The following is a 57,671-nucleotide window of genomic DNA, read 5'->3' on the forward strand; positions in this document are numbered from 1 at the left end:
ATCGGCTTTGAACATGTGCGAATGCCATGGGTGCACGACGATCCGCTTTGCTGCTGTCAGTATCCGCTTGAGAAGCCCTGAGTCGCTCCGCAAGATCAGAGACCTTGCGATTTAGAGTTCTCATCTGCTCGTCGCTAATCCCATTTGAGATCGGAGATGATCGACTTCGGACCTTTGGCGCTCTGTTTCTGTGTTGGCCTGAATTAACGCGTCATTGGTTACGGACAATTCTTGGGCTAAACGTAAATTGGCAGCCTGCAAATCCTTGTTGACAACCTGTAAATTCTTGTTCACGCGAAAATATTCCACCACTCTGACGCCTAGGGTGGTTTCCTCGTACTTCAGAAGTGATTGATTCAAACTCTTCGAGATTCGCAACGCTGAAATATTGCAGTGATCGTATTTGCCGGACGCTCCTGTTGAGCATCGGTTCCCCCGGCGCGACAGGTCGTCGTCGGCGAACGGCATGCGTCAACGAAACGCCAATAATCACCTGCACGCTATCCCGAAACTCGCTGAACGGAGGTTCCGCCACCCTTCACCCGCACGATTTGTGGAAAGGAAACGCAATGAGTGACATCGACAGCAAAGAGTTCGTTCTTGCGGGCGTCGTCATGAAACGTCTGCTGTCCGGCGAACACACTGCAGGGCAGTTCTGCCTCTTCGAAAACAGAAGCGACGGAAGCACGAGGACGCCGATCCATGTCCACGCCAAGGACGACGAGACGGTTTACATCATCGAAGGCGAGTTGACCGCGGTGATCGACGGCCGGCCCCGACGCCTGACTGCAGGGGAGAGCGTCTTCCTGCCCCGCCACATTCCGCACCAGCTTATGAACATGAGCGGCAATCCTGTCAGATACATATTGATCGGAACCCCTGCCTTGTTCGACCGGTTTCTCGTGGAAGCCGGCCACGAACTTCAACCGGACGAAGTCGTGGCTCCCCCGACGCCCGAGGAGATCGAGCGTCTGCGCGAGGCGTCGCCGAGGTTCGGAATAACTTTGCTCCCGGATTGGCCGCCGCCGAGGTGACGCGGTCGTCCTGGGCATCAAGAACTCCGCTGATGCAAAGCAGGACATCCGCCCGGCGTCGATCGAGCCGGTACTACAAAGCGGGGCCCAGCCGGATCGGGCTGCCGTCGCTGAACCGCGACAGGCGAAACCTGTTGAGATCGTGTCCGATCTTGTTTCCCTGGATAAGGTCCGACACGACACGGCCCATACCCGGCCCGATGCCAAAGCCGTGGCCGCTCATCCCGGCCGCAATGACGAGGCCTGGAATCTCGGCGACGCGGTCGACGACGGGCACCACATCCGGCATCGCATCGATCATGCCCGCCCAGCTCGCCTTCAGCCGCACTTCCTTGAACTGAGGGAAGAGCTCCCTGAACCCGCGCTCGATCGAGCGGAGCCTGGAGCGCTCGGGTGCGGGATTCAGGATGCGCATCCGCTCGAACGGGCTTTCCTGGGTTGCGTCCCACTTGCGCGGCGTCGACCAGCCGTCCGGATATCCCTTAGGCGCCGCCGGGAGGTATCGCGTGCCCAAGGGATTTGCCCTCAAGGCGGGAAAGTACTTGACCGCGTGCCGGAATGCGTCCGGGCCGATATAGAGCTGGCTGGCGCCGCCCGACGCGAGCGTATAGCCGCCATCCTGCCGCCGCCGGAAGGCGATGTGTTCGTCGGCGGCGGCCCCCGCATAGATCTCGGGCATCGGCTCGGTCGCGGCGACGGTCGACCTGACGCTGAGCTGCGGGATCGAGATGCCGTGCGCGCGCAGGAAGAGCGATGTCCACGCGCCGCTGGCGACGAGAACGTTAGAGGTGGCAATGCGGCCCCTCTCGGTCCAGACGCCGCTGACCCGGCCGCCGGCGCGGTCGAGCATGCGCGCCGCGCAATTCTCGATGATCGCGACACCTTCCCTGCCGGCGAGGCGAGCGATCGCCGGCACGGCAACCCAAGGCTCTGCCCGCATGTCCGACGGAGTCGTCATCGCACCCTTGTAGCGCTGCGACATGGCGGGGATCAGGTCCGCGAGTTCCTTCGGCTCGAGGAGGCGTGTGTCGACATTATGTGCGCCGGCGATCTGCACGAAATCGGCAAAAGCGGCCATCTCCGTGTCGGTGCGCGCAAGGTATGTGATACCGGTCTGCCTCAGGCCGATATCCTCGCCGCACTCCTGGGCAAGCTGCCGCCAAAGGCGGCGCGCTTCGATCATGATCGGCAGTTCGTCGGCGTCGCGGCCCTGCTGCCGGATCCAGCCCCAGTTGCGCGATGACTGCTCGGCCGCGATGCGGCCCTTCTCAACAAGCGTGACCGAGACATTCCGTCGCGCCAGAAACAGCGCCGCCATCACGCCGATGATGCCTCCGCCGACGATTACGACGTCGGATGTCTTCGGCAGCACCGCCTGAAACTGCACCGGGGTGGCTTCGCTGAACGGGAAGGTTGTCAATGGCAGCCTGTCTTTCTCTTGGTCACACCGACACCTTGGTCACATCGACACCTTGGTCACATCGACACCTTATCCGCACAATTCTGCCGGCGACATCGGTCGGCAGAACATCGCAGATGATCCATTCAGCTGTTATCCAGACAGGCCGCCAGCGTCTCCGAGAAGATGCGGATACCCACCGGAATCAGTTCGTCGCGGAAGTCATATTCGGGAGTATGCACCCGTGGCCAGTCGGGGCCGGACCCGAGAAAGAGCATCGCGGCCTTTGCGCCGCTCAGCCCGAACTGCCCGAAATCCTCCGAACCGACCGACGGTAACTTCTGGTTGTGCCGCCCAATACCTGCTCGCTCCAATCCGTTGGCGAGGATAGCCGTCGCCTCGGGCTCGTTGATGGAAGCGGCGAAGACGTCGTCATATTCGTACGCGCAGAGGAGTCCGTGACGCTTCGCAGCAGTGCGGATCAGCCCCTCGACCCGCGCGACGAGGTTTTCCATGTCGTCGTCGTACACGGTCCGGAGCGTCGCCATGATCTTCGCTTCGCCCGGAGCAACGCCGAAGGATTCCGCGCCCATCGAAGCATGCGTAACGGTGACCATCGAGAATCCCGGACCTAGAGGCTTGCCGCTGCCGCAGGCCTGCAGTGCCGGCATCAGTTCCGAGATAGCCATCATCGGCGAGCGGCCATCGGCCGGGCGCGAGGCATGCGCAGTGCTGCCGGTCAGCCGGATGCGGATGCCCCGCGAGGCACAGTTCGCAGGCCCAGCGCCGAGCTGCGCGAAGCCGAATTCCACCTCCGGTGCGTTGTGCAGCGAGAATGCCCAGTCCGGCTTGATCTCGGCATAGCGCGGATCGGCGACCACGGCGACCGCACCCGCGCCGTTCTCCTCGGCGGGCTGGAACATCAGGATCACCCGCCCGCTGGTCGGGCGTGCCCGCGACAGGATGCGGCCGAGACCCAGCAGGATGGTGGAGTGACCGTCATGTCCGCACAGATGCGCCTTTCCCGGCACGGTCGACCGGTGTTCGATCTTGCCAAGCTCCTGAATGGGCAGGGCGTCCAGCTCGGAGCGGAAGAGGATCGTCGGCCCCGGCGCACCGCTGTCGTAAATCGCCGCGACGCCGTGGCCGCCCAGTTCGGTCAAGACCTTATCGGGGTTTGTCGGCGCCAGCATCTCCAAGACGCGACGCGCAGTCTCCCGCTCTTCACCCGAGAGCTCGGGAGTGCGGTGAAGTTCGTGGCGAAAGGCCGTTAGCTCGCGAAGGTCGTCTTCGGTCGGGAGAGGGAAGAACAGTCGGTTGGTCATGTCAGGCAGCCGCTCGCAAAAGCATCCCGTAGAGATCACGGGGTTCCTCTGGATCTGCCAGCAGATCCAGGGAGGTGTAAAGCGTGGTCGCCTTGACCCCCACGCTGTCAAACAGCGTCAACTGGCGCTCGTTCTTCGGGTGACCATTCACGTAATTGAACCGGTAGGTCATTCCGTCGCTCGTTGGCATCAACTGAAGGGATCCTGGCGGACTGAGAGGCATCTTTCGTTCTCCTGTTTCAAGGTCGGGACAGGCCTGGGCACTTGGTTTCATATGGTGGTTGGCGTCGCTGCATCCACTTCCTCAATCGAGCGTCGCGGTGGCCGCGGCGACAACGCCGCGATCGAGGAGGCTCGAAATCCGGTCGGGCGGCACACCGAGTTCCCTCAACACTTCGACCGTATGCTCGCCCAGCATCGGCGCGAAACGGGTGATCTCGACCGGAGTTGCCGACATTTGCACCGGGTTGGCCATGGCGATGGTCCTGCCCTCGGTCGGATGGTCTACCGTGTTGAAGAAGCCCACATCAGCCAGATGCGGATCGCGCAAGACAGTCTCAAACGTATGCATCTCCATGACCGGCACGTCAGCCTCGTCCAGCAGGTCGATCCATTCCCCGGAGGTGCGGGTCTTGAAGATGTCGGCAAGCCAGCCGTAAACGAATGAAACGTTCCTGATCCGAGCGTCGAAGCTGGCGAAGCGGCTGTCGGCGTCCATCAGGTCATCCTGGCCAATGGCCTTGAGGAAGCGCCGCCAGTGATCGTCGGTGTAGACCAGCGCGCAAACATGGCCGTCGGCAGTAGGCAGAGGCCGGCGGTCGCGGGCAAGCTGGCGGGCATAACCACCATGATCGAGTGGCGGATCGAAAGTCAGCCCACCAAGATGGTCGCTCAGGATGAAGCTGACCATCGTCTCGAACATCGGTACGTCGACCCGCTGGCCGACGCCGGAGCGATTGCGCTCGATGATGGCGGCGAGGATACCGCTCAGCGCCGCCAGCCCGACGACGCGATCGGCAATCGCCGTCGGGACGTAGCGCGGCTCCTCCGATCCTGAGAGCATGAACAGGTGCGAAAGCGTTGCGCCACCCTGGATCAGATCGTCATAGGCGGGGCGCGCCGCATAGCGGCCCTGCTGCCCGTAGCCGTAGAGCCCGGCGTAGATCAGGCGCGGATTGACGGTTCGAACGTCTTCCCACGACAGACCGAGGCGCTTCATCGCGGCAGGACGAACATTGTAGACCATGACGTCCGCGCCGCGGCACAGCTCCAGCAGCAGTTCCCGCCCTTCGGCGGCCTTCAGGTTCAGGACAACCGATCGTTTCGACCGGTTCGCATTGAGGAACAGCGGCCCCATCGTCGGCGAACGCGACGGCCCGACATTGCGCATCAGATCGCCGGCGGGGGGCTCGATCTTGATGACGTCGGCGCCGAAATCGCCCATGTACTGGGTCGCATATGGCCCCATCAGCACCGACGTCAGGTCGACGACTTTTATGCCTGCAAGCGGTCCTATCGCGACCTCCTATGTGTGATTTTCGATCTCATGCTGCGGGCCTGCGGCTGCCGCCATGTCCCGATGGGTTGCCGGCGCAGCACCAAACCGCTCTTTGCGTCGCCATGATCAGCATTCGAGCACCACATCTCCGTGGGGAACGGCCTGACACAGCAGGACCTGGTCATACGCCAGCAGCGGCACTTCGCCGGCTGGATAATCGGCTATCCCGCTGACGATGCGCTGCACACAGGATTGGCAGTCGCCCACCCGGCACGAATATGGGATATCGACGCCGTTTTGGAGGGCGAGGTCGAGCAATGATCCCTCGCGCGGCGTCCAGATTGCGGTCTTGCCCGATTTCGCGAATGTGACCTTGCTGTCGCTGAGGGTCTGCGTGCCGGACAGATCGAGCAGGCCGCCTTCCGCTGCGGCAAAGGCCTCGAACCGGATGCTGTCGGGCGCTGCGCCAAGTGCGACAAGCCCGTCGCTCAGCGATGTCATGAAGGCTTGGGGACCGCAGATATAGAAATCCACGTCCCGGACCGGCACAAGGCCGACGAGCGCCGCAGCATCGATGCGGCCAACGAGATCGCATTCGTCTCCCTCTTGCGGACGGGAGTAGCACGAGACCAGATGGATCCGGTCATTGTTCGCGCGCCTGACGATGCTTTGCGCCTCCTCCGCGAACAGGTGATGGGCGCCGTCTCGGGCGGCATGGATGAACCACACCTCACGACCATCATCCTCTCGCGCCAGATGCTCCAGCATGGGGAGAAGAGGCGTGATGCCCACGCCCGCGCTGACAAGGACGATCGGACGGCCCGGAGGGCTCGACAGAACGAACCTGCCGGCGGGAATGCCGACCAGCAAATCAGTCCCCGGCTCGACCTTCTCATGCAGCAGGTCCGAAATGCCTCCGGCACCGATGCGTCGCACCGTGATGCGCAGGCTTTGCCCGTCCGGCCGGCGGGAAACGGAATAGGATCTTTGCCTCATGGCACCCGTGCCGTCGGGCAACGATACAGCGACATACTGCCCAGGCTCGACAGGACCGATCGGCGCATTGTCTCGCGGCCTCAGAACGAAGGATGCGACGTCGTGGCTTTCGCGACGCCGTTCCACGCAGATGAAGCGACGCTTCCCCGACCAGTAGCTCCGCCGGTCCCGTTGCCAGACCCGGGAGCGCGAAAATGCAGCAGAACAGTGAAAGAAGACCTCGCGCGGTACGATCTTCACCGCGCGCGTCTCCTCTTCGAACCGTCCGTTGATGCGAAGCAGCTCGTTCCGCCCCGGCGTCACAGTCAGGAGCGCGCACTCGCCCTCGTCGCCGGTCGTGACTTCGGGCGGCAGCCGCAGGCGGTAGGCGTGACGGTTGTCGAAGGGGATGACCGACAGCGGCGCCTCCGCCGTCAGGCCGATGGCAATTTCGCCATTCTCACCCTCATGCGCCACGACGATGAAATTTGCTTTGTCAATAAAATCCAGCCCACCGGGGCCGGTAATATCACATACCTTCTTCTGCACGCCCTCGCTGGGTGTGCCATAGACGTTGCGCACGCCTGCATTTGCCAGCAGGCGTTCCTCTTCCGCGTTCTTCAAAACCGGCCCGAAGCCCGCCGCAGCCTGGGCCCGCTTGTCGGCGCTCACGACCGCGCCGAGGTCCAGCGGGGGCTTACGCCGATCCGGGTCCAGCCAGAAGTCGGCGCGCGCGAATGCGGCGGTGTCGACGAACTCGACGGTTTCAGGGGTCAGGATCAGCACGCTGATCGGCGGATTCTCGTCGGCGGGAAAGCACGCCAGATCCTCCGCCAGGAACGACACTTCGACGGAGGCCGTGACGCGCAGATATCGGTTGCTGCCGCGGTTGAGCACGATCAGCGCGACACGCGGATTGCTCAGCAGATTGCCGATCGTATCGAGTCTGCGGTTGCCGCTGTAGTCGGGCAGCAGCAGCGTGCCCTGTTCGGTCACCCGCAGGACGCATGGCTGCCCGCCCCGTGGCGAGACATCCATCGCTCCTTCCCGATTGCGGGAGGCGATGAACAGAAGCGTCGCATTCTCGATGAACAGTCGCTTCTCTATGTTCATGTCAGGATGTTCCATGCCAACCCTGCAGCTCTCGCCAGTTCGGCTCCAGCTCGGCGAAGCGCGCCAACCTGAACGATGAGATATCCGTGAAACTGCAGGCTCCGTCGACGACCAGGTCGCGGATCGCCCGGCCGCTCGCCGGCGACAGGCCGAAGCCGACGCTCGACATCGTGGCGACCACGACGTTTTCCTGCGAGGAGAGCCTATCGATCACGGGCCGCCCATCCGGCGTGTTCTCGATCACCCCCGCCCAGGACCGGATAATGCGGGCGTGGGCGGCCTTGGGCAGCATTTCGAGGAGACGGCGGCCGATATGCCCCATCAGCGGGGTCGACGGCTTGTCCGGAGCGCCTTCCCAGGGAATCTCCAGCCATTCATGCGGCCCGCCGCCATAGGCAAGATTGCCGCGCAATGTCTGGCGGCCGTAGAGACCGTTTCCGTCAACGCCGCCATAGGCCATCAACGGGAGCGGCTCGGTGACGATCATCTCGGCCCGCGCGCTCGCCATCGGTACCTCCTGGCCGAGCATGGCCGAAAAACGTCCAGTATGCGGTCCGGCCGCGATCACGAGTTGGTCGCAGCCGATCAGGCCGCGCTCGGTCTCGACGCCGGTCACCCGGCCGCCCTCGGTGTGGAACCCGGTCACGGCGCATTGCTGTATCAGCCGCCCGCCATGATCCTGCATCGCCCAGGCGTAGGCCTGGACCGTACGGTGCGGGTTGGCATGCCCGCCGAAGTGATAGAAGTAGCCGCCGGCCATGTTGTCGCCGGTAAGCGGAACGATCTCGCGGAGCTGTTTCAGTTCGAGAAGCTCGCATCTGAACCCCTGCCTTTCCGAGGTGGCGATGCCGCGGCCGTAGAGCGTCAGCTGCTCTTCGCTCGAGGCGATCCGGATGCGGTTCGGTGCGAATTCCGTGGGGTAGCCGAGAAGTTCGTCCATGATCGGCCAAAGACGCTGTTCTTCGAGAAACAACGGTGATTGGCTATGCGTGCAGCCGCCCCCGTTTCGGCCGGACGCCTCCCAGCCGATAATGCCCTTTTCGATGACGAGCACATCGACGCCGCTCTGCGCCAGCCACCAGCCGGTGCTCAGTCCCGTTACGCCGCCGCCGACGATGACGACCGAAGCTCCCTTGATATCGTTCATTGGCGCGTCGTTCATTCGCTGGCCGCCGTGCCGGTCGCGTCGTTGGTCGCGACCGTGTAGAGCGCAGGAATGTCCCAGAAAGGCCGCCACTGGGCGTGAATGCCGAACCAGACGTCCCAGTGCTCGGCTTGATCCTCCGGAATCTGGCTGGCGATCGCGAGTGGCAGCGGGCGAACTGGCGCGCGATATCCGGCAAGTGGGATCGTCGACAGCGGCATCGCGGCCTTAAGCGCCAGTAGTACGGCGACCTGCTCGCGGCAGCGCCGCCCTTGGCATGGACCCATGCCGGCACGGGTCAGCCGCTTGACCTGGTCGGGATTGGGAGGCCCTTCGCCAAGCAGCGCCGAGAGCGAGCGGTCGTTGCGTCGCTCCGCCTGCCACTCGAGATAGCGCGGCGGGCGGACTTCGAGGAGTTCGCGGGCGGTGACGTCCTCGCATTGGCAGACGTGGAACTCGGCGCGCGCTTCGATGACGCTGGCGCGCACCCAGCCCAGCCGATAGGCCGAGAGATCATAGGTCGGCCGATCCGGCAGCACGTTCTCGGGCGCAGCGCTGCCGTCGCCGAGGCCGAGTTCGGCCACGATCGCTGCGACGGCGCGCCTGCCTTCGATCTCGGCGATGCCCCTGTCACGCGATTTGGCCGGCCAGATGCCGGCACAATCGCCAACGGCGAAAACGTTGCGCACGCTGGTACGCTGGTCGGCATCGACGACCGGCGCATAGCCGCTACGTTCCGGCTGGAAGGCGATCCGGCATCCGAGCGCGTCGAGCAGATCGACCACAGGCGTGACGCCGACCGCGAGCATGATCCCGTCGCAGGCAAGGCGGCGCTCCTCGCCGACGGAACGGCCTGCAGCATCGACGGCAGAAACCAGCACGGCCTCGACCGTATCGCGACCCAGCGCCTCGCGCACTATGTGGCCGGTCAGGAACGCACAGCCGTCGGCGCGCAGCGCCGATACCATATCCGAGGGGCCAAGCGGCTCGGCCGCCTGCTCGACCATGGCGACGACCTTGATGCCGGCGCTTCGCAACGCCGAAGCGGCAGTCAGGGCTTCCGCCGAGGTTCCAAGCATCACGACGCTGCGGGGCGCCAATGCGCCGTGCTTCGCAAGCGCGACCGCTGCGGTAGCGCCCATCACGCCCGGCTTTTCCCAGCCCGGGAAGCCAAGCCCCATGTCGCGCCGCCCGGCGGCGACGATCACTTGCTCGGCGCCGATCATCCAGCCGCGGTCATCGTCAGTCAGGCCGGCGACGGTGCCCGGCAGCCAGTGCACGGCCGATCCGTTTCCATAGAGACCCCAGCAGGCGGTGCCGAGCCGCACATCGACGCCCGCCTCGAAGGCGGTCTCGATCAGCGGTTCGGAGGCGACGAGCGCCTCCATCATCGCATTGCGGTTGCGAGCGGCGCCGGACATGCCCTGCCCGTAATGCAGCGGCACCTCGTCGCCCATCGTCTTGAAAGAGACCGGGTTTTCGTCGACCAGAACGACGGAGAGGCCGCGCCGGGCGGCTTCGATGGCGGCGGCAAGGCCAGCAGGTCCCGCGCCGATGACAAGAAGCTGGGTATGCTCCTCGACATGCAGTTGCTTGCCTGCAACGGACTTTCTGTCGATCTTTGGCTGAACCATTGCGCGCCTCATGGTCTGCTTGGAACTACGACGTATTCCGCCGCCATCTTTTCGAGGTCGTGCCACAGGCTCTCGGCGAAACTGCGCAGCGGCATGAGCTCGAAGCGGTCGGCGGATGTACGGCTGATATGGGCCGAGATGTGGCCGATCAGCGTGGTCGTCGCGTGACCGATCTCGAACTGGGATAGGTCGACGCCCGTCCCCTTGGCGAGCACCGCCTTTACGGCGTCTCCCTCGACAGCAATGCGAACGCGGCCGTGGTTCTGCTCGACGACGGTGAAGCCATCAGGGAGGCCCGAGGTCAGTTCGGCAAGCACGTCGCGTGTCGTCGTTTCGTCGCCGACGAGGTACCATTGGCCGGGGCCATTGGCGCGCAGGGAAAGCCCGGCGCGCGCGGCAGCATGTGCGAGAGACCCGGCATGCGCGGCAGGGCCAAAGACCTGCAGGACCGTGCCTTCCGGCAGCGGCGTGAGTTGTATGCGTTCCGACCGAAGCGGCGTCGCGGAGCTCAGAACGACGCGGTGGATCAGTTCGAAATCAGACATGCAACCGCTCGTTGTTAGGATCGAAGAAGACGGGATCGCAGAGCCTCCCGCGTGTCGTCTCGTTGCGCAGCCCGTTCCAGACAATGACTTCCTCGCCGTGCCGCTCGGGTCCGCGGATTATCAGGGCGAGACCGATCGTCGACTTGAGGTGCGGCGAGTAGGCGACCGAGGTGACGTAGCCCTGGTCGTTCTCCAGCGTCGCGGCCGCCTCCTTCGACAGGACGTGCGATCCAGCCATGAACGACGCCGACGGATCAATCGGCATGACGCCGGTCAGGCGCGGACGGTCCGGATCGGACAGGCCCTCGCGCGCCAGCATCGCCTTGCCGATGAAGTCGGTCTTGGTCGCGGACACCATCTTGCCGAGGCCGAGGTCCGCCGGCACGACGGTGCCGTTGATCTCGGCATGCGTGACGAAGCCCTTTTCAAGGCGCAGCACGCCCAGCGCCTCGACGCCGTAGGCGCAGATGCCGTGGCTCTCGCCGGCCTTCATCAATGCGTCCGCGACGCTTTCGCCATAGCCGGCCGGTACGGCCAGTTCATAGGCCCGTTCGCCGGAAAACGAGATGCGGAACAGCATTGCCCTTAGCCGGCTATTGAACAGCGACACTTCACGCGCCGCCAGCAATCCCATGGCGTGGTCCGAGATATCGTCGTCGACGATCTCCTGCAGGATTGCGCGCGATTTCGGTCCGGCGAGCGACATCTGCGCCCACTGGTCCGTGACCGAGGCGAGCTTCACGTCGAGCTCAGGCCAGTGCGCCTGGGCGCAGAATTCCAGGTGGTCCATGACGCCGGCCGCGTAGGCCGTGGTCGTCGTCAGGAAATAGCGGTTCTCTGACAGGCGGCTGGTCGTGCCGTCGTCGTAGATCATGCCGTCTTCGCGCAGCATCAGGCCGTAGCGCGCCTTGCCGACTGGCAGTTTTGCGAAGCCGTTGGAATAGACGCGGTCGATGAAGGTGGCCGCGTCCTTGCCGGTGATTTCGATCTTGCCGAGCATCGAGACGTCGCAGAGGCCGGCATTGGCGCGGACGTTCAGCACTTCGCGATCAACGCTCTGGCGCCAGGTGGTCTCGCCTTGGCGCGGAAACCACGAGGAACGATACCACAGGCCGGTCTCGATGAAGACCGCGCCGTTCCTCTCCGCCCAGCCATGCAGGGGCGACTTGCGCACGGGCTGAAAGCGCTTGCCTGTCGAGGCACCGGTCAGGGCGCCGAAGGAGACCGGCGTGTAGAATGGCCGGAACGTCGTCATGCCGACCTCGGCCGGCGAGACGCCCCGCGCTTCGGCAAGCAGCCCGATCGCGTTGACGTTGGAGAGTTTTCCCTGATCCGTGGCCATGCCGGTCGTGGTGTAGCGCTTGGCGAGTTCCACCTCGCCAAAACCTTCCTGTGCAGCGAGCCTCAGGTCGGCGCTGTGGACGTCGTTCTGGTAGTCGACGAACGCCTTGCCCTTCACGCCGGGGATCGACCAGACCGGCCGTTCCGGACGCGCGGCGATGTCGCCCGAAACGGACGTTGGCGACGCTATGGCTTTCACGCCCAGTTCCCCCGCCAGCGCAACCGTTTGGGCCGAGCCTTGCGACAGGCAGTCCGCAATGCTGGTTGCACCCGTCACCGAGCCGGCCAACGCGATCCCCTTCAGATCCTGCGGGGCAAGGAAGCCGAAATGTTCGTCGGACCAGATGGGCCGCCCGCCGCGGTGGCAGGCAAGGTGGATGATCGGGCTGAAGCCGCCGGCCATGGCCAGCGCGTCGATGCCGATCGTCTCGGCGCCGCCGGATCCGGTGACCGTGACGGAGGAGAGCGACTTGCCGCCCGTTGCGTCCGTCACATGGGCGCCGCGAATGACCCGCGCTGGGCCTTCATAGGGGACGTCCGAACTCGGCCGGCTGTCGATGATCGCGGCAAGGCCCACACCGGCGCGGTCGAGATCGCGGGCCAGCGCGTAGCCGCTGTCGTTGGCCGTGAAGATCGCCACGCGGCGGCCCGGCGCAACACCGAAGCGATTAAGGTAGGTCCGCATGGCGCCGGCCAGCATCACGCCTGGAATATCGTTGCCTCCGAACAACAGTGGCCGCTCCTCGGCGCCCGTCGCGAGGATCGCGTGCCTGGCGGCGATGCGCCAGAAGCGCTCGACCGGACGGTTGGCGGCTGGAGCCGCGATATGTTTCTGGACACGCTCCACTGCGCCGAAGACATTGCTGTCGTACCAGCCGATGACGGTCGTGCGTGAAAGAAGCTTGACGTTTGGCAGGCTGCGCAATTCCTCGACGCAGCGCGCCGCGAATTCGAGCGCCGTCACGCCATCGACGGTCGCGGTTTCGGAGAGGAGCGCGCCACCGAACCCCGGGTGTTCCTCGGCAAGGATGACCCGTAGCCCGGCGCGCCCCGCGGTCAACGCGGCGGCAAGTCCCGCTGGTCCCGATCCGACGACAAGCAGGTCGCAATGGGCCCATGATTTCTCGTAGCTATCCGGGTCTGACTCGTAGGTTGCGCGGCCGAGGCCGGCCGCCCGGCGGATCAGCGGCTCGTAGAGCTTCTCCCAGAAGGCAGCCGGCCACATGAACGTCTTGTAGTAGAAACCGGCGCCGAGGAATGGCGAGAACAATCCGTTCAGCGAGCCAAGGTCGAAGTCGAGCGACGGCCAACGGTTCTGGCTGCGCGCTTCCAGGCCGGCATAGAGCTCCTGCATCGTGGCGCGGGTGTTGGGGTCCGTGCGGCCGGCGCGGCCGATCGTCATCAGTGCGTTCGGCTCCGCCGCGCCCGCCGTCAGGATGCCGCGCGGCCGGTGGTACTTGAAGCTGCGTCCCACGAGACGCCGGCCGCTCGCCAGGAGCGCCGAGGCAAGCGTATCGCCTGCATGCCCGGAATAGCTTCGGCCGTCGAAGGTGAAGGGCAGAGAGACCGAGCGATCGATGAGACCGCCTTTCGGCAGGCGATAGGAGGTCATGCTGTCACCGCCGGCTTTCCGGCCACATCCCGGCAGGCTGCGATCTCATGGCTCGCGGTGTCGCGCGTCACCACCAGCCAGCGTCGGCAGCCTGAGCTGTGATGCCAGTATTCGTCATAGCGGCCGCGCGGATTGTCGCGCAGGAACACATAGTCGAACCATGTCGCATACGGCGCATCGGCAGCTGGACGCGAAAGCGCGGCGCCCTTGATCGTGAATTCTTCTTTCGGACGCACGCCACAATGGGGGCAGGAGACTAGACTTGCCATTGAAAACTCTAATGCAGGTTGGGCTGGGCGCCTAAGCCCCGTTCGTCGATCGCGTATCCGCGTTCAAACCGGTCGAGGCGCATCTGCGCGGTGGTCGCGTGGGGCTCACCCCGCGCCAGGAGATGCGCGAAGCAATAGCCGGAGGCAGGCGTCGCCTTGAAGCCGCCGTAGCACCAGCCGGCGTTGAGGTAGAGATTGTCTATATGGGTGCGATCGATGATCGGCGACCCGTCCATCGACATGTCCATGATGCCGCCCCAGCTGCGCAGCACGCGGACCCGCGACAATGCAGGTATGAGCGCGACGCCCGCCTCGGCGACATGCTCGACAGTCGCCAGATTGCCGCGCTGCGCATAGGAGTTGTAGCCGTCGATGTCGCCGCCGAAGACGAGGCCACCCTTGTCCGATTGCGATACGTAAAAATGACCCGCGCCGAAGATCACCACGCAGTCGATGAAGGGTTTCAGTCCCTCCGACACGAAGGCCTGCAGGACATGGCTCTCGATCGGCAGTCTCAGGTCGGCCATTGCGGCCACGCGCGAGGAGTTGCCGGCCGCTGCCAGCGCCAGCTTGTTGCAGCCGATGAAGCCCCTGCTGGTCTCGACGCCGACGACGCGGCCGTTCTCGCGGCGGATGCCGGTCACCTCGCAATGCTGGATGATGTCGACGCCGCGCGCATCGGCGGCCCGCGCATAGCCCCAGGCGACCGCGTCGTGGCGCACGGTGCCGCCGCGCCGTTGCAGCAGTCCGCCCTGTACCGGAAAGCGGGCATTGTCGAAGTCGAGGAACGGCAGCATCGACTTCACCTGGTCGCGGTCGAGCAGTTCGGCGTCGACGCCGTGCAGCCGCATCGCGTTGCCGCGGCGCATATAGGCCGCGAACTGGCTGTCGTTGTGGCAGATATTGATGACACCACGCTGCGACACCATCGCATTGTAGTTGAGGTCTTGCTCCAGCCCTTCCCAGAGCTTCAGGGACAGTTCGTAGAACGGATTGTTGCCGGGCAGCAGGTAGTTCGAGCGGATGATGGTCGTATTGCGGCCGACATTGCCAGAACCGATATAGCCCTTCTCCAGCACAGCGACATTGGTGATGCCGTGCTCCTTGGCAAGGTAGTGCGCGGTCGCGAGGCCATGTCCACCGCCGCCGACGATGATGATGTCGTAATGCGGTTTGGGTTCCGGGAAACGCCAGGCGGAGGTCCAGCCCGTGTTCTTGCGCAGGCCGTTCAGGAAAATCGAGAAGGCGGAATAACGCATCACACTCATTTCGTATTCGTGTCGTGTCGGTCGGGGAGCATGTGTCGTGCCGTTCGCGCCAACCCAACGTGACGCAATCGGCGGCCTGCCCGCGAGGCGTCGGCACGTGCATTTGAGGTCATGGCTGGACGTCCTTCTCCACGACCATCAAACATGATCGCCCGGCCGGGTTTGGGCACGATCCGGCCATGCCTCGATCATCACCAAGTGATCCGGTGACACCTGGCGATAGCTGCGCACGGGAGGCACGTAGTCGGCCGCGCGGATCGGGCTGCGAATCTCGTCATTGGCGACGATGCGTTTGATCAGGCGGCGAGCCGGATCCGGCACGGGAACGGCTTCAAGCAGCCGCCTGGTGTAGGGATGTTGCGGGTTGCCGAAGATTGCGGCGCGCGGGCCGATTTCCACGATCTCGCCCAGATACATCACCGCCACGCGATGGCTGACGCGTTCGACCACGGCCATGTCATGGGAAATGAACAGATAGGCGAGACCCATCTGTGCCTGGAGTTCCAGCATCAGGTTGATCACTTGCGCCTTGACGGAGACATCGAGCGCCGAAACCGCCTCGTCGGCGACAATGAGACTGGGCGCGACCGCCAGTGCGCGCGCGATGCAGACCCGTTGCCGCTGGCCGCCGGAGAATTCGTGCGGGAAGCGTCCCGCCATTTCCGGTTCGAGGCCGACCTGCTTCAACAGGTGCCGGACCCGCTCTCCTGCCTCCGAGCGACTGGCCAGGCCATTGATGGCCAAGGGCTGTGCGATCGATGCCCCCACCGTCATGCGCGGGTTGAGGCTGGCGAACGGATCCTGGAAAACCATCTGCATGTGCCGGCGCTGTTCGCGCAACTCCGACGGCCGAAGCTCCAATATCTCCTTCCCTTGCAGCCTGATCGATCCGGACAGCGGCTGCGTGAGACGAAGAACGGAGCGACCGGTCGTCGACTTGCCGCAACCGGATTCTCCAACCAGCGCCAGCGTCTCCCCGGTCTGGAGGTGGAACGAGACGTTCTCGACGGCATGCACCCGCGCCCGGACCTTGCCGAGGACGCCCGAGCGAATCTCAAACCGCGTGGTGAGGCCGGATACTTCCAAAAGAGGCTGTTTATTCCGGCTGACGGTGTTGGGCGTCTCGGAAGGCTGGTCCGAGAGACCGGTCGCGCGGTCGACAACGGGAAAACGCAGCGGTTTTGAGAAAGCGGTCATCGATCCTAGCCGGGGCACCGCGGCAAGGAGCGAGCGCGTGTAGGGATGATCCGCGTTCCGGAAGATCGCCTCCGTGGTGCCCTTCTCGACCACCTGACCGTCATACATGACGACTGTGCGGTCCGCGATTTCCGCGACCACGCCCATGTCATGGGTGATGAACAGGACGGACATGCCTTCCTCGTCCTGGAGCTCCTTTATGAGCTCCAGGATCTGGGCCTGGATCGTGACATCGAGCGCCGTGGTCGGCTCATCCGCGATGAGCAGCTTCGGCCGGCACGCGAGCGCCATGGCGATCATGACGCGTTGGCGCATGCCGCCCGAGAACTGATGCGGATATTCGTGAAACCGCGATCGGGCGGCGGGAATGCGCACCCGTTCCAAAAGCCGCAGCGCTTCGGCATGCGCCTCGCTTCCCGAGAGCTTGCGATGGGATGTCAGGGCCTCCGACACCTGGGCGCCGATGGTGTGCACCGGGTTCAGGCTGGTCATCGGCTCCTGGAAGATCATGGCGACTTCATTGCCACGGATCCCGCGCAAAGCCCGCTCCGGCAGCGTCAGCAATTCGGTGCCATTGAGCTTGACACTGCCTTCGACGCGGCTCGATCCCGCCGGCGTCAGCCCCATCACCGAAAGCGCGGTGACGCTCTTGCCCGATCCCGACTCCCCGACCAGCGCGACCGTGTCTCTCGCGGCCACGTCGAACGAAACGTCTCGCACGACAGTCCGCCATCCGGCATCGGTGCGAAAGGAAACGGAGAGCTTCTCGACTGAGAGGATCGGTTGACCCATGACTTTCCTTTTTTCCGCAAGAGCGGATCCTTGAGCGACTGTCGGGCCCAAGGTCATGGCTGTCCCAGCATCCATCGACAGCACCTCTCACGATCTCGAAACATATGTGGCCCGGCGTAGCGACGTCGAAGGATCGACCCTTGAGCGAACGAAGTTGCCGGCGCCCTTGCGGGCGCCGGCAGCCGCACGGCCGATCAGGCCCACGACCACTCGTGAACGTTCCAGGCGGCATCGGTGACATACTGGTTGACCTTGACGCCCTGCAGCGCCTTCACGGTCATGTTGCCCTGGACCACCCCGAACTGCGGCGCGAAGGGCACTTCCTCGAGCAGGATCTCCTGGATCTTGCCGTACGTCGCCTTCCGCTCCTCGACGTTTTCCTGCTCGGCGCCGAGGTCGAGAAGCTCGTCGACCTTCGGATTCTTGTAGAGTGTGTAGTTGGCGCCGTTGCCGATCGCCTTGGAGTGGCAGCGGGCGGAGTAGTCCGGATCCATGCCGACCGTCGGCTCCCATGCCACCAGCAGCGTGTCGTACTGCGACTTCGTCGTGTAGTCGCCCCAGACCACCGAGCCCGGCATGTTCTTGATCTCCATGTCGACGCCGATCTGCTTCCAGTTCTGCTGGAACAGCTGCTGGCTCGCCTGGCGCGAGGGGACACCGGCAGTCGTGGAACAGGTGAACTTCATCTTCACACCGTCCTTCTCGCGGATGCCGTCGTTGCCGGCCCGCCAGCCGGCCTCGTCCAGCATCTTGGCCGCAAGTTCCGGGTTTGCCGTCTCTTCCTTCAGGGCGCTGTTATAGGCCCAGTGCGATGGATGCAGGTAGGACAGCGTACGGGGCGTGCTGCCGAAGTTGATGTCGTCGATCGACTTCTGCATTTCGAGTGCGATGTAGAGCGCCTTGCGGACTTTTGGATCGGTGAACTGCGGCTTCTCGGTGTTGAAGTAGATGAACTGCACATAGGGCTGCGGGTTGAGCAGGAAGGTGCGATCCTGCAGCGCCTTGGCCTCTTCCCACCGGTCGTAGGGAATCCCCATCAGCCCGAAATAGTCGATCTCGCCGGTCTTCATCTGCCCGTACGCGACCAACTGATCGGGAACGAACTTGTGGATGAACTGCTTAATCTTCGGCGCACCGCGGTGGTAGTTCGGGTTGGCCTCGTAGACCATGTGGCTGCCGGCCGTGCGGGACTTGAGAGTATAGGCGCCGGTGCCGATTGGCTGCGAGTTGAAGCCCGAGGTGTTGATGTCGGCTTCGCCGGACAGGAGATGATGCGGCACGATGTGCATCGCCTGCCATGCCCAATAGAATGGGACGTAGGCTTTCTTGAGCACGATCTCGACCGTGTGGTCGTCGATCACCTTCAGTGAGTCGATCAGGTCGAAACCGCTGCGCATGCGCGCCGCGACCTTCGGATTGACGATTGTCTGAAAGGTGAACTCGACGTCCTTCGCCGTAAAGGGCTGGCCATCGCTCCAGGCGACGCCCTGCTTCAGGCTGATCTTCCAGGTCTTGCCGTCGGCCGAGATGTCGCCGTTCTCGCGCGTCGGCAGCCGGGCGGCGAGGTTGGGGATGAACGCGCCCTTGTCGTCGACGTCCCACAGCGCGTCGAATACCAGCGCTTCGGGAATAGTATCCGTGCCGCCATTGGCGTAGAGTAGCGGATTGAACTGCACCGGCTCCTGCGTCGTGGCGAAGATGACCCGGTCGGGATTGGACTGTGCGATTGCGGGCCGATAGAGCCCGCTGACCGGCAGGATGAGGCCGGAGGCGGCGGCTCCCTTGATCAGCGTGCGGCGATTCAAAGTAAGTTTAGTCGACATTTCTTGTTCTCCCTCTTTTGTAAACGATGGTGGATTTACGCGTCTAACTTCAACCTGGCATCGAATGCGTCTCGCAGGCCGTCACCGAGAAAATTGAAGCCCATCACGGTGAGTGTGATCAGGATGCCAGGCAGAATTGCCAAGAACGGAACGGTGTCGAAGTAACCCTGGGCGTTGGTCAGCATGTTCCCCCAGCTCGCCATGGGCGGCTGCACGCCATAGCCAAGAAAGCTGATGTAGGATTCCATCAGCACCGCGGTCGCCACCTTGAGGGTGGCAGCAACCAGGACCGGCGCCAGGATGTTCGGCAGAAGCTCGACGACCATGATGCGCCAATTCGAGGCGCCAAATCCGCGCGACGCCTGGACGAAGTCCATCTCCTTGATCGACGAGACCTGCGCTCGAACAATCCGTGACACCTCCATCCATGAGGTCAGCCCGATGATCAGCGAGATCGACAGGATGGTGGGGGGCACGAAAGCCGCGATGACCAAGAGCAGAAAAACCTGCGGAAAGCATAAGAGCGTGTCGACGAACCGCATCAGCAGATTGTCGACGACGCCGCCGTAGAAGCCGGCCGCCAGACCGACGAGAGTGCCGGTGATCATCGTCGTGAGCATCGCTACGATGCCGACGATAAGCGACACCTGCCCGCCATAGAGAAGCCGGCTCAACGTGTCCCGGCCAAGATCGTCCGTCCCCAGCGGATATTCCCACGAAGCCAGGGGAGGAAGGAAACGTCGCGAGGTCTCGATTTCCAGAGGATCGTGAGGGGCGAGGAACTGCGCGAAAATCGCCGACAGACAAAGCAGGAAAACCACGACCGCGCCGAAAACGGCCATACGGTGGCTCAGGAACCGGTGCAGGATCATCCGCCGGTAAGAGCGGTTGATCTGGGGCGAAGCAATCGTCACGTCCGTCATCCTACCCTCCCCGTCACGACAGTTTCACGCGGGGGTCGATAAGGGCGATGGCGATGTCCGCGAGCAGGTTCGCCGCAATGACAAGCAAGGCCGTGAACATGACCATGCCCATCAGGATCGAGTGCTCTTTCATGTTGAGCGCATCGACAAAGAGCCGCCCCATTCCCGGCCAGCCGAAGATGGTCTCCGCAACGAGCGCGCCCGAGAACAGGGTCGGCAGCTGGACGCCGAGAAGGGCCACCAGTGGAATGACGGCGTTGGGGAAGGCATGCCGCGCGAGCACACGGCCAGAGCTGAGCCCTTTTGATCTCGCCGTGCGGATATAGTCCTGCTGGATGACGTCAAGAAAGCTCGATCGCGCGTAGCGGCTCCAGGTCGCGACCAGCACGAGAGTCAGCACCATCAACGGCAGGATCAGATGGCGAAGAAGGTCCAGCACATTGCCTTCCTCGCCCAGTGAGTACATGCCCCCAGACGGCAGCCAACGCAGTTCGATGGCGAAGACGTAGATCGCCATCAGCCCGAACCAGAACGTCGGGAAGGACAGCGCCAGCATCGCCCCGGTCGTTGCCAGATAGTCGAAGAAGGAATAGCGCCGGACCGCACCAAGCACGCCGAGAAGCGTGCCGATGATCATGGCCAGCGCCAGAGAGGTGCCCATGAGCAGAAACGTCGCTGGGAGGCGTTCCAGAATGACGTCGAGCACCGGGCGGCCGCCAAACAGGGTGTAGCCCCAGGATCCGGTCAGCATGGATTTCGCCCAGCCGAGATACTGAACGTAGAGGGGTTGGTCGAGGCCGAGCGCCACGCGAAGGCGCTCGATGTCCGCTGCCGTGATCGAGGGGTTCAGCGTATAGACCGCCAGCGGCCCGCCCGGCGCCATATGCATGATGCCGAAGCCGATGATCGAAACCCCGATGACCAAGGGGATCGAATGCAGGATTCGCCGCGCGACATAGCCGAGTAGATCTCCACGCATTGTCATGCTCCTTCAACTGGCTGGCATGCCGCTTCCGCTCTGGAGTCGCCGAATGCTGCCAGCAGCGGCTCATTTCGGAGGGTCGCGCACCGAACCGGGAAGTCCAGTTGGCAAACCAATTCGATTATCCGGCGTAGCGAATGCATGGCTTCCTGCGGTATAGGTTCATCTGGTGAACCTCTTGCTTGTCTCTGGCGTAATTATCGGTGCCGGCGCTATACCGGATCAGTCTTCCACTGGTTTGGCGCCCTGTCCATCTAGAATCTGTTGCAATAAGTGCGATTCAGTGCGAAAAAAGAACATAGGTTCATCTAGTGAACCACAAGCGAGCCAGTGCCTTCTGGGTTGCGGTCCAACTGCGCGTATCGCCTGTCGCCCGCACCGAAGCGGGCGGCACTGTCGGCGAGTCGAATTACGGGATGCGGCCGCCCGGTGGTACGTGAAGCGACAACAATGGAGGCGAGATGTCGGCGGACAGGAATCCACGCAAGCCGGTGTACAAGGCGGTGTCCGCGTCGCTGAAGGTCCTGCAGGTACTCGAGGCGCTGAACGACATCGGGCCGGCCGGCCTGACCGTCATCCACAAGCGTGCGAAGCTGCCGAAGGCGACGACGCTGCGGATGCTCGAGACGCTGTGCTCTGCGGGATTTGCCACATACGACCCGGCGGAGAAGGTCTTCGCCGTCGGCTTGCACGCATTGGCACTCAGTCAAGGTTACAACGCGCTCGACGAAATCGTCTCCATTGCCCGTCCAGTGATCGCAGATCTGCGGCTCGATCTGGGCTGGCCGTCGGACATCGTCGTCTGCGATAATGACCGTCTGGTCATCGCCGATACCAACACCAGGCAGGCGCAGTTTTCCGTCGTTCGGGCCGGGGGCGCGGGCTCGCAGCTTCCCTTCAGCATCTCGGCAACCGGACGCGCCTGGCTCGCCTTTTGCGCCGACGACATGCGCGAGCGAATCCTGCGTTTCGACAATCCGCATCCGCAGGAATCGCGCGACCTGCTTGCACACCCCGATCGGCTGGCGGCGATCATCTCCGAGACCCGGCGCCGTGGCTATGGATTGCAGTCCGGTGAATTCTTCGATAGCGAAGCCGGCGCGGGGGTGCCGGTCGTTGTCGATGGCAATCTGCGATGCTGCATCAACATCGTCACCGCACGTAACGCGGTCTCCCTCGAGCAGATCGAACGCCAATACGTGCCGAAGCTGCAAAGGGCAGCCGAGACGATCGCCGCTCGCGTTCACCGTTGACCTCGCCGCCGGCGGGGCGAGGCGCAGGTCCTCGGCGGTCTCGACGATCTTGCGATGACGACGATGCTGCTCGGCGTTGCCGCGCTCGTCATCTTCGCGAAGGAGGGTACGGCGGCCATCGCGGCAGCACTCATAGGTAAAAAACGGCGAGTAATCATGTCATTCCCCTTTGTGTTTGTGGATAAAGGCAATGGAAGCCCTGCTGTTCTTGCGACAGCTTGTTGTCTGCGTGTCTTCCAGCATGCCCGTATCTGCCTTCTCCCGAGGGACGAACGAGCATTCGCCGTCTTACGACGGCCGCCAGCCGGGCCTCACCGGCAGGTGAAGCCTCCGTCGATCGGCAGTTCGATACCGGTCACAAAGCTGGAATCGTCCGAAGCGAGCCAGAGCACTGCCTGGGCGACCTCGTGGGCGCGCACCAGTCGTCCGAGCGGCACTGCGGAAATATACTTCTCTTCCGCGGCCTTTGCCGCTTCGGCGGAAACACCGCGACCGGTGAAGCCGACCTTCATGGGCGTTTCGGCCAAGCCCGGACAGACGACGTTGACCCGTACGTTGTCAGGCGCGAAGGTCTGCGCCAGCGATTTGGCGAGGCCGACCACCGCGAATTTGCAGCTCGAATACACCGGCGACCACATTGAACCAACCATGCCGGAAACCGACGCGGTAAATATGATCGAGCCCGCGCCCCGCTTGCGCATATGAGCAATCACCTCGCCCGCACCGAGCGCAGCCGACTGCACGTTGAGCGCGAACGCCTGCTGGTACTCTCCAATGTCGAGCCTCTCTATCCCACCGGGTCCGGGAATGCCGGCATGCGCCCAGAGAAAGTCGACGCCGCCGAGCTTGGCTGCCGCTTCGTTGATGCTCTCACGTGCGCCCTCGGGTTGCGCGAGGTCCGCCTGTACGGTGTGGATGCGCCCACTGGCCGGATCAAGTTCCGCCTTCAGCGCGCAAAGAGCATCCTGATTGATGTCGACCGCGCAGACGGTGGCGCCTTCACGCAGGAAGAGCTCGACGCCTGCCCGGCCCATGCCCGACGCCGCGGCGGTGATGATTGCGAGCTTGTTGGCCAGACGCATGATTCTTGTTCTCCTCCTGCAGTCTTTTGGCGTCACTGTGCGTAGGCGTCGGGGAACTGGCCCGTCGTGCTGATCACGGTCGCCCGCGTATCCAGGTAGGGGTCGAGCGCCTCGATGCCGTTCTCGCGTTCCCATCCGCTCGCTTTGAACCCGCCATAGGGGATGCTCCAGCGCAGGTAGCGGTATGTGTTCACCCAGACGACACCGGCCCGGATGCGCGCGGCCGTGCGATGCGCGCGGCCGATATCGCGGGTCCACAGGCCGGCGGTCAGCCCGTAACTGGTGTCGTTGGCGAGAGCGACCGCCTCGTCCTCGCCGTCGAAGGGAATGAGCGCCGCGACTGGCCCGAAGATCTCCTCGCGGGCGATCCGCATGTCGTTGGCGACATCGGCGAAGACTGTCGGCTCGACGAAGTAGCCGCCCTTCAGACCGTCGCGATCGATGCGGCTGCCGCCGGCGATCAGCCTGGCGCCTTCATCGCGGCCGAGACCGATGTAAGAGAGCGTCTTGTCGAGCTGCTGCTGGCTCGCCTGAGGCCCCATATGCGTCGCCTCGTCGAGGGGGCTGCCGACGCGCACCTTTGCGGCCCGGCGGGCGAACTCCTCGGCCACTTTGGCGTAGACGGAACGCTCCACCAGGACCCGCGAACCCAGGGCACAGCTCTGCCCGCACAGCGCCCAGGCCGAGCCCGTGGCGGCATTGAGCGCCTGATCGAGGTCGGCGTCGGCGAACAGGATGTGCGGCGCCTTGCCGCCGAGCTCGAAGGTGAAGCGCTTGAGCGTGTCCGATCCGCGCTTGAGGATCTCGCGCGCAGTGGCGCCCTCGCCGGTGAAGGTGATCTTGTCGACACCGGGATGCGTGACCAGGTGGTCGCCCGCACCGTCGCGGCCGTAACCCGGCACGACATTGACGACGCCCGCCGGGAAGCCGGCTTCCTCGAACAGACGCGCCAGCTCGAGCGAGCTGACCGGGGTCAGCTCGGCCGGCTTGAGCACCACCGTGCAACCGGCGGCGAGCGCCGGCCCCAGTTTCCAACACGCCGCCATCAATGGCACGTTCCAGGGCGTGATCGCCCCGACGACCCCTAGCGGCACACGCGAAGTAAATGCGTGGACGCCGTCGTCCAGCGGAATGGTGCGGCCGCCCTGCTTGTCGCACAGCGACGCGAACCAGTGATAGGAATTGTGATGGCCGCCGACATCCACTCGCGACTCGCGCAGGGCGCGGCCATTGTCGCGGGACTCGACGACAGCAAGCTCGGCCGCATGCTTCTGGTATAGATCGGCGAAGCGCCGCATCAGCGCGGCGCGCTCATGGCCGGGCATCCGGCCCCACGATCCCTCAAAGGCTGCGCGGGCCGCCGCCACCGCGCGATCGATGTCCTTTTTCCCGCCATAGGCCGCGACCGCCCACGGCTGGCCGGTGGACGGGTCGATGCTTTCCAGCAACCCTCCGTCTTCAGGGACAACCCATTCACCGCCGATGAACAGCTTCTCGTAACGCATGAACCTGTCGACCGGCTCGGCGCTTTGGCGAACGAAGGAACCATTTGCAGTCATGTGTCCCACCTACAAGAATGCTTGATTGTGAATTCGTAGATCACTATTAGGAATAGTGTCAACAAATGCGTGCAGGATTTCTTCCCGTCTGAACCAGACCGAACAAAAATTCCCAACACTAACAATCTGTTATCTCATCTAGATCGAAACGGGCGAAGAAGCCCGGATAGGCAAAAATAGATTGCTGTATTCACGATGGTGAATTATGGCCATTCCTGAGAAAGTGAAACGTGCCAGGACCGAGAGTCGGCTCTGGCGAAAGGAACGGTGCCCCATGCAAGTCAGACAGGCCGCCAATGTGGTTGAGCTTTTAGAGTTTTTCGCCAGGCGCGGAGAGCCCGCTACGCTTGCCGAGATCGCCGACGAGTTGAGCTGGCCACGTTCCAGCACGTTCAACATCGTCGGAACACTGGTGGAAAAGGGCTATTTCTACGAGCCCCGGCTGCGCGGCGGCTACTTTCCAAGCCCGCGCTGGCAGTCGGTCGTGCAGGTCATTGGCGAAAAGGATCCGCTGCCGAGCGGACTACTGGATCTGGTGGACAAGATTTCCACGCGCACCGGAGAGACGACCGCGATTGGATGCGCGTCAGGCCTCTCAGTGGTCTTCCTCTATGTGCGGGAATCGCGCCAGCCGATCCGCTATTTCGCGGAAGTGGGAACGCGGGTTCCGATCCACGCCAGCTCGGCCGGAAGGGCGATCCTGTCGCAGATGAAGCCGAAGGAGCGGGAACAGCTCTACCGCAAGCTCGTGTTCGAGAAATATTCTGACACCACGCCGATGGGCATCGAGCAGATCGAGGACGAATTGCGCGCGGTTTCCGAACGCGGCTACCACCAGAGCAATTCGGAATATATTCCCGACCTTGCAGGTGTTTCCTTTCCGATCGCCCTCGCCTCGAAACGCCTTTCCATCGTGGCGGCCGGACCGGTTTCGCGCTGCCTCGAACGCAGGCCCGAAACCGCCCGGATCATGGCGGCAGCGATACGCGAATCCGGCTTTGCCGCACCCGGCACGCTCGCCGACAGGCTGGATGCGCAGAACGTCGAATGATCCAGCCAGGGTGCTGCCAGCGCAATCCAGGAACGGTTCATCGGCACGCCCTGCAGCCTGACGAGCTACAATGACGGCGCCGACCTCGTCGCTGGCGCGAACGTCCCAGCTTGATGTCGTCCGCGAATCTCCGGCGGCCGAGCAGACGAGGAGCTACCAACAGCAGACATGGAGGTGTTCCGCGCGTTGGGTTATCGGCCGATGCAGGGACTCTGTACAGGCCTGCACCGAAACCAGGCGTCTCACCGCAGCTCCGACAAGATGCGCACCCAACTGCGTATTCCTTTGCGAAGCCGTTCGACATCGTACCGCTCGTTGGGGGCATGAATGGCATCGTCGGCGAGGATGAAGCCGGTGACGATGCAATCGACGCCTAGGCGGTCTGTAAGGAGTCCGACCAATGGAACCGTGCCGCCCGATCCTTTGATCAGCGTCGGCTCTGGCCATTCTGCGTCAAGTGCCCGAGCCGTGGCTGCCATGTAGGGGCTGGCTTCGTTCACCGACACCGCCGAGCTCCCGCCACTCCCCTCAAACTCAACCCGGCAACCGGCAGGAAGGCGAGCCTCGACGAACGTTCGAAACAGCGCGCGGATATGTTCCGGTCGCTGCCCACCGACCAGGCGAAACGACAGTCGAGCCGATGCCGATGAGGGTAGAACCGATCGTTCGCCAGGGCCGGTATTGCCACCCACGATGCCGTTGAAGTCGATGCCGGGACGGCCCCACATCAACTCGACCGTACCGTATCCGCCTTCATCAGGCCCTCCCGTCACCGACACGCCGGCCAGGGCTTCCGAGAGGTCCAGGGCTTCCCACTGTTTGCGCAAGGCGAGCGGCAGCGGCCCGACATCATCGTAGAAACCCTCGATCGTCACCTTTCCTTGACCGTCGTGAATGGCGGCAAGGATGTTTGTGAGAACACGAAGGGGATTGACGGCGACATTGCCGAAGTGACCCGAATGCAGGTCACTGTTTGGAGCTAGAATGGTGATTTTCTCGTGCAGTAGCCCCTTGAGGCGCGTCGTGATGGCGGGCCTGGTCGGAGACCACATATCGCTGTCGCAGATGAAAGCGACATCGCAGACAAGTTCGTTGCGATTTGCCTCGACGAAGGCGGCAAGGCTCGGCGACCCCGTCTCTTCCTCGCCCTCAAGCAGAATGGTGACATCTACCGGCATGCCGCCCTGGACCTGCCCCCATGCACGAAGAGCCTGGAGGACAGACCACACCTGGCCTTTGCTGTCCGATGCACCGCGGGCATATATCCGCGTCAGGCCGTCCTCAAGCCTTATGTCCGGCCGAAAGGGCGGTGTCGACCAGGCATTGAGCGGCTCTGCCGGCTGTACGTCGTAGTGACCGTAGAACAAGACCTTGGGGCCGCCATTCCCAGCCTGTGACGTGCCAAGGACCAACGGATGGCCATCGGTCGTCATGATCCGGGCGTCAAAGCCCAGATCATCCAACTCGGACCTGAGCCAGTCGGCGCAGGCAACAATTCCCTTCTTCCCGTCCGGCTGGCTGGAAACGGACGGGAACGCCAGAAATTGCACAAACTTCTCGACCGAGATCGGCATGTTGGCATCCACCCGGTCCAGGATGGCTTCGGTATCGTTCATGGCGTCTCCGACGGGGTGGCTGGGGCAGGCGAAAATGGACGCGCAGATGCCGCTAAAGGACCTTTGAGAGGAACGCCTTGGTGCGGGGCTCCTTGGCGTTGGTAAGAACGTCCTGTGGCTTGCCACGCTCAACCACCACGCCATTGTCCATGAAGATGAGGTGATCGGCGACTTCACGGGCGAAACCGATCTCATGCGTCACCAGCATCATCGTCATGCCGGTGCGCGCGAGGTCCTTGATGACGTCGAGCACCTCGCCAACCAGTTCGGGGTCAAGCGCGGAGGTGGGTTCGTCGAACAGCATGACCTCCGGGTCCATGGCCAATGCCCGGGCAATGGCGACGCGCTGCTGCTGGCCACCGGAAAGCTGGTTTGGATAACGATCTCCCAAGCGATCCAGACCCACACGATCCAGCAACGCCAATCCTCGCTCTCTCGCCTGTTTTTTGGATTGGCGTTTCACATGCACCGGGCCTTCGATCACATTCTGGAGCGCTGTCATGTGTGGGAACAGATTGAAGCGCTGGAACACCATGCCGGTTCGCCGACGCTGCTCGGAAATCTCGCGCCGTGAGAGTTCGTGCAGTTTGCCGTCTATCTCTCGATATCCTTGAAGGACGCCGCTTAAGCGGACCCGGCCTGCCGAGATCACCTCTAGCTGGTTGATACAGCGTAACAGGGTGGATTTTCCAGATCCGGACGGACCGATAGCAACACAGACCTCACCCCTGGCTATGCTGAGGTCCACGCCACACAACGCGTGGACGCCTCCATAGAATTTGTGAATGCCCGAGAGTTCGACGGCGGGCGTAACTGGCATGCCATGCATCAGTTCGGCCCTCCTTTGACCATGATCATGTCATGCCCGCGCCCGAAATAACGTTCGAGGTAGTGCTGCCCGACCATCAGCACCGAGGTGATGACCAGATACCAAGAGGCGGCAACCAGGAGCAGCGGAACCGGCAGATAGGTGCGATTGGCGATCGCGTTGGTCGCGAACATCAAGTCGAGAGTGAACGGAACGGCCAACACCAGCGACGTCATCTTCAACATGCCGATCGTTTCGTTGCCGGTTGGAGGAATGATGGTCCGCATGGCCTGCGGAATGAGGATGCGGGTCCAGATCTTGGCCTGCGACATGCCGAGCGCTTGGGCCGCCTCGGTTTGCCCGCGGTCAATGGCGCGAAAGCCAGCCCTGAAAATCTCGGCGAGATAAGCGCTCTCATTGAAACCAAGTCCAATAATGGCGGCGACTGCCGGGGTGACGATCCAGCGGCTGTCGATGCTGACCAGCTCAGGGCCGAAGGGGACCGAGAGCGATATGCGCGGGAACAGCACCGCAAACAGGCCCCAAAACGCCAGCTGCGTGTACACGGGCGTTCCTCGGAAGAACCAAACCCAGAACCAGGCGGCGTTCGTGAGAATTGGATTTCCGCTCTCGCGCATCACGACGAGGGCCAGGGCCAGCGGTATCGCGACCGCCATGGCAACAATCGTAAGCAGCAACGTCCAGCCGACGCCGCGGATCACGAAGGGGGAGAAGATATACTCGTAGTAGGTGCCCCAGTGAAAATTGGGATTCGTTGCCACGCCGTGCGCGGCCTGCACTATAATGATCAGAATGAGGATGACGGCCACCCAGCGTCCCAAGTGGCGCCTCGGCACCACCTGGTTGCGAACGACATCCTTCTTCGGGCCACCGACCGGGCCCGCCTGAGGACTGTCCGCCGCCAGCGTGACGTCGTTGTCGCTCACATCAATGCTCCGAAGCCGGATTTATCTTGGCCTCCGGAACCCCGACCGCACCCATGCCCCATGAATCCAGGATGGCCTTGTAGGTGCCGTCCTTGATCAAGGTCGTCAAAGTGTCGGCGATGAGTTCGGTCAATTCGGTGTCCGACTTGGTAATGGCAATGCCGTTGAGGCCCCGCACATCGAGGGCTTCGCCGACCGGCCGGACAGTTTCCAGCGCTTTGTTGGACTTGAATGCCGCATAAAGCGCCGTGGCACTGCCTGTAACAGTCGCGTCAGCGCCGCCGACGGCCACACGAGTGACGGCCTCCGTCTGCGTCTTGAAAGGCAGGACGGTGATTTCCTTGTGGCCGCCGTCGACGCATTCCTTGTTCACGATCATGAGCCTCTCCTCGTGGCGGCTGCCGCTTTGTACCGCGATCTGGCGACCGCAGATATCCGTCGGATCGAAGCCAGTAGGGTTGCCCGCCTTGATCAACCACTCATTGCCGGTTTCGGCATAGGAGACGAAGTTGACGACCTTCTTGCGCTCCTCGGTGATCGAAAACGCAGACATGCCGATGTCGTAGTTCGTACCCAGCGCCGGCAGGATAGTCGTGAACTGCGCCGTCCGGGATTCGTACTTCACGCCGAGCTTGGCGGCGATGGCATTGCCGATGTCGATGTCAATGCCTTCAGGGGTCTGGCCATCCGCACCTGCGAGGTACTCCCACGGAGCATAGTCATTGTCCGATCCACCGACGAGAACGCCGGCCTGACGAATCTTCTCGGGCAACCGCGCAGCAAGTTCCTTGTTCACCTCGATGCGCGATACGTCGAAGGTCTGCGCTGATGCGATCCCTCCCAGCCCCAGCAGCCCTAGCAACGCTGCGCGTGCTATCGCTATGGTCCGCGAATTCTTTCCAAACATGTGTAGTCTCCCATTGTTCAACGTTGGTCGTTTTTTGTGACCTGCATGTTCCTCGAGGATCGGCCCACTCTCCGATCCGCGGTATCGATTTAAGAGTGCATTCTCCATTCCGTCCAATATTGCCTTCGATCCGTTCTATTCGTGAAAGTTATGGGGTTAGAGATAGCCGGCAGCCGTGCGCGGGGTGGTTTTGGAATTTTCGGTCATCGCCATGAAGAACCGTTCCAGATCATTCTGAAGATCGTCTGGGTGTTCGAGCCCGACATTCAAGCGAAAAAGGTAGTCGGGACCAGCCCAGGGGCGCACGGTTCGCAGCGCCTTCACTGAGGTCGGAGCGATCAGGCTCTTTGTTCCGCCCCACGAAGCACCGATCGAGATCAACTGCAGAACATCGAGCGCAGCAAACGACTGGTCGACGTACTGCTCCCTCAGCGTGAACGTGAAGACACCGCAGGCACCGCTGAAATCACGTTTCCAGATCTCATGGCCAGGATTTTCGGGTAGCGCTGGGTGGATGACCGTCTCTATGCACGGATGCTCCGCGAGCCATGCCGCAATCTGAAGACCCGACGCGCTGGATCGTTCCAGACGAACCGCCAGCGTCTCGATGCCGCGTGCTGCGAGTGCACAATCGTCGGGTGACGTGCCAATGCCCAGTCTTCCCAGTGAAGCCTTGAGCCTCAGACCTTGGGCATCGTCCCTAGTGGTAACCGAACCCAGGATAAGGTCGGAGTGGCCGGCAAGGTGTTTGCTCAAGGCCTCCACGACGAAATCCGCGCCATGGCGCAGCGGCTTGAAGTTGAGCGGCGAGGCCCATGTGTTGTCGCAGCCGACTAAGGCGCCCTTGGCGTGCGCCATCCGAACGATCGCCTGGATGTCCTGCATCTCCAGGGTGACCGAACCGGGAGACTCCGTCCAGACAAGGCGCGTCCGATCATCGATGAGCGCATCGAGTGCTTCCAAGTCAACCGGGTCATAAAAAACCGGCTCTATCCCAAGCGCTACAAGCTCATGCATGGCGAAGTCGCGTACGGGACCATATACCGTGTCAGGTATCAGGATCCTCTCGCCCGCTGCCACAAATGCCAGCATGGCACAGGTGATCGCGGCTTGGCCGGAGGGCGCCAGCACGGTGCGGGCGCCCTCTTCGAGTTCCGTGATCTTTTTCTCCAGGTATCGGTGTGTGGGCGTGCCATAAAGCCCATAAACATAGCCATCCGCATCTCGCTCGAACCGGGCGGCGAAGGAAGCGGCATCCGGGTATCGGATAGTCGATGCGCGGTGTATCGGCACGGTCAAGCTGTCGTAGCCGCTTAGGCTGACCGAGACTCTCGATACCGACCTTGTCTCATCACGCATTCCAACCTGTCTCCTCTGTGCTGCCATTGTTGACATGCGTTCGTGTATTCAGTCCAATATCAATCAGTCGAAATTCCATTCCTCCAGGTTATAGAGTTCGCCATGGATGTCAGATTGATCGAAACCTACCAAGCGGTCATGACCTACGGCACCGCCTCGCGGGCCGCCGAAATACTCGGGATGTCCCAACCTGCGGTCAGCAAGGCGATCATGACTTTAGAGCGCTCGATCGGGTTCAGGCTGTTCGACAGAGAGAAAGGACGGATGATTCCGTCCGCCGAGGGACAGCTTTTCTTCCGCGAGGTTCAGATATCGCTCGCGGGTTTGGCGAAGCTTCGAAGCGCCGCCGCCCGCATCCGGGACTACGGCTCGGGCGATATCCGTGTGGCCTGCCTCTCAGCCTTCAGCACCAATCTGCTGCCAAGCGCCATCGGCAGGTTTCGTCGGAAGAACCCCAATGTTGCGGTGTCGTTTTATGTGACTGGATCATCCGTGATCCGAGATATGGTCGCGGCAAACCAGCTCGACATCGCGATCACCGCAGACGAGATCGACACCAATGGCGTTGAGGCAACGCCTTTCGCTGAAATTCCCGCGACCTTGGCGATACCTCCCGGACATCCGCTAGCAAAGAAGGATGTGGTGCACCCCGCCGATCTCGATCGCCTGCCCTTTGTCGCCCTAGCGCCGGAAGACACAACTCGACACGAGGCAGAGGCCATATTCGCAAAGTATGGGGTGGCGCCGCAGGTTGTGGTGGAGACCGCCTATTCCTCTACCGTCTGCGCGTTGGTTTTGGCGGGCGTGGGCTGTGGGATCGTTGATCCGGTGACCGCCACTGGATACATCGAACGGGGCGTCACGTTACGCCCGCTGGTGCCATCCGTCAGCTTTCGAACGCTGATGCTCTTCCCAAACCAGAAGAAGTCGAGAATCGTCACCGAGATGGCTGACGCATTGACGAAGGAAAGATCAAAACTGGCTGAGGCCCGCTGACACCCGCCCAGTGCCATCGGGACCTGCCGCGGCCTGACCCCGACCATTTGTCACTGTTCGAAGCGCTCAGGCCGGACATATCCGGTTCAAGTCACCGACGCATTCCGTCCGGAATGCGTCGGAACATCGCTAGTTACGCGTGACGGATTTCCGTTCCCAGCACCTTCAGGCATTCGCGGATGAACGCCGCGAGCGCCGTCCAGCCTTTTGCCGAAACCATCGTCCCGTCCACATAGGCGTCGGTGGGAGACAGATCGATGTAAGTGCCGCCAGCCAGCGTGACCTCTGGTTCGCAAGCCGCGAGCGCTGCCACCTTCTTGCCACGGACGACGCCGTCGACCGCTATCAGAATCTGGACGCCATGGCAGATCGTAAAGATCGGTTTCTTGGTCTCGTGAAAATGACGCACGATCGCCTGCACGCGCTTGTCGGTGCGGATGTATTCCGGGCCACGACCGCCAGCGCAGTAAACGGCATGATACTGGTCGAGCTGTTTCTCAGCGTCGGAGAACGTCTTGTTGATCAGCGCATAGTGGCCGAGCTTTTCGGTGTAGGTCTGGTCGCCTTCAAAATCGTGCAGCGACGTCTTGATCAGGTCTCCAGCGTTCTTGTCAGGACAGACAACGTGGACGATATGGCCGACGGCCTCCATCGCCTGCTGATAGACGAAGATCTCGTATTCCTCGGTGAACTCACCGGTCAACATCAGGATTTTCTTGCCTGGCATAGTCGTTCCTTTTCATCTGGCAATGGAGCGGGGGCAGTCTCAGTCGAACGCCAGCAACAAACGGTCGCGGGAATGCTCGATATGGCGGCGCATCGCCTGTTCGGCGGCAACAGGATCGGAGGCAGCGAAGGCGGCCAGAATGGCCTCATGCTCATCAAGCGCTTCCTCGGTGACGCGCGAATGGAACATCAGGCGGAAGATGTGGAAGTGCGTATGCTGGAACGCGAGAGTCTGGCGCACGAGATCATTGTTTGCAAATTCCATGATCCTGTCGTGGAAAATGGCGTCCTGCCGCGCAAAGTTGGAGTAACGCAGGCGTTCATCCTTGCCTTCGCGGCGCGCCATCCCGCCTGCGGACTCCTTAAGCACCGCAAGTTTCGTCTCATCCATCAAGGCTGCTGCCTTGGCCGCCCCATGCGGTTCGAGCAGCAGGCGAAGCTCATAGAGTTCGTCAAACCGGCGCTTGGTTATCTGCGGCGCGGCGCGGTAGCCGATCAAATGTGTCTTCAGCACAAGGCCTTCGCCTTCGAGCCGCCCAAGCGCTTCACGGATTGGCGTGTGGGATACATCGAGCTCCTTGACCAGACTGTCGACGGTGATCCGTGAGCCAGGCGCGATCTTCAGCGACATGAGTTGCGCGAAGATCGCTTCGTACACGTCCTCCACCAGGCTGTTGGATCGCTGGATGCGTCCGCTGGCGGGTTCGGCTTCTCGGGCATTGCTTAAGTTCATGACCTGCGTCTTTGCCTCTTGACAGGATCACTGGCTAACACGATGCTCCGCCCAATACAATCCTATATCCTATACGATTTAATAGAGGATATCTCTTGGCCGAGCTCAACGAGCTTTCCCCTTCCACTGCCGACATCATTGAGGAACGCAGAACATGAGCCTTTTCGCCGCCATAAGGCTGCCGCGTGAAATCCTCTTCGGGAAGGGACAGCGCCACGTCATTGCGACCGTCGCGGCCAGGCTCGGGCGTCGTGCGCTCGTCTGTACCGACGAACGTTTTGCCGCAACCGGACCTTTCGCGGAGATCGTCGCGACGCTGCGAGCCGCTTCGATCGATGTGTTTGTCCATGACCGCGTGCTGCCCGACGTTCCCCGAGACACAGTTGCCGTTTGCGTCGAGGAGGCGCGGGATTTTGCGCCGGACATGGTGATCGGCATTGGAGGCGGCAGTTGTCTCGACATGGCCAAATGCGCCGCGTTGCTCTTCAGTCACGGTGGCCTGCTCCAGGATTACTACGGCGAGTTCAAGGTGCCTGGTCCGACGCTGCCGTTGATCGCGGTGCCGACAACAGCCGGCACCGGCTCGGAAGTGACCCCAGTTGCAGTGATCTCCGATCCGGATCGCACCTTGAAGGTCGGCATCTCCAGCCCGTATCTGATCGCGGCCGCCGCCATCTGCGACCCCGAACTGACGATGACATGTCCACCGGGATTGACGGCGATCGCAGGCGCAGACGCGTTGACCCATGCGATCGAGGCTTTCACCGCCGTCAGGCGTGGCACCGACCCCTTCCTTCCGCAGAACCACGTCTTTATCGGCAAAACCGCTTTGACCGACCATTTCGCGCTGCTGGCAATCAGGCTGCTTGGTCGAAGCCTTGAAAAGGCATACCGCCAGCCCTCTGACGAGGACGCCCGGGCCGATGTGATGATGGGCGCGCTTGCAGCTGGTTGTGCGTTCGGGACGGCCGGCACAGCGGCGGCGCACGCCGTACAATATCCGGTTGGCGCGATAACCCACACCGCCCACGGATTGGGTGTCGCCACCATGTTGCCGTACGTCATGAAGTACAACCGGGTCGCCGCGGCCGCCGAGATGACCGAGATCGGTCTTGCCCTTGGTCTCGACGGGAGGGACCGGAGTACCGATGAGATGGCCGACGCGACGATCGACGAGATCGGCCGGCTGTTTGGAGCGATCGGCATCACGCCTTCGCTGGCCAAGCTCGGGCTTCCCGGCGACAAGCTCGATTGGACGGCCGAACAGGCGCTCGGCATTGACCGTCTCATCAAGAACAATCCGCGTCCATTCGATCTGGCAGCCATGCGGGGCCTGATCCAGGCTGCCTATGATGGCAACCTCGCCACCTACGTCATGTGAGCAATCGAGGAGCAGGCCATGAACATATCTCATCCGGTCCTGGAGGACGATCAGGACACTGCCGACTTCCACAGATTCTCCCATGGCTTGTATATCGGCGGCCAGTGGAGGCAATCCGCGGACAGCCGGGAAATCCAGGTATTGGACCCTTCCACGGAGGCGGTGATCGCCGCCGTTCCCGACGCGACGATCGAAGATGCCGCGGCCGCCGTGGAGGCTGCGGCCAAGGCCGCCGATGGCTGGCGCACAACGCCGCCCCGCAAGCGTTCCGAAATCCTCAGACGCTGCTTCGAGCTGATGACGCAACGTTCCGAGACGCTGGCAACCCTGATCTCGCTGGAAAACGGCAAGGCACTCCGGGACGCGCGTGGCGAGATCGCCTATGCCGCGGAGTTCTTTCGCTGGAATGCCGAGGAAGCCGTTCGCATCACCGGTGAATACGGGATTGCGCCTTCCGGCACGAACCGGATCGTAGTCGACTACGAGCCCATCGGCATATGCGTCCTTGTCACACCCTGGAATTTCCCTGCCGCCATGGCGACGCGCAAGATCGCGCCCGCCCTGGCTGCCGGGTGCACGGTAATTTTGAAGCCAGCCAGCGAGACCCCGCTGACGGCCTACGCGCTTGCCGCGCTCTACCAGGAAGCAGGCGTTCCGCCAGGTGTGGTGAACGTTCTGACAACCTCCAATCCAGGTCCTGTGACGGCCGCGATGCTGGCCGATCCCAGGGTGCGGAAACTCTCCTTTACCGGCTCGACCGGTGTCGGGCGCGTTCTGCTGGCCGAGGCCGCAAAGCACGTGGTTTCGTGTTCGATGGAACTTGGCGGCAACGCGCCATTCCTCGTGTTCGATGATGCGGACCTCGACGCGGCGGTCGATGGGGCGATGGTGGCGAAGATGCGCAACGCCGGCGAGGCCTGCACGGCTGCAAACCGCATCTATGTCCAGTCCGGCGTTTACGATGCTTTTAGCGAAAGCCTCGCCAGACGGATGTCGTCACTCAAGGTCGGCGCTGGTACGGACGCGGCCACGGAGTGCGGGCCGATGATCACCAGGAAGGCCGTCGACAAGATCGACCGTCTGGTCAACGATGCTGTCGCCCGTGGCGCGAGGGTGCTGTGCGGAGGCAAGGCAGGCTCGGGAACGGGATATTACTATCCACCGACCGTGCTCTGCGACGTCCCGGCCGAGGCCGAGATGGCGCACGAGGAAATTTTTGGGCCGGTAGCGCCGATCTCGATATTCGAAACGGAAGCCGACGCCATCGCGCGCGCCAACGACACCGAATATGGTCTTGCCGCCTACATCTACACGCGCGATCTTGCACGTGGAATGCAGGTGGCGTCGAAGATCGAAGCCGGGATGATCGGGCTCAATCGGGGTCTAATGTCCGATCCCGCAGCGCCCTTCGGCGGGGTAAAGCAGAGCGGCCTCGGGCGCGAGGGCGGACAGCATCACGGCATCGCGGAGTTCATGGAAGCGAAATATATCGCCGTAAGCATTTGAGCGAAGGAAGAGTGCAAAGCGATCCGTTCCGCATCCGCGACCATGTCGCCGATTTCGATCAAATCGTCCAGGACATCGTTCGCCGCAGCGAGGCCGTCCGCGCAACCATTCCAATGGCTGCGGACGTGGCCTATGGACCGGATCAGGCCGAAACCGTGGACCTGTTCTTTCCCTCGGGGAAAAGAAGCGGCCTGCCGGTGCATATGTTCATCCATGGCGGCTATTGGAGAATGTTCTCCAAGCGCGACTATTCAAACGTCGCGACGACGATTACCCAGGCCGGTGCCATTGCCGTCATCGTCGATTATGCGCTGATGCCCAAGGTCAGGATGGCTACGATCGTCGAGCAGGTGCGCCGCGCCAAGCAGTGGGTTCTGGACAATATCCATGACTGGGGCGGAGATCCCGCAAACCTGACTGTTAGTGGTCATTCGGCCGGAGCACATCTTTCAACGTTTCTGTTCAACGGCGAGCATACCCGCTCGAATGTACGGGCAGCTCTTCTGCTCGGCGGGCTCTACGATCTGAAACCGCTCCAGACCTCCTTTCTCGCCAACGAGATTGGAATCACCGATGAGGAAGTCGCCCTGTTTACACCGCTTGCGCATCGGCATGATCCTCAAACCAAGGCGACGGTTCTGGTTGGGGCCAATGAGACGCCGCCTTTCCATCAGCAAGCAGATAGATTCAAAGAGAACCTGCTGCAGCAGGGTTCGCCGGTAACGTGGCTTGTTCTCACGAACCGCAACCACATGGACAGTGTCAGAGATCTCGGCGTGCCCGACAGCCAGACGGGTGATTGCCTGACGAAACTGATTGCAAACGACCGCCGCTAACCGTCCCTGCAGAGATGTCGCACCGCATTCGACGTCGGGTATGAGAGCGTCTCACAGTTCAGCTGCGCGTATGCAGGCCCTATCGCCAACTTACGCGCAGCATGTGCTTGGCAGTGCGTGAAACGACTTCGGCGATCCGGTTGCCGGGTATCGACGAATAGCCCATTCGAAAGAAGCGGCAGGGACCGTCAGCCCCGGGAAAGGACGGAGAGCCGGATTCTATCAGCACGCCCTCTTGGCGCAACTCGTTCATTAGCAGATCTGCGTCGAGCCCTTCGGGGCCTTCGATCCAGAATGACGTGCCGCCGAAGGTTGACGACCCTGCGATGGTGAAGCCATTCTGCTGCAACGCTTCGGCCATGATGCAGCGGTACGCTCGAGACAGCGCCGCGGCGACCTGCCGGGCGTCAGTCGCGCGATATGGACAGTCCCGTGAGAAGCGGAGCGTACGCGGCGAGCCTGCGGGATACGAACTCCGTGAAGAGCCGCACGCGCTTCGTCTTGCGTGTCTCCCCCTGTGTGAGAAGCCAGAGCGTTCCGTACATGTGCAGGTCGGTGCCCGGCACCCTCGCCAGCAGGGGGTCGGCATCTCCGACGAAGCACGGCAGTGTCGTGATCCCGAGCCCCTGCCGTACAGCAACGATCTGCGCGTCGGCGCCCGTAGTCCTGAACGGAACCTCCGTGGTGCGAACCTCACCCTCGCTGGCCCAATCCGGAATTCCATGCATGCTTATGACGATCCACCGGATGGGATCAGCCGCGCCCGCACGCCATGCGGCCAGTCGATCCCGGGACATGTAGACACCGCCGAACACATCCGGTCCCTTCAGGCCGTGAAGATTGAGCGGCAGGGTTTTGCGGTCATAGACGACGCGGACCGCCACGTCGGCCTCTCGGTTGGTCAGATTTGCCAGCTCGCCGGACGACAAGATTTCCATCTCGATGTCCGGATGCAGACGCGCGAAATCGGCGAAGTCCGGCATGAGCAGGTGTGTCGCGAGGGGCGGAGCCAACGTCACCCGCAGAAGCCCGCGCACGCTCTGGTCGCGCCCGAAGACGCGCGTCTCCAGCTGGTGCGACGACGCTTCCATCTGGTTCGCGAGCTCGAGGACCTCCTCGCCCGCAGCGGTCAGGCGGTAGCCCGAAGGCAGCTTTTCGAACATCTGCGCCCCGAGGCGTTCCTCGAGTTGTGCGATGCGTCGCAGCACGGTCGAGTGATTCACCGCGAGGCGCTCGGCGGCGGCCCGCACCGAGCCTCCGCGCGCGACGGCAAGAAAGTAGCGAACGTCGTCCCAGTCGATCATGGTGCAATCCCGCACCGCGCGGTGCGCCCTTCCAGAGCCCGTATCTAACACATCGAACTGCAGTACGGGCGGCCATCATAGCTTATGTCGACTAGCGCCGCTCAATCCCGAACGGCGGACACCGATCGTCGCGACTGGCGGCAGTCGTCCGACCGGATCGATTTTGCACCACCGATGTGCGCGCTTCCGCACTCAACGGCTGACCTTGGCGGACTTATCTCCAGGCTCTCGGGGTTCTTCCCGAACGACAAAGGCAGAGCCCGAAAGGAAAAGCCATGGGAAAGCTAGACGGTAAGGTTGCAGTCATCACGGGTGGCGCTACCGGCATCGGCCGCGCCGCGGCGAAGCGCTTCATCGAGGAGGGCGCCTTCATCTTCATCTTCGGCCGCCGGCAGGAAGCGCTTGACGCCGCAGTGGCCGAGCTCGGGCCCAATGCTCGCGCGGTGAAAGGCTCGGTTTCGGATGAGGCCGACCTCGACCGACTCTACGCGACGGTGAAGGCCGAGCGTGGAACCCTCGACATCGTCTTCGCCAATGCCGGGGCGGGAAGTCCCCTTCCGCTCGGCCAGATCACCGCCGAGCACATTGACGAAACCTTCGACACCAATGTGAAGGGTACGATTTTCACGGTCCAGAAGGCGTTGCCGCTGATGGGTCCGGGCGGTTCGATCATCCTGACCGGATCGAGCGCCGGCACCACGGGCGCCCCGGGGTTCACTGCCTACAGCGCGAGCAAGGCGGCAGTGCGCAATCTCGCGCGAACCTGGGCGGAGGACCTGAAGGGCACCGGCATCCGGGTAAACGTGCTGTCGCCCGGGGCGACGGCGACAGAACTCGCGAAGGAAGCATTAGGTGAGGAGGGCCAGAAGGTCTTCGCCTCGATGACGCCGCTCCAGCGCATGGCCGATCCGGCGGAGATCGGGGCCGTGGCCGCCTTTCTCGCGTCGTCGGACAGCAGCTTCATGACCGCCAGCGAGGTCGCCGTCGACGGCGGCCTGGCGCAACTCTGACGCGCCACGCCCGGCCGGTCACTCCATTCAATTAACCAGCGCCGTTGAAGGCCGGGGAGTCAATATCAACACGGATAGGAGAAGTATTATGAGCTATGCGATTGTAGGATTCGGTAAGATAGGCCAGGCCCTCGCCCACGCCTTCGCCCGTAAAAACATCGACGTGACCATCGCGAGCCGCCGTCCGCCCGAGGCGTTGGCGCCGCAGGCTCGGGCGATTGGACCCACTGTCGTCGCCAAGTCGCTGCGGGAAGCACTCGAGGCCGACACAATCATCTTGGCGGTCCCGTTCGGGGAGCACCGCGAGGTTGCGAAGGCCCTGCCGAGTTGGGAAGGCAAAACAGTCATCGACGCGACGAACATGTTTCCAGTCCCTGAAGAGCTGGACGGCCTCCCGTCCTCCGCCGTCATCGCGAAGGCCTTCACCGGCGCCAAGCTTGTGAAAGGGTTCAATCACCTGATTGCCGCCGCCCTGGCTACCGATCCGATCGTCGAGGGCGGCCACCGGGTCGTCTTTCTGTCGAGCGACGACGAGGACGCGATCGCTCCCGTGGCGGCCTTGGCCAAACAACTCGGGTTCGCACCCGTCAAGCTGGGAAAGCTCAACGAGGGTGGCGCGCTGGTGCATGCACGCGGCCGCATTTGGGGCCAGCTCATCTTCCAGGATTTGTTCAAGAAGGAGCAGTAATCGATCTACGACCGTGTGATCGACGTCGAGAACTGGTCGCGCGCGCTAACTTCTTCGAGCAGCGCGCGACCGAATATTTGTAGGCCACAAAGTCGCGAAGGTGGGGTTGGGCCTGACGGCGTATGGGCGTCGTCGAAGAGCGGGGAGACGCCCGACAGAGCGGCAGATCTGCGGGTCGCCTAGAATCTATCGACTGCTATCGATGGCATAGGATTCGCTCGAGTGTCCTCTGCTATCCGATACCACGCTACGGTACTCCCCTTCACTCCCACTCGATTGTTTTAAAAGAATATAATGCATTGAAACCACTGCGAAACATTCTTCAGCGCCGTGTAAATTCCGACATCAAGGCCGTCAAAAAGTTACGCTTTTGGTTTTAAATTGCAGGCGATGTGCTGTGAGCGCTAGCATCCACTCGATTCCTGCCGAATTTCCGGCTAGCCTGGCGACAGATGGCTCAGTTCTGGTGGGTGAATCATAATCAAACGGCCCCTCAAGAGATTGATGGGCAGCACCTTTGGTCCCCCAAGACCGAGAGCAATGGCGCGCGAAGTGAGTTCCACAACAATATGCGCCGTGCGACGCCCGGCCACCTTCAGCCGCGAGGCACTGTCACGCGGCGGCTTGAATAGCCTGAACTTTGAAGTGATTAATGCGCTTGGACGACATTGTCGAACGTCGTATAGCGGACGACGACCAGCTTGAAGACACGATCAAAAAGAGCGTCATCCTTGGACGTCCTGGGTAGTACAAATTGAAAATTGCCTCATACTTCAAAACAGGTCAGTGGACCCGCGAGGATGGTTTCGAAGCGGGGTCGCCCACGGTCCTCAAGGCGAGAATTCTAAAAGACGTTCAACAATGACCCAGCACGTACAAGATGCTCGAATTCTCATGTACAGCCACGACACGTTCGGGCTCGGCCACTTGCAGCGCTGCCGGACGATCGCGCATTCGCTAGTCGAGGATTTCCGCGGACTTCAGGTGCTTATCATTTCGGGTGCGACCATCGCTGGCGCCTTCGATTACCGGGCCCGTGTCGACTTCGTGAAGATCCCCAGCGTCATCAAGTTGCGCAACGGCGAATACACCTCTCTGGAAAAGGATATCGATCTGCATGAGACGCTAAGGATGCGCCAGTCGATCATCCGTCACACAGCCGAGACCTTCCGGCCGGATATCTTCATCGTCGACAAGGAACCGCTCGGCCTGCGCGGTGAGATTGAGGACACGCTGTCCTACCTCAAGACGCGGGGCACCACGCTCGTGCTTGGCCTGCGCGAGGTGATGGACGCGCCGCATCTGCTCGAAGCGGAGTGGGCACGCAGGGATGTGATGCGCAAGATAGGCCTGTTCTACGACAAGGTCTGGGCCTATGGTCCGCCGGATTTCTACGATCCGTTGACTGGCATGGATGTGCCGCCGGCTATCAGGGCAAAGATGAGGTTCGTCGGTTTCCTGCAACGGAGCCTGCAGCGGAACGAGTTGCCCGGCCACCGGCCCGAGGGAGACTATATCCTCGTTACCACCGGTGGCGGCGGTGACGGCGCCGATCTGATCCACGACGTCATCGATGCCTATCAGCAGGATCCGCAATTGCAGCATAGGGCGCTGGTCGTGCTTGGGCCTTACATGCCGGCGCGCAAGCGCAACAAGCTGCTCAAGAAGGGGTCCAAGATCCCCTACATCAAGATGATCGAGTTCGACAACCGCATGGAAGAGCTGATTGCCGGCGCCATGGCGGTAGTGGCGATGGGCGGTTACAACACCTATTGCGAGATACTATCTTTCGACAAGCCGGCGCTGATCGTGCCGCGCGTCGAGCCCCGCGAGGAACAACTGATCCGCGCACGGCGCGCAGCCGAACTCGGCCTCATCGAGATGCTTTTGCCGGAAGAAGCCGAGGATTCCCAGCGGTTTGCCAATGCACTGAAGGTGTTGCCGGACCGGCCCCGCCCATCGCAGAGCAATCCGCATCTAACGCTGGAAGGGCTGCCTCATATTTCCGAAATCGTCGCGGAACTGCTCGACCGGCGGGCCGGCCACCACCTTTCGGTCATTGAAGGCATAAACTGAGTTGCAACATCGCAAGATCGTCGTGGTTCTGAAGGGCTATCCGCGGCTGTCGGAAACTTTCATCGCGCAGGAACTGCTCGGTCTGGAGCGTGCGGGGTTCGATCTGATACTCGTCGCGCTCAGGCGGCCGACCGACTCAAAACGCCACCCCGTGCATGACGAGATCAAAGCGCCCGTCCATTATCTGCCGGAATATCTGCATGACGAGCCGCTGCGCGTGTTTCGCTCGCTGTTTGCTTATCTGCTGCGGCCGGGCTTCTGGCGCGCGCTCGGATCACTGGCTGCCGATATCCCCCGCGACTTTACGCGCAGTCGCGCGCGCCGCTTCGGGCAAGCGCTCGTGCTGGCGGCCGAATGGCCGGAAGGCGCGGGCTGGCTGCATGCACATTTCGCGCATACCCCGGCATCGGTGACGCGCTATGCCAGCCAGCTTCGTGGACTGCCCTGGAGTTGCTCGGCCCATGCCAAGGACATCTGGACTTCGGCAGACTGGGATCTGGCCGGCAAGCTTTCCTCGGCGCGCTGGACAGTCACTTGCACGAAAACCGGCTTCGACCGTCTGAAAAAACTCGCCAACGGCAGCTCGTCTGTGCATCTGAGCTATCATGGGCTCGACCTTGATCGCTTCGGCAGTTTCGGCGAGGCGCGAAAACACCATGATGGCTCGGCGCCGGACGAACCGGTGATCGTTCTGAGTGTCGGGCGTGCCGTTGAAAAGAAAGGTTACGATACGTTGCTGGAGGCCCTCGCCCTCTTGCCCGGCGATCTGGCGTGGCGTTTCGAGCATATCGGCGGCGGCGAGGAACTGGAACGGCTCAAGGCGCTGGCGCAAAAGCTCGGACTGGATGGTCGCGTCTCTTGGAAAGGCGCGCTTGCGCAGGAAGAGGTGCTTGAGCACTACCGAGGCGCCGACATTTTCGCCCTGGCCTGCAGGATCACTGCAAATGGCGACCGGGACGGTCTGCCTAATGTTCTGGTGGAGGCGGCTAGCCAGAGGCTTGCCTGCGTGTCGACCGATATTTCCGGCGTGCCGGAGCTCTTATCGTCGGATGAAACCGGGCTGCTGGTTCCGACGGAAAACCCAATTGCCCTGGCACAGGCGCTGGAGCGCCTGATCCGTGATCCTGTACTGCGCGCCCGCCTCGGCGAGGGCGCAGAGCGGCGCGTGCGAAGCAATTTCGATCATATGGCAAGCATTGGACAGCTCAAGGAACTGTTCGAACGGGAGTGGCGGGCTGCCTAATGAAGCGACTGCGCGTTTTCTTCTATGTCCAGCACCTGCTCGGCATCGGCCATCTCGCGCGCGCCAGCCGCATTGCGGCGGCTCTGGTCGATGACGGGTTTGACGTAACCGTCGTGACCGGTGGAGCGCCGATCGCGGGGTTTCCGGGACCGGGTGTAAAGTCTGTGACCCTGCCACCTGTCACCTCCGGTGATGAAGGATTTTCCGGACTTGTCGACCTGCAGGGCAAGCCGATCGACGATGATTTCAAAAAATGGCGTTCAGAGATGCTGCTGCAGGCATTCCGGGATTGCAGGCCTGATATCGTCATTGTCGAGGCGTTTCCATTTGGACGCCGGCAGATGCGTTTCGAACTCTTGCCGCTGATCGAGGCCATCGACGCGACGTCGCCCCGACCGCTGCTGGCGACGTCCGTCCGTGATATCCTTCAGGAACGCGTCAAGCCGGGCCGAAACGAGGAAACAGTCGATCTCATCAACAGGCATTTCGACCTCGTAATGGTCCACGGCGATCCGGCTTTCGCAACCATCGACAAGACATTTCCACTGGCTGGGGCGATCACGGCCGACGTCACCTACACAGGACTCGTTGCCGCGCCGCCACCGCCCGCGACGTCCGAGCGCTTCGACGTTCTGGTGTCGGTTGGCGGCGGGGCTGCCGGAAAGAGCCTTGTCAGATCCACCGTCGCAGCGGCGCGGAATGCCAACAACGCGTGGAAATGGTGTTTGATCACCGGCCCAAACCTGCCGAAAGACGAGTTTGACGCGATCGCGCGCGATGCCACGCCGGGCCTGTCCATCTTCCGGTTCCGCCAGGATTTCGCCAGCCTGCTGACCGGCGCCCGCCTGTCAGTCTCGCAGGCGGGTTACAACACGGTCTGCGATGTCCTGCGCGCGGGTTGTCGCTCGCTACTCGTCCCATTTGCAGCCGGCGGGGAAACCGAACAGACGGTTCGCGCCCTGATGCTCGAAGAACTCGGTCTTGCAACGGTGCTGATGGAAAATGACCTGACGCCTGAAGGTTTGGCGCAAGCGATCGAACAGGCGCTAGTGGGACCGACGCCATCCGCGCATCGTCTCGATCTGGAAGGCGCGCGTCGCTCGGCGCAAATCCTGCGCGAGCAGTACCAAACATGGTCCCTAAAAGCAGGGCCTGGTTGCGGAAAGGTTCAAGATCGATAGATACTACGCACATCGCGTCTGAGATTGGCGCGACCCGCTTCAACTCCTTGTTCTTTATTCAAAAAACCGGGCGAAATGCCTTAGACAGTTCCAATCAGCATGAAGCGCGTATAATTTTTTGTCGGCAGTTCGCCTGAGAAACGCACCTCCCGTAGCGCCGCCATTGCTTCGAAGGCTGCAAGTGAAGCCACGCAGTTGATGTGCGTTGGCTCGCTGAAATAATCGTTCGATTGCAGCAGTACATTCATGCCTCGCGGAAGCAGAGCAAGCCAGGCGCGCAGATCGGCTATGTGTTCGCAGCTCGTATTGACCGTCAGGTCGGGCCGCCTGCCCGCATAGTCGAGTGCGTACATATCTGCCGTCAGCGCCCGGAACCGGTCGCCTGCTTCCCGGTTGAGGGTCCGGGCGACCGGCGCGACTTCGGGATCGATGTCGATGCTATCGACCTCCGCGATGTCGAAGCGGGCGTCGTTGAAAAGCATTGCCGGCAATATGCCGTACCATCCACCCAGAACCCATATGCGCTCGAACCGGCCGCCGCAGCTTTCGAACAGCCTATCGAGCGCCCACATCTTGCAGGCGACCTGCTTGTGGTTGAAGGCGTTGGCGATATCGGCCTTCGGATGCTTGGTGACGACGCGCGCCAGCCCTGCCACGAGAGGGCAGTTGACATAGGCAGCAATTCCCCGCGTGAGGTCTAAGGCTTGCTCGTGCCAATCCAAGCCGGCATTGCATGGTTGCGTGACATCCATCATATTCGCCTTGTATGTTGGGATTTCGGGCGACACAACGCAATCTTGCCTCGCGCAAGACTGTGGATTCGCGGACTTGATAATGCTGCAAGCTGCTTCGCCATTGCCCGGTGCCGGAGAGAGCCTGTTGCATCTGTCCGGAACATCGGCATTCATCTGCCAGCACCAGCCGCGCAGTTGCGGCCTCGTGCCGCTCGGCTGTTCGCCAAAACCCTACGGAAGCCGCGAACCGTTCGGTCAGTTGCTTTCTTGGCTGATCAACAACGCCGACGTCGTTGTCATCGAGGTTCCGTCCATCGTTGAGCGCAGGACGATCTCCGTGCACTGCTTCGAGCTTGCCGCTGGCGACGAAGAAATCGCCGATACGCTATTCGCCAGCAGGTGCTTTAACATCCTGCATCTTTCCAATTGAAGGGTCCACAGCCGCATATGGAACCCAGCCTAGCCCGCTATATCTGGACGCACACCAAGAAGCAGCAACTCTGGATATTGATGATCGTCGTGCTTTCGATGATCCCGTATTTCATGTCCTTCGACCTGCCGAAGCTCATCGTCAACGGCCCGATCCAAGGTGACGGCTTCGAGCAACCGGGCGCGACCCAGCCATTCATGAGGCTACACTATAACCTGCCGTTCATTGGAGAGGTCCAGTTCTTCTCCGGTTTTCAGCTCGACCGCAACGCGACGCTGTTTGCCCTGAGCCTTGTGTTCCTCCTGCTAGTCATCATCAACGGCCTGTTCAAATTTTACATCAACACCTACAAGGGGCGCCTCGGCGAACGCATGCTGCGGCGCATCCGTTTCGATCTGGTAGATCGTGTGCTGCGGTTTCCGCCGGTTTACTTCAAGCGGGTGAAATCGGCCGAAGTGGCGACCATGGTGAAGGACGAGGTGGAGCCGCTGGGCGGCTTCATCGGTGATGCCTTCGTGCAGCCGGTGCTGCTCGGCGGCCAGGCGCTGACGGCCATGCTGTTCATCATGGTCCAGAACGTCTGGCTGGGAATGATAGCGGCCGTGATCGTGGGGATCCAGATCGTGCTCATCCCTCGAATGCGGCGGCGGCTGATCGTGCTCGGGCGCGAGCGGCAGTTGACGGCGCGCGCCCTTTCGGGCCGGGTTGGCGAAATCGTCGACGGCATCGGCGCGGTTCACGTCCACGACACATCAAACTACGAGCGGGCCGACATAGCTGCCCGGCTCGGGCTTATCTTTAAAATCCGCTTCGATCTTTACCAATGGAAATTCATGGTGAAGTTCCTCAACAATTTTCTCGCGCAGGTCACGCCCTTTTTGTTCTACATGATCGGTGGGTATCTGGTCATCCAGGGCCGGTTGGACGTCGGCCAGCTCGTGGCCGTGATCGGCGCCTACAAGGACCTGCCCGGACCGATGAAGGAACTGATCGATTGGGATCAGGCACGGCAGGATGTCCAGGTCAAATATCAGCAGGTCGTTGAACAGTTTACCGTCGAGGGTCTCATTGCGCCGAGAATCGGGGCGTTGACGATCGACGATCCCGCTCCAATGACCAACCCCCTGTCGGCCATCAATCTGTCCATGGCAGACGATGGCGGTGCAATGCTCCTCGATCGTGTCTCCCTCCAGGTCAAGCCGGGTGAGACGGTGGCGCTGGTCAGCACCACAACAGGTGGAGCGGAGGCGCTTGCAGAAGCCTTCGCGCGGCTGAACCGGCCGGACAGCGGAAGGGTCGCTTCGGGCGCCGACGACCTTCTTGAACTCCCCGAAGCAGTGACCGGCCGGCGCATGTCCTATGCCTCGTCGGATGTTTTCCTGTTCCAGGCTAGCCTCCGCGATAACCTGCTATACGGGTTGAAGCATGCGCCGCTGACATCGATGGCTTATGAGGGTGCTGCGGCAGACCAGCGCCGCTGGAACATCGACGAGGCGCGTCGGTCGGGCAATCCGGACCTTGATATCCACAGCGACTGGATCAACTATGCTTCCGCCGGCGCTACCGGCCCGCACGACCTCTTTGAAGCCGTGCGCCGGGTGCTCGACGCGGTTGTTCTGTCGCGCGACATTCTGGATCTTGGCTTGCGTTCTTCGGCCGACCTCACGCGTCACACGGAGCTTGCCAGGCGGATCGTCGAATTGCGTGCGGCGCTGCGAACCCGGCTGGAACACGAAGGGCTGAGCGCACTGGTGGCTCCTTTCGAACCGGGCGCGTACAACAAGGAAGCAACGATCGGCCAAAACCTGCTCTTCGGCGCTGCCGCCGGCCCCGAACTGGCCGACAGGGCTCTGGCGGCCAATCCCTATTTTGCTTCTGTGCTGAAGCAAGCCGGCCTCGACCGCACGTTCTACGAAATGGGCATGGAGATCGCCGAACAGTCGATCGAGCTGTTCGCCGACCTGCCGCCCGATCACCAGTTCTTCCAGCAGCTCGCCTTCATGAGCGCCGAGGAGATACCCGCCTACGAAAGCTTGCTGCAACGGCTCAAGAACCGTCCCTACGAGGCGGTTTCGGAGAACGACCGCGTCATGATCATCACCTTGAGCTTTACCTATATCGAGCCCCGGCACCGCTTCGGCCTGCTGAGCGACGAGCTCATGAGCAAGATCGTCGCTGCACGCAACCGGTTCTATGAAAACCTGCCGCCCGAGCTGCAAAATGCCGTCGAACGGTATGATCCTGCCAAATACATTGCCGCGGCCACCGTCATGGATAATGTCCTGTTCGGGCGTGTGGGCACCAGCCATCCCGACGCGCCGGATCGCATACGCTCCATCCTCTATGACATTCTTGACGAACTGGGGCTCTACGGCGAACTTCTGGATGTCGGCCTGGACTTCAACGTCGGCTCCGGCGGCAGGCGGCTGACCGGTGGACAGCGACAGAAGCTCGATGTTGCCCGGGCCCTGCTCAAGCGTCCCGATTTTCTCATTCTCAACCGGCCGCTGTCGGCGCTCGACCAGCGCATGCAGACTAAGGTGCTGCGAAACGTGCTCGAGGAAGCCAGACGCGACGGCCATTCACCGGCAATTATATGGGTCGTGACGAATCCGGCTATGGCGGCGATGTTCGATCGCGTTATCGTTTTCGACTCGGGTCAATTGGTGGAAGACGGAACACACGAGTCACTTTTGGCGGGGAACGGTATCTTCAAGGAACTGTTGTCGTAGAGTAAGGGACATTCCATCTGAGCGTCCGTTGCTCTAGTCTGGCAACGCGAATTTTGAGGTTTGCGACAATGCTGCTCAAGGATGAAGTTGGAATGCTGCAACGCGTTCCCTTGTTCTCCGCCATCGAGCCAACGAAGCTCAAGCTGCTTGCGTTCACATCCGATCGTGTGAGCTACAGCGCCGGCCAGATCCTTTTCCGGCAGGGCGACGAGGGAGACGCCGCCTATGTCATCCTTTCAGGCAGGGCGGATATTCTGGTCGATTCCGACAGTGGACCGATAAAAGTTGCCGAACTGGAGTCAAATTCGATTGTTGGCGAGATCGCCATATTGTGCAACAGCTCCCGCACTGCCACCGTCAGGGCGGCAAGTCCGCTGGAAGTCTTGAGAATCCGCAAGGATCATTTCCTGAGGCTTATGAGGGAGTTCCCGGAAATGACCATTGAGATATTGCGTGTTCTTGCCGATCGCCTAAGCCATACGACCGCGGATCTGATCGACGCACGAAGCGCCAAATAACGAAGACGTGCGTTCGATCCTCGCCGTCGTGATGGCACTGTCCTCTTGCTGAGAAGGTCACCCGGAGAAAACCTGTCTCGCCTCTTTGTTTTGACGCAATTCCCAAGGGAAAGCGCTACGCGCTTTTCCCGGGAAAACCATTTCACACTTTTCCGGGAATTGCTCTAGCACCAGTTGTTTGGCTACGATGGGTGACGGGGACTGCGAAGGGCTACCATGGACGACGATGTTTTCCTGGTCAGGTTTTGGGGCGTGCGCGGCAGCATTTCGGTATCGGGGCCAGAATTCGCTCGCTATGGCGGCAACACAATCTGCGTTGAGATGCGATGCGGTAAGCATACGCTTCTGTTCGACGCGGGCTCTGGCCTACGGCCTGCCGGCGGGGCGCTTCGGGCGTCGGGCGTGACCGATTTCGACCTGCTTTTCACCCATTGCCATTACGATCACATCATCGGGCTGCCGTTTTTTGCGCCGATCTATGACCGGAGCGTCAAGCTTACGCTTTGGTCCGGGCATCTTGCAGGACGCATGACGACCCGGCAGATGCTCGATGAGTTCATGCGGCCGCCGTGGTTTCCGGTGAAACTGGATATCTGCAAGGCAGGGCTCGACTGCCGCGATTTCGTATCCGGAGACGTGCTTCGGCCGCGCGAAGGGGTGGTGGTCCGAACCGGCAGTCTTATCCATCCGGGCGGCTGCATAGGCTACCGGGTCGAATGGGGCGGCCGCGTCGTGGCGGTGATCACAGACACTGAGCACGAGCCGGACAAACTCGATCAGGCCGTACTCGGCCTGATCGACGATGCCGACCTCGTCATTTATGATTGTGCCTACACTGAGGAGGAAATGGAACGCCGCCGCGGTAACGGGCACTCGACATGGCAACAGGGCGTCAAGCTCTGTGAGGCGGCCGGTGCGCGGGGGCTTGCGTTGTTCCACCACGATCCGACACGCACCGACGATGAACTCGACCAGATCGAGAAACTGGCCAAAGACAGGTTTGCCGGCGCTTTTGCCGCGCGGGATGGCCAGACGCTCAAATTTCCAAGGTCATTGCACAAAAAGCGCTGAGCTATTTTCCTCTACCCGCGATCAACGTCCTGATCGGAACCCATGCGCAGGCCTCAGTCTGTGCAGTGACTGTGAACAGCCGTTCGAGGAAAAGCCAGGCCGATTCATCATGTACGAGATGGTGGGTGAGCAGGCCGACCGGTTCGCCGCCATCGAATGCATGCCGCAATTGCGCGATGATAGCCTGGATCAATAGGCGATGATCGCGGCAGCCCCGCGTGCCATGCCAATCCATAATGTCGACATTGCTGTTGATGACCGCCAGCGAAGCCGGCTTCGGCGGCCCATAGACCGACAATGCCGCAAATCCTATTGATCCAAGGTCGGATACCAACCCGGCGTCGATCCTGTTCCAGGGTGGAACCAGCATCGGAACGGCACGTGCGCCGTGCAGGCAGGTTACGTGCGATAATCCGCGAGCCAGATCATCGAGCACCGCCTCACGTGGCCGATGCGCGCCGAGCTCCTGTTTTTTCTGGTCCTCGGGCGCATGATTTCGGTGCGCCCAGCCATGGATAGCGACCGTGGCATGCGGCGCCTCGTCGAGCCGGACGACAAGCTTCTCATCAGTCATAGCCGGAATGACGGCCAGAGTAACCGGAACCGCGAATTCACCGCTGAGCTCGAGCAGCCGATCAAGCGCAGGCGTCGGATCCACGGCGTCATCATCGCGCAGCCAGAACTCTGCCTTGCGGCCCGCCCGTCGCCAGCAAGCCAGCTCTTCCACCAAGGGCTGCCAGATCTGATCGGTTGTCATGAAACCGGGATCTTCGCAAGAAGTTCGGCCAGACGCGCCGCTGCACGAGCGAGGGAACGTTCCTCGATGATGAAACGTCTGGCTTGACCGGCCATGGTAGTTCTTTCGTCGTTGCTGGCCAGAAGCCTTTCAATGGCAGAAGCGAACGCCGCCACATCCCCCGGCGGGGTGAGAAACCCGGTTTGACCATCCCGCACGACTTCCGGCACGCCGGCGATGTCCTGGGCCACCACCGGAAGGCCGGCGGCCTGTGCTTCAAGATAGGCAATGCCATAGGCCTCGCCGTAACCCGGCCAGACATAGATTCCCCCGCTGTAGAGGACATCCGGCACGGCGGCTGGCTCTATCGCGCCAAGCCATTCGATACGGTCGGCGGGCAAGCCGGCGAATTGAGCTTTGACCTCGTCACGAGCAGGCCCGTCCCCAACGACCGACATGGTCCAGCGCAGGTGGCCGATCGAACCGAGTGCTTGCGCCAGCATCCGATAGCTTTCGACTTTGTCGCCCGCGCGCATCATGGCGACGGTAATGAGGCGCGTAGGACAACCCCGTGCCGGCGTTTCCCGGAATACTGATGTGTCGATGAAGGGCGAAAGCATACCGAGAGCGGCGTCGGGAATCGCATCTGTCAATCCCTGGCGATCCCTTTGCGTGAAGCAGATGTTCAGTGCTGCCTGTTCGACGGCTCGCGCCACCAATGCTTGGGTATCGGCCCACAAGCCGGCGTTGCGCCGCCTCGAATGGGAGGCTTCCGCTGTCACATAGGGGATAACAAAGGCCGATGCCAGCTCGGGCCCGATCAGGTCGGGCGCCTTGTAATAGAGATGATAGGAGAACCAGAGATCGGGCTTGCCCTCACGATCCCAAAGCTTGGTCAGCCGCTCGGCCTCCTCTTGGGCCTCGATCTTGAGCGCATCGAAACTCTTCGAGTCCGGTTCGCGTAGATACAAGCGCAATTCGGATGCCAGTTCGACGCTATGCCCACCATGCTCCAGCGCCTTGACCAGCATCCGTGCCATCTGGCGGTCGCCGGAGGCAACGGGATGATTGGGTGACTTCAGCGGCGCGTAGAAAGCAATTCGCATCGTCGGACCCTATCATCGGAAAGACTGCGCAAGTCAATTTCGATGCATGATCGACTTCACCTTCAAGCACTGGAATGTGCTATCTGATGCTCATGGAAACAGCTGCCGCGTCCGAACCGTTTGTCGCTTCTTTGCCGGTCTTCGCAAGGTTCGAAAGCGTTGCTGATATCGATAACTATCGGCCCCTCCCCGATGGCTGGGCGCTGGCTACCGCAGACATCGTCGGCTCGACCAAGGCGATCGAGGCGGGGCGTTATAAAACCGTCAATATGGCCGGCGCCAGCGTCATTTCGGCGCTGCTCAATGCCCTGGGCAGGCAAGATCTTCCCTTTGTCTTCGGCGGCGACGGCGCGCTCGTGGCGTTTCCTGGCTCCGCGCTGGAGATCACCCGCAATGCGCTGGCGGCTGTCCAGAGATGGGTGGCGGACGAACTGGATCTGACCTTGCGTGCCGCTATCGTGCCGATAAAGGATATAAGAGCGCAAGGCTTGGACGTTCGCGTGGCGAGGTTTCAGGCCTCCGATGCGGTCTTCTATGCCATGTTCGCCGGCGGTGGCGGCAGTTGGGCGGAAGCCGAGATGAAAGCGGGGCGCTACCGCATCGATCCTGCGCCGGCCGGCGCGCGGCCGGATCTGACCGGCCTCTCCTGCCGCTGGAACCCGATCGAAGCCCGGCATGGCGAAATCGTTTCGATCATAGCCGTACCGGGGGCGTCGCGCGACCTGCGCGGTTTTCAGTTTCTGGCTTCCGACATCATCGCCCTTGCCGGCAGGCAGGAACGCGATGGCCACCCGGTGCCGGTGAACGGGCCGGACTACAGTTTTCTGCCCGCCGGTCTCGATATCGAGGCGCGGGCCATGGCACCGGCAGGATGGCGGTGGCTGTCGAAGCTGTGGGTAGTGTTCCTGATGACGCTTACGGCTGTTACGGATAGATATGGCTGGACGATCGGCAGTTTCGATCCGAAGATCTACAAGCGCGAAGTGGCCAGCAATTCGGATTTCCGGAAGTTCGACGACGGCTTGAAGATGACCATCGACGTTGACGCGGATGTGTTGCAGCGGATCGAGAACCGGCTGAAACAGGCGGAAGCGGCGGGCATCTGCAACTATGGCCTGCACCGCCAGAAATCGGCCCTGATGACATGCCTCGTGGCGTCGCCGCTGCAGCGCGATCACGTTCATTTCATCGATGGCGCCGCCGGCGGCTATGCGATGGCTGCCGCAAGCCTGAAGGCGAAGGTGCCGGTCTGATGACGGCTTGCGGAAACCGATTTTCCGCAATATGCCTCGGCCATGTTCTCGGGATCATGGTGAGCCTCGCCATAGGTGCGGACAGCCTGTCCGAATTGACGGGAAGCAGAATTTTTGGACGCCTCACGATCGACATATGACCGTCTTCTGAACCGGATTTCGACACGTGCCGCGCAAGTCGGCGTGATCGGACTGGGCTATGTCGGGTTGCCGCTGGCGGTTGCGATCGCACGCGCCGGCTTCCCGGTTTCCGGCTTCGACGTCGAAGCCCAGAAGGTCGAGAGCCTGAACAACGGCCAATCCTATATTGAGGCTGTGACGTCGACAGCCCTTGCCGACCATGTGGCGAGCGGAAGGTTCCGCGCCACCGCGGATTTTGCCGAACTGGCCGTCTGCGATGTCATCATCATCTGCGTTCCGACACCGCTGACGAAATACCGAGAGCCGGACCTCTCCTTTGTCAGGAACACGGCAGGCACCATCGCGAAGCGCTTACGTCTCGGCCAGCTGATCGTGCTGGAATCGACCACCTATCCTGGCACCACCGACGACGTGATCAAGCCCATACTGGAAAAAACCGGCTTGCAGTCGAAGATAGACTTCTTCCTCGGCTTCTCGCCCGAACGCGAGGATCCCGGCAACCGCAGCTTTGAAGTCGCGACGATCCCCAAGGTCGTGGCGGGTGACGGCATTGAAGCGGCGACGCTCGTTGAGACTTTCTACCAGGGCGTGGTCAAGACCGTCGTTCCAGTTTCCAGTACGGCGACCGCCGAGGCGGTCAAGCTGACGGAAAACATTTTCCGCTCGGTCAACATAGCCCTCGTCAACGAGTTGAAGGTCGTGCTCGGTGCGATGGGCATCGACATCTGGGAGGTGATCGAGGCGGCAAAGACCAAGCCCTTCGGCTACATGCCTTTTTATCCTGGCCCTGGACTTGGCGGGCACTGCGTTCCGATCGATCCCTTCTACCTGACTTGGAAGGCGCGCGAATACGAACTGCCGACCCGCTTCATCGAGCTGGCTGCAGAGATCAACACGGCCATGCCGCGTCATGTGGTCGATGAACTGGCGAAGGCGCTGGACCAGCGCTGCGGCAAGGCGCTCAGCCGCTCGCGCATTCTCATCATCGGGCTCGCCTATAAGAAGAATGTCCCCGACATCCGCGAAAGCCCTTCATTACGGCTCATTGAACTCATCGAGGAATGGGGGGGCAACGCGGAATTCCACGATCCGCATGTTACCGAAATCCCGACCACACGGGAGCATATGGCGATCAAGGGGCGTCGCTCGGTCGAACTGACCGAGGCGGCCCTGAAGGATTTCGATGCTGTCGTCGTTGCAACCGACCACGACGCGATCGACTATCAGTCGATCGCGGATCACGCTCTTCTGATCGTCGACACACGCAATGTTTTTGGCCGCCTCGGGCTAGCCCGAGGGACGGTGGTGAAGGCCTAACGGTGGCCGAGCCGGCGAATTTTTTGCCCGATGTCAGGATCGGGATTGCACTCCGCCGGCAGTCTCGCCACATAACGTCGCGGGAGATAGATGCGGTTTCCGCCAGCTTCCCTCCTGCAAGCACAGTCATCCGGGAAATTCTTCGCCGGCTTTTGTCGGCGAAGCCGGCTTCATTGACTTCGATTGTATGGCGGATCAAAGGAGATGGCTCGTCTTCGACGGGTTTCGAGATAACATGAGCACAGCGCAAGCAGAAATTTCCACCATTCTCATGGATAAGGTTGCCGATTGGCTGACCCAATCGGCGCTGGCGGGCAACGACCTGGAAACATTGGTAAAAGGCTTTTGTGAACGGCTGGCTGCTGCCGGCCTGCCGCTGAAGCGGGTGCATTTGAGCTTTTCGATGCTTCATCCGCTTTATGACGCGCTTGGCTTCACCTGGTTTCGCGGCCAGGGCCTGGAAGTGGAAGGCTTCCGCAAGGAGGACGGCGTTCATTCTGACAGGTTTCTGACCAGCCCATACTACCATCTGCTCAGCAACAAGCTCGACCATCTGCGGCGCCGGCTCGACCCGTCGGTGCGGTCAGAGTTTCCTGTTTTCGATGACCTAAGGCTTATGGGCGTCACCGATTACATGGCTTTCGTCCATCCCTTCAACGGCAATACCAGTCAGGGCATGCTAGGGTCTTGGTCCACCGACAGTGCTGCAGGCTTCAGCGACAGCATGATCTCGGCGCTGCTGCGCATCCAGAACCATCTCGCTATTGCAACCAAGATGGCGGTGCTCACCAAGCTCGCCGACAACATGATGACCACTTATCTCGGCGGCGACGCCGGCAGGCGCGTACTGGACGGCCAGATCAAGCGCGGCGAGGGCGACACCATCCGGGCCGCACTGGTCATGGCCGATATGCGCGGGTCGACAAGGCTTGCGGAAACCTCCGGCCGCGAAATCTATATCGATACGCTGAACCAGTTTTTCGATGCCATTGCTGCGCCTTTCAATCGCAAAGGCGGGCAGATCATGAGTTTCCTGGGGGATGGCTTCATTGCCGTCTACCCTTGCGAAAGGCACCGCTCGCAGTCCGAGATCGCCTGCCAGGCTGCTCTTGCGGCAGCGCACAAGGCCAGCGCTCGCATGATGGAGCTCAACCTGCGCAGAAAGCAGCAGGGGTTGAGCGACATAAACTTTGGTATCGGCCTGCATGTCGGCAACGTGATGTTCGGCAACGTCGGACTTACCGACCGGCTCACATTCTCTGTCTTCGGCTCGGCTGTAAACGAGGTCCAGCGCCTCCAGACCCTGACCAAGAAATATCCACACAGCGTTCTCGCCAGCAAAGACTTCGCCAGCTATTGCGGCGCCAACAGCTGGCTGGCGCTCGGCAAGGAGGAACTGGCTGGTATCAAGCAGAAGCTGACGGTGCTTTCACCCGATCTGTCGGGTGCTCTCGCGCTCGATGAAGACGGTGCGCTGGAGCCGATTTACGACCGAATATCGGACGCCGAGCAGGTCATGCTGCTTCATCGCAATGCCGCGCGGCTGTCGGCCGCCGACCCAAGGAAGCTCCAGTAATCGCCACGATCGGACCGGAACGCCTTTGGTGTGCAGCCTGGCCGCCGGTTCCGCCAGGGAACTTGCGACCGTTTCGAATCTAAGTTGCTCTAAGCTGGCAATGCGCTAGTCTCGCCTTCTGGACCTGCCAGAGTGGGGCTGGTGTGAGAATGAATTCGGGCGTTGATCTGCTGCGGATCGAGGATGTTGGCATCTCTTTTGCCATTGTAGGGGGACCGTTGCATGCCGTCAGGCGTGCAAATCTTCGCGTCCTGCCCGGCAAGGTTACTGCGCTTGTGGGCGAGTCCGGTTCCGGAAAATCGGTTCTCAGCCAGGCAGTGATGGGCATTTTGCCGAACACCGCCCATGTTCGCGGCCGTATCCTGTTTTCCGATCCTGAAAAGCCCGGCACGACGCAGGATATCCTGCAGATGCCGCGTGACGGACCCGAAATCCGGGCGTTGAGAGGCAGCCGCATCGGCAAGATCTTTCAGGAGCCGATGACATCGCTGTCGCCGCTGCACACGATCGGCAATCAGGTCAGCGAAGCCCTGCAGATTCATACGCCCATGGCTCGGGCGGAGCGCAAGGCGCGGACTGAGGAAATGCTCGGCCTTGTCGGCTTTCCCAACCCCAAGCGCGCCTATGACATGTATCCCTTTGAACTTTCGGGAGGATTGCGTCAACGCGCCATGATCGCGATGGCGCTTATCTGCCGGCCCGCGCTGTTGATCGCCGACGAGCCGACGACGGCATTGGACGTCACCATCCAAGCGCAAATCCTGCAATTGCTGCGCGGGCTTCAGACGAAGCTGAACATGGCGATGCTGCTGATCACGCACGACCTTGGCGTGGTCGCCAATGTCGCCGACGAGGTGGTGGTCATGTACCATGGCGAGATCATGGAAGCGGGACCCGTGGAGGCGATATTCCGCCGGCCAA

Annotated in this window: 48 protein-coding genes and 2 pseudogenes (1 of these 50 cut by a window edge); 20 read left to right on the forward strand and 30 right to left on the reverse strand. The window is 61.8% G+C overall.

Annotation, left to right across the window (positions count from 1 at the left end):
* Positions 1-120: 120 nt before the first annotated feature.
* Positions 121-468: a hypothetical protein gene (locus ABID19_RS15725; protein WP_354491883.1), complete on the reverse strand. Its 348-nt coding sequence runs from the start codon at positions 466-468 to the stop codon at positions 121-123.
* A 101-nt stretch (positions 469-569) separates the two neighbouring features.
* Here ABID19_RS15725 and ABID19_RS15730 point away from each other — a divergent pair, with 101 nt between their 5' ends.
* Positions 570-1,034, forward strand: coding sequence for a cupin domain-containing protein (locus tag ABID19_RS15730; protein ID WP_354491885.1), 465 nt, complete (start codon positions 570-572; stop codon positions 1,032-1,034).
* A 73-nt stretch (positions 1,035-1,107) separates the two neighbouring features.
* Here ABID19_RS15730 and ABID19_RS15735 read toward each other — a convergent pair whose 3' ends face one another.
* The 15 genes and pseudogenes from ABID19_RS15735 to ABID19_RS15805 all read right to left on the reverse strand — a co-directional run bounded on the left by ABID19_RS15735 (position 1,108) and on the right by ABID19_RS15805 (position 20,871).
* Positions 1,108-2,454, reverse strand: a complete 1,347-nt coding sequence (locus ABID19_RS15735) for an NAD(P)/FAD-dependent oxidoreductase (protein ID WP_354491887.1) — start codon at positions 2,452-2,454, stop codon at positions 1,108-1,110.
* Between the two features lie 125 nt (positions 2,455-2,579).
* On the reverse strand, positions 2,580-3,758 hold the full coding sequence (locus ABID19_RS15740; protein ID WP_354491889.1) for an amidohydrolase: 1,179 nt from the start codon (positions 3,756-3,758) through the stop codon (positions 2,580-2,582).
* A 1-nt stretch (position 3,759) separates the two neighbouring features.
* Positions 3,760-3,894 (reverse strand): annotated as a pseudogene (locus tag ABID19_RS15745) (ornithine cyclodeaminase); the annotation flags it as partial.
* 168 nt (positions 3,895-4,062) lie between these two features.
* Positions 4,063-5,274, reverse strand: coding sequence for a CaiB/BaiF CoA transferase family protein (locus ABID19_RS15750; protein WP_354492181.1), 1,212 nt, complete (start codon positions 5,272-5,274; stop codon positions 4,063-4,065).
* 108 nt (positions 5,275-5,382) lie between these two features.
* The gene (locus ABID19_RS15755; RefSeq protein WP_354491891.1) at positions 5,383-7,359 is read right to left on the reverse strand and encodes a 2Fe-2S iron-sulfur cluster-binding protein; all 1,977 of its coding nucleotides are present in this window, start codon (positions 7,357-7,359) and stop codon (positions 5,383-5,385) included.
* Positions 7,346-8,491 (reverse strand): NAD(P)/FAD-dependent oxidoreductase, encoded by a 1,146-nt coding sequence (locus ABID19_RS15760; RefSeq protein WP_354491893.1) that lies wholly within the window; start codon positions 8,489-8,491, stop codon positions 7,346-7,348. The genes ABID19_RS15755 and ABID19_RS15760 overlap by 14 nt, the downstream gene beginning before the upstream one ends.
* A gap of 11 nt (positions 8,492-8,502) precedes the next feature.
* A complete protein-coding gene (locus ABID19_RS15765; protein WP_354491895.1) occupies positions 8,503-10,122 on the reverse strand; it encodes an FAD/NAD(P)-dependent oxidoreductase in 1,620 nt (539 codons plus the stop codon).
* Positions 10,123-10,130: 8 nt separating this feature from the next.
* A complete protein-coding gene (locus ABID19_RS15770) occupies positions 10,131-10,667 on the reverse strand; it encodes a sarcosine oxidase subunit gamma (RefSeq protein ID WP_354491897.1) in 537 nt (178 codons plus the stop codon).
* The gene (locus ABID19_RS15775) at positions 10,660-13,620 is read right to left on the reverse strand and encodes a sarcosine oxidase subunit alpha family protein (protein ID WP_354491899.1); all 2,961 of its coding nucleotides are present in this window, start codon (positions 13,618-13,620) and stop codon (positions 10,660-10,662) included. Before ABID19_RS15775 ends, ABID19_RS15770 begins: the two co-directional genes overlap by 8 nt.
* A complete protein-coding gene (locus ABID19_RS15780) occupies positions 13,617-13,889 on the reverse strand; it encodes a sarcosine oxidase subunit delta (RefSeq protein ID WP_354491901.1) in 273 nt (90 codons plus the stop codon). Before ABID19_RS15780 ends, ABID19_RS15775 begins: the two co-directional genes overlap by 4 nt.
* Positions 13,890-13,897: 8 nt before the next feature.
* Positions 13,898-15,148 (reverse strand): sarcosine oxidase subunit beta family protein, encoded by a 1,251-nt coding sequence (locus tag ABID19_RS15785; protein ID WP_354492182.1) that lies wholly within the window; start codon positions 15,146-15,148, stop codon positions 13,898-13,900.
* 147 nt (positions 15,149-15,295) lie between these two features.
* Positions 15,296-17,146 carry an ABC transporter ATP-binding protein gene (locus ABID19_RS15790; RefSeq protein WP_354491903.1) on the reverse strand — a complete coding sequence of 617 codons (1,851 nt, stop codon included), beginning with the start codon at positions 17,144-17,146 and terminating at the stop codon, positions 15,296-15,298.
* A 194-nt stretch (positions 17,147-17,340) separates the two neighbouring features.
* The gene (locus ABID19_RS15795; RefSeq protein WP_354491905.1) at positions 17,341-18,969 is read right to left on the reverse strand and encodes a peptide ABC transporter substrate-binding protein; all 1,629 of its coding nucleotides are present in this window, start codon (positions 18,967-18,969) and stop codon (positions 17,341-17,343) included.
* A gap of 35 nt (positions 18,970-19,004) precedes the next feature.
* Positions 19,005-19,892 (reverse strand): ABC transporter permease, encoded by an 888-nt coding sequence (locus ABID19_RS15800; protein ID WP_354491907.1) that lies wholly within the window; start codon positions 19,890-19,892, stop codon positions 19,005-19,007.
* 13 nt (positions 19,893-19,905) lie between these two features.
* The gene (locus ABID19_RS15805) at positions 19,906-20,871 is read right to left on the reverse strand and encodes an ABC transporter permease (RefSeq protein ID WP_354491909.1); all 966 of its coding nucleotides are present in this window, start codon (positions 20,869-20,871) and stop codon (positions 19,906-19,908) included.
* 464 nt (positions 20,872-21,335) lie between these two features.
* Here ABID19_RS15805 and ABID19_RS15810 point away from each other — a divergent pair, with 464 nt between their 5' ends.
* Complete coding sequence (locus tag ABID19_RS15810; RefSeq protein ID WP_354491911.1) at positions 21,336-22,127, forward strand: IclR family transcriptional regulator domain-containing protein; 792 nt, start codon at positions 21,336-21,338, stop codon at positions 22,125-22,127.
* Positions 22,128-22,438: 311 nt separating this feature from the next.
* Here ABID19_RS15810 and ABID19_RS15815 read toward each other — a convergent pair whose 3' ends face one another.
* Positions 22,439-23,209, reverse strand: a complete 771-nt coding sequence (locus ABID19_RS15815) for an SDR family NAD(P)-dependent oxidoreductase (protein WP_354491913.1) — start codon at positions 23,207-23,209, stop codon at positions 22,439-22,441.
* Positions 23,210-23,241: 32 nt separating this feature from the next.
* On the reverse strand, positions 23,242-24,768 hold the full coding sequence (locus ABID19_RS15820) for an aldehyde dehydrogenase (protein WP_354491915.1): 1,527 nt from the start codon (positions 24,766-24,768) through the stop codon (positions 23,242-23,244).
* 274 nt (positions 24,769-25,042) lie between these two features.
* Between ABID19_RS15820 and ABID19_RS15825 the strand changes: the two genes are divergently transcribed.
* Positions 25,043-25,819 carry an IclR family transcriptional regulator gene (locus ABID19_RS15825; protein ID WP_354491917.1) on the forward strand — a complete coding sequence of 259 codons (777 nt, stop codon included), beginning with the start codon at positions 25,043-25,045 and terminating at the stop codon, positions 25,817-25,819.
* Positions 25,820-26,061: 242 nt separating this feature from the next.
* Here ABID19_RS15825 and ABID19_RS15830 read toward each other — a convergent pair whose 3' ends face one another.
* Genes ABID19_RS15830 through ABID19_RS15850 form a run of 5 tightly spaced genes read right to left on the reverse strand, consistent with a single transcriptional unit; the run spans position 26,062 to position 31,492 of the window.
* A complete protein-coding gene (locus tag ABID19_RS15830) occupies positions 26,062-27,435 on the reverse strand; it encodes a M20/M25/M40 family metallo-hydrolase (RefSeq protein ID WP_354491919.1) in 1,374 nt (457 codons plus the stop codon).
* Positions 27,436-27,487: 52 nt separating this feature from the next.
* Positions 27,488-28,264, reverse strand: a complete 777-nt coding sequence (locus tag ABID19_RS15835; protein WP_354491921.1) for an amino acid ABC transporter ATP-binding protein — start codon at positions 28,262-28,264, stop codon at positions 27,488-27,490.
* Positions 28,264-29,190, reverse strand: a complete 927-nt coding sequence (locus tag ABID19_RS15840; protein WP_354491923.1) for an amino acid ABC transporter permease — start codon at positions 29,188-29,190, stop codon at positions 28,264-28,266. Before ABID19_RS15840 ends, ABID19_RS15835 begins: the two co-directional genes overlap by 1 nt.
* Position 29,191: 1 nt before the next feature.
* Positions 29,192-30,205 (reverse strand): ABC transporter substrate-binding protein, encoded by a 1,014-nt coding sequence (locus ABID19_RS15845; RefSeq protein WP_354492183.1) that lies wholly within the window; start codon positions 30,203-30,205, stop codon positions 29,192-29,194.
* Positions 30,206-30,253: 48 nt separating this feature from the next.
* Positions 30,254-31,492: a trans-sulfuration enzyme family protein gene (locus ABID19_RS15850; protein WP_354491925.1), complete on the reverse strand. Its 1,239-nt coding sequence runs from the start codon at positions 31,490-31,492 to the stop codon at positions 30,254-30,256.
* A 78-nt stretch (positions 31,493-31,570) separates the two neighbouring features.
* Between ABID19_RS15850 and ABID19_RS15855 the strand changes: the two genes are divergently transcribed.
* Positions 31,571-32,452, forward strand: a complete 882-nt coding sequence (locus tag ABID19_RS15855; RefSeq protein ID WP_354491927.1) for a LysR substrate-binding domain-containing protein — start codon at positions 31,571-31,573, stop codon at positions 32,450-32,452.
* A 133-nt stretch (positions 32,453-32,585) separates the two neighbouring features.
* Here the strand turns inward: ABID19_RS15855 and ABID19_RS15860 are convergent, their stop codons facing one another.
* The gene (locus ABID19_RS15860; RefSeq protein WP_352936221.1) at positions 32,586-33,179 is read right to left on the reverse strand and encodes a DJ-1/PfpI family protein; all 594 of its coding nucleotides are present in this window, start codon (positions 33,177-33,179) and stop codon (positions 32,586-32,588) included.
* Positions 33,180-33,218: 39 nt separating this feature from the next.
* On the reverse strand, positions 33,219-33,911 hold the full coding sequence (locus ABID19_RS15865) for a GntR family transcriptional regulator (protein WP_352936219.1): 693 nt from the start codon (positions 33,909-33,911) through the stop codon (positions 33,219-33,221).
* 154 nt (positions 33,912-34,065) lie between these two features.
* Here ABID19_RS15865 and ABID19_RS15870 point away from each other — a divergent pair, with 154 nt between their 5' ends.
* Genes ABID19_RS15870 through ABID19_RS15880 form a run of 3 tightly spaced genes read left to right on the forward strand, consistent with a single transcriptional unit; the run spans position 34,066 to position 37,634 of the window.
* Positions 34,066-35,292 (forward strand): iron-containing alcohol dehydrogenase, encoded by a 1,227-nt coding sequence (locus tag ABID19_RS15870; protein WP_354491930.1) that lies wholly within the window; start codon positions 34,066-34,068, stop codon positions 35,290-35,292.
* An 18-nt stretch (positions 35,293-35,310) separates the two neighbouring features.
* Positions 35,311-36,798: an NAD-dependent succinate-semialdehyde dehydrogenase gene (locus ABID19_RS15875; RefSeq protein ID WP_354491932.1), complete on the forward strand. Its 1,488-nt coding sequence runs from the start codon at positions 35,311-35,313 to the stop codon at positions 36,796-36,798.
* Positions 36,799-36,809: 11 nt separating this feature from the next.
* Positions 36,810-37,634, forward strand: a complete 825-nt coding sequence (locus ABID19_RS15880) for an alpha/beta hydrolase (RefSeq protein ID WP_354491934.1) — start codon at positions 36,810-36,812, stop codon at positions 37,632-37,634.
* Positions 37,635-37,713: 79 nt separating this feature from the next.
* Here ABID19_RS15880 and ABID19_RS15885 read toward each other — a convergent pair.
* Both ABID19_RS15885 and ABID19_RS15890 read right to left on the reverse strand, forming a co-directional pair.
* Positions 37,714-37,998: pseudogene (locus tag ABID19_RS15885) on the reverse strand (GntR family transcriptional regulator); the annotation flags it as partial.
* Between the two features lie 43 nt (positions 37,999-38,041).
* Positions 38,042-38,938: a LysR family transcriptional regulator gene (locus tag ABID19_RS15890; protein WP_354491936.1), complete on the reverse strand. Its 897-nt coding sequence runs from the start codon at positions 38,936-38,938 to the stop codon at positions 38,042-38,044.
* Between the two features lie 275 nt (positions 38,939-39,213).
* Here ABID19_RS15890 and ABID19_RS15895 point away from each other — a divergent pair, with 275 nt between their 5' ends.
* The 5 genes from ABID19_RS15895 (at position 39,214) to ABID19_RS15915 (ending at position 45,136) form a co-directional block, all read left to right on the forward strand.
* The gene (locus ABID19_RS15895) at positions 39,214-39,948 is read left to right on the forward strand and encodes an SDR family NAD(P)-dependent oxidoreductase (RefSeq protein WP_354491938.1); all 735 of its coding nucleotides are present in this window, start codon (positions 39,214-39,216) and stop codon (positions 39,946-39,948) included.
* A gap of 88 nt (positions 39,949-40,036) precedes the next feature.
* Positions 40,037-40,636: an NADPH-dependent F420 reductase gene (locus ABID19_RS15900; protein ID WP_354491940.1), complete on the forward strand. Its 600-nt coding sequence runs from the start codon at positions 40,037-40,039 to the stop codon at positions 40,634-40,636.
* Positions 40,637-41,497: 861 nt separating this feature from the next.
* Entirely contained in the window at positions 41,498-42,712 is a 1,215-nt protein-coding gene (locus ABID19_RS15905; RefSeq protein ID WP_354491941.1) for a glycosyltransferase family protein, read from the forward strand.
* Between the two features lies 1 nt (position 42,713).
* Positions 42,714-43,955 (forward strand): glycosyltransferase, encoded by a 1,242-nt coding sequence (locus ABID19_RS15910; protein WP_354491943.1) that lies wholly within the window; start codon positions 42,714-42,716, stop codon positions 43,953-43,955.
* Positions 43,955-45,136: a glycosyltransferase family protein gene (locus tag ABID19_RS15915; protein WP_354491945.1), complete on the forward strand. Its 1,182-nt coding sequence runs from the start codon at positions 43,955-43,957 to the stop codon at positions 45,134-45,136. The genes ABID19_RS15910 and ABID19_RS15915 overlap by 1 nt, the downstream gene beginning before the upstream one ends.
* Before the next feature lie 80 nt (positions 45,137-45,216).
* Here ABID19_RS15915 and ABID19_RS15920 read toward each other — a convergent pair whose 3' ends face one another.
* Positions 45,217-45,888: a class I SAM-dependent methyltransferase gene (locus tag ABID19_RS15920; protein ID WP_354491947.1), complete on the reverse strand. Its 672-nt coding sequence runs from the start codon at positions 45,886-45,888 to the stop codon at positions 45,217-45,219.
* Between the two features lie 82 nt (positions 45,889-45,970).
* On the opposite strand from ABID19_RS15920, the gene ABID19_RS15925 reads away from it, so the two are divergent.
* The 4 genes from ABID19_RS15925 to ABID19_RS15940 all read left to right on the forward strand — a co-directional run bounded on the left by ABID19_RS15925 (position 45,971) and on the right by ABID19_RS15940 (position 50,621).
* Positions 45,971-46,300, forward strand: coding sequence for a hypothetical protein (locus tag ABID19_RS15925; protein WP_354491949.1), 330 nt, complete (start codon positions 45,971-45,973; stop codon positions 46,298-46,300).
* Between the two features lie 17 nt (positions 46,301-46,317).
* Positions 46,318-49,032, forward strand: coding sequence for an ABC transporter ATP-binding protein (locus ABID19_RS15930; protein WP_354491950.1), 2,715 nt, complete (start codon positions 46,318-46,320; stop codon positions 49,030-49,032).
* A gap of 68 nt (positions 49,033-49,100) precedes the next feature.
* Positions 49,101-49,550 (forward strand): cyclic nucleotide-binding domain-containing protein, encoded by a 450-nt coding sequence (locus ABID19_RS15935; protein ID WP_352936192.1) that lies wholly within the window; start codon positions 49,101-49,103, stop codon positions 49,548-49,550.
* Between the two features lie 216 nt (positions 49,551-49,766).
* Positions 49,767-50,621, forward strand: a complete 855-nt coding sequence (locus ABID19_RS15940) for an MBL fold metallo-hydrolase (RefSeq protein ID WP_354491952.1) — start codon at positions 49,767-49,769, stop codon at positions 50,619-50,621.
* A 1-nt stretch (position 50,622) separates the two neighbouring features.
* On the opposite strand, the gene ABID19_RS15945 is transcribed toward ABID19_RS15940, so the two are convergent.
* Together ABID19_RS15945 and ABID19_RS15950 are read right to left on the reverse strand one after the other, a co-directional pair.
* Positions 50,623-51,378, reverse strand: coding sequence for a polysaccharide deacetylase family protein (locus ABID19_RS15945; protein WP_354491954.1), 756 nt, complete (start codon positions 51,376-51,378; stop codon positions 50,623-50,625).
* Entirely contained in the window at positions 51,375-52,463 is a 1,089-nt protein-coding gene (locus ABID19_RS15950) for a glycosyltransferase family 4 protein (protein ID WP_354491956.1), read from the reverse strand. Before ABID19_RS15950 ends, ABID19_RS15945 begins: the two co-directional genes overlap by 4 nt.
* A gap of 74 nt (positions 52,464-52,537) precedes the next feature.
* On the opposite strand from ABID19_RS15950, the gene ABID19_RS15955 reads away from it, so the two are divergent.
* The 4 genes from ABID19_RS15955 to ABID19_RS15970 all read left to right on the forward strand — a co-directional run.
* Positions 52,538-53,716 carry a DUF3095 domain-containing protein gene (locus tag ABID19_RS15955; protein ID WP_435528731.1) on the forward strand — a complete coding sequence of 393 codons (1,179 nt, stop codon included), beginning with the start codon at positions 52,538-52,540 and terminating at the stop codon, positions 53,714-53,716.
* A 114-nt stretch (positions 53,717-53,830) separates the two neighbouring features.
* Positions 53,831-55,174, forward strand: coding sequence for a nucleotide sugar dehydrogenase (locus tag ABID19_RS15960; protein WP_354491958.1), 1,344 nt, complete (start codon positions 53,831-53,833; stop codon positions 55,172-55,174).
* A 235-nt stretch (positions 55,175-55,409) separates the two neighbouring features.
* A complete protein-coding gene (locus ABID19_RS15965; protein WP_354491960.1) occupies positions 55,410-56,750 on the forward strand; it encodes an adenylate/guanylate cyclase domain-containing protein in 1,341 nt (446 codons plus the stop codon).
* A gap of 149 nt (positions 56,751-56,899) precedes the next feature.
* Positions 56,900-57,671, forward strand: the 5' portion of a protein-coding gene (locus ABID19_RS15970; protein ID WP_354491962.1) for an ABC transporter ATP-binding protein. The gene runs 1,124 nt beyond the window's last position; the window shows 772 of its 1,896 coding nt (coding positions 1-772); its start codon is at positions 56,900-56,902; its stop codon lies beyond the right edge, outside the window.

It is taken from the genome of Mesorhizobium robiniae (assembly GCF_040545535.1).
GTDB lineage: Bacteria > Pseudomonadota > Alphaproteobacteria > Rhizobiales > Rhizobiaceae > Mesorhizobium > Mesorhizobium robiniae.

What these genes read in the sequence shown, in the direction of transcription:
- ABID19_RS15725 (WP_354491883.1), bottom strand. Translation starts at nt 468, where the DNA reads ATGCCGTTCGCCGACGACGACCTGTCGCGCCGGGGGAACCGATGCTCA.
- ABID19_RS15890 (WP_354491936.1), bottom strand. Translation starts at nt 38,938, where the DNA reads ATGATCGACTGGGACGACGTTCGCTACTTTCTTGCCGTCGCGCGCGGA.
- ABID19_RS15940 (WP_354491952.1), top strand. Translation starts at nt 49,767, where the DNA reads ATGGACGACGATGTTTTCCTGGTCAGGTTTTGGGGCGTGCGCGGCAGC.
- ABID19_RS15760 (WP_354491893.1), bottom strand. Translation starts at nt 8,491, where the DNA reads ATGAACGATATCAAGGGAGCTTCGGTCGTCATCGTCGGCGGCGGCGTA.
- ABID19_RS15770 (WP_354491897.1), bottom strand. Translation starts at nt 10,667, where the DNA reads ATGTCTGATTTCGAACTGATCCACCGCGTCGTTCTGAGCTCCGCGACG.
- ABID19_RS15965 (WP_354491960.1), top strand. Translation starts at nt 55,410, where the DNA reads ATGAGCACAGCGCAAGCAGAAATTTCCACCATTCTCATGGATAAGGTT.
- ABID19_RS15850 (WP_354491925.1), bottom strand. Translation starts at nt 31,492, where the DNA reads ATGTCAACAATGGCAGCACAGAGGAGACAGGTTGGAATGCGTGATGAG.
- ABID19_RS15740 (WP_354491889.1), bottom strand. Translation starts at nt 3,758, where the DNA reads ATGACCAACCGACTGTTCTTCCCTCTCCCGACCGAAGACGACCTTCGC.
- ABID19_RS15825 (WP_354491917.1), top strand. Translation starts at nt 25,043, where the DNA reads ATGCAAGTCAGACAGGCCGCCAATGTGGTTGAGCTTTTAGAGTTTTTC.
- ABID19_RS15800 (WP_354491907.1), bottom strand. Translation starts at nt 19,892, where the DNA reads ATGACGGACGTGACGATTGCTTCGCCCCAGATCAACCGCTCTTACCGG.
- ABID19_RS15865 (WP_352936219.1), bottom strand. Translation starts at nt 33,911, where the DNA reads ATGAACTTAAGCAATGCCCGAGAAGCCGAACCCGCCAGCGGACGCATC.
- ABID19_RS15895 (WP_354491938.1), top strand. Translation starts at nt 39,214, where the DNA reads ATGGGAAAGCTAGACGGTAAGGTTGCAGTCATCACGGGTGGCGCTACC.
- ABID19_RS15860 (WP_352936221.1), bottom strand. Translation starts at nt 33,179, where the DNA reads ATGCCAGGCAAGAAAATCCTGATGTTGACCGGTGAGTTCACCGAGGAA.
- ABID19_RS15795 (WP_354491905.1), bottom strand. Translation starts at nt 18,969, where the DNA reads ATGTCGACTAAACTTACTTTGAATCGCCGCACGCTGATCAAGGGAGCC.
- ABID19_RS15870 (WP_354491930.1), top strand. Translation starts at nt 34,066, where the DNA reads ATGAGCCTTTTCGCCGCCATAAGGCTGCCGCGTGAAATCCTCTTCGGG.
- ABID19_RS15945 (WP_354491954.1), bottom strand. Translation starts at nt 51,378, where the DNA reads ATGACAACCGATCAGATCTGGCAGCCCTTGGTGGAAGAGCTGGCTTGC.
- ABID19_RS15950 (WP_354491956.1), bottom strand. Translation starts at nt 52,463, where the DNA reads ATGCGAATTGCTTTCTACGCGCCGCTGAAGTCACCCAATCATCCCGTT.
- ABID19_RS15925 (WP_354491949.1), top strand. Translation starts at nt 45,971, where the DNA reads ATGCTGCAAGCTGCTTCGCCATTGCCCGGTGCCGGAGAGAGCCTGTTG.
- ABID19_RS15780 (WP_354491901.1), bottom strand. Translation starts at nt 13,889, where the DNA reads ATGGCAAGTCTAGTCTCCTGCCCCCATTGTGGCGTGCGTCCGAAAGAA.
- ABID19_RS15875 (WP_354491932.1), top strand. Translation starts at nt 35,311, where the DNA reads ATGAACATATCTCATCCGGTCCTGGAGGACGATCAGGACACTGCCGAC.
- ABID19_RS15815 (WP_354491913.1), bottom strand. Translation starts at nt 23,209, where the DNA reads ATGCGTCTGGCCAACAAGCTCGCAATCATCACCGCCGCGGCGTCGGGC.
- ABID19_RS15755 (WP_354491891.1), bottom strand. Translation starts at nt 7,359, where the DNA reads ATGGAACATCCTGACATGAACATAGAGAAGCGACTGTTCATCGAGAAT.
- ABID19_RS15805 (WP_354491909.1), bottom strand. Translation starts at nt 20,871, where the DNA reads ATGCGTGGAGATCTACTCGGCTATGTCGCGCGGCGAATCCTGCATTCG.
- ABID19_RS15930 (WP_354491950.1), top strand. Translation starts at nt 46,318, where the DNA reads ATGGAACCCAGCCTAGCCCGCTATATCTGGACGCACACCAAGAAGCAG.
- ABID19_RS15900 (WP_354491940.1), top strand. Translation starts at nt 40,037, where the DNA reads ATGAGCTATGCGATTGTAGGATTCGGTAAGATAGGCCAGGCCCTCGCC.
- ABID19_RS15955 (WP_435528731.1), top strand. Translation starts at nt 52,538, where the DNA reads ATGTGCTATCTGATGCTCATGGAAACAGCTGCCGCGTCCGAACCGTTT.
- ABID19_RS15785 (WP_354492182.1), bottom strand. Translation starts at nt 15,148, where the DNA reads ATGCGTTATTCCGCCTTCTCGATTTTCCTGAACGGCCTGCGCAAGAAC.
- ABID19_RS15845 (WP_354492183.1), bottom strand. Translation starts at nt 30,205, where the DNA reads ATGGAGAATGCACTCTTAAATCGATACCGCGGATCGGAGAGTGGGCCG.
- ABID19_RS15775 (WP_354491899.1), bottom strand. Translation starts at nt 13,620, where the DNA reads ATGACCTCCTATCGCCTGCCGAAAGGCGGTCTCATCGATCGCTCGGTC.
- ABID19_RS15830 (WP_354491919.1), bottom strand. Translation starts at nt 27,435, where the DNA reads ATGAACGATACCGAAGCCATCCTGGACCGGGTGGATGCCAACATGCCG.
- ABID19_RS15920 (WP_354491947.1), bottom strand. Translation starts at nt 45,888, where the DNA reads ATGGATGTCACGCAACCATGCAATGCCGGCTTGGATTGGCACGAGCAA.
- ABID19_RS15730 (WP_354491885.1), top strand. Translation starts at nt 570, where the DNA reads ATGAGTGACATCGACAGCAAAGAGTTCGTTCTTGCGGGCGTCGTCATG.
- ABID19_RS15915 (WP_354491945.1), top strand. Translation starts at nt 43,955, where the DNA reads ATGAAGCGACTGCGCGTTTTCTTCTATGTCCAGCACCTGCTCGGCATC.
- ABID19_RS15835 (WP_354491921.1), bottom strand. Translation starts at nt 28,264, where the DNA reads ATGCATGGCATGCCAGTTACGCCCGCCGTCGAACTCTCGGGCATTCAC.
- ABID19_RS15810 (WP_354491911.1), top strand. Translation starts at nt 21,336, where the DNA reads ATGTCGGCGGACAGGAATCCACGCAAGCCGGTGTACAAGGCGGTGTCC.
- ABID19_RS15790 (WP_354491903.1), bottom strand. Translation starts at nt 17,146, where the DNA reads ATGGGTCAACCGATCCTCTCAGTCGAGAAGCTCTCCGTTTCCTTTCGC.
- ABID19_RS15935 (WP_352936192.1), top strand. Translation starts at nt 49,101, where the DNA reads ATGCTGCTCAAGGATGAAGTTGGAATGCTGCAACGCGTTCCCTTGTTC.
- ABID19_RS15820 (WP_354491915.1), bottom strand. Translation starts at nt 24,768, where the DNA reads ATGACTGCAAATGGTTCCTTCGTTCGCCAAAGCGCCGAGCCGGTCGAC.
- ABID19_RS15765 (WP_354491895.1), bottom strand. Translation starts at nt 10,122, where the DNA reads ATGGTTCAGCCAAAGATCGACAGAAAGTCCGTTGCAGGCAAGCAACTG.
- ABID19_RS15905 (WP_354491941.1), top strand. Translation starts at nt 41,498, where the DNA reads ATGACCCAGCACGTACAAGATGCTCGAATTCTCATGTACAGCCACGAC.